Origin of the sequence: Porphyromonas crevioricanis, assembly GCF_900476255.1 — a bacterium.
Taxonomy (GTDB): domain Bacteria; phylum Bacteroidota; class Bacteroidia; order Bacteroidales; family Porphyromonadaceae; genus Porphyromonas; species Porphyromonas crevioricanis.
Map to the genome: position 1 here is coordinate 1,500,001 of NZ_LS483447.1, position 57,671 is coordinate 1,557,671.

Consider the following 57,671-nt stretch of genomic DNA (forward strand, 5'->3'; position numbering starts at 1 on the left):
GACATAACTTCCTCTGCTTTTCTCTCTACATCTACTATCCATATTTACCCCAATCCAGCTCAGGATTATTTATATGCCATCAGCATGCCTAATACAGAAGTGCGCTTACTTTCTCTTGGTGGAAGAGTGTTGCTTTCTTCCCACACAGATAGTGAGGGTGTTCTTTGTTTAGATATTTCCGGATTGCCTGCTGATACTTACCTTTTGCAGGCAGGCAAATCTGTGCAAAAGGTGATTATAAAGTAAGAGCTGCGGTGACATTGAACCAGAGAACATTGGTTTGAGAATTGTAGAAATAAGAGTGTATCGAAAATGTTTCGATACACTCTTGTTTTTTCTACAAATGCTGTCGGGTAGGGCTGTTGCGAACACAACTCAAAGCCCTTTTTTGTAAGTTTGCCATGCACTCTTTGGGTGCTTTTATGAGATAGAGATATTCAACAATTATTATTTTCAATGAAGCTATACGACGTTTTTTTTAGGATATGCTTGTGGACCCTTTTTCCTGGAGTATCCATTTGTTTGTCTGCTGAGGCACAACCGAATAGATCTCCAAAGGCACTCATGCACCCAGATGAAATACTCAAGTACAATGTGGAGTTTCAGTGGGGGCTTATTAGCCCGAATGCCGGTTCTGCTGAAATGAGGATGCGTGAGGTTCAGGATAGAGGACGCACATTGTATGCCTATAAAATCAGTCTACGTACATCCTCTTTCTTTGACAATATATATTATTTGCGAGACCAGGTTGAGTCTTTTTATTTGCCGGATCTCACTTTTGTTCGCTCTATTAAAGACTTGGTTGAACGGGAGAAGCCAAGCACCAGACGTATGACCGTTCATTTTGGAGCAGGTAATAAAGCCAGGGGATATCGGTATTATCAGAATAGAAGAGATTGGGTAATGTATGATACGATTGTTCCTCTTGATAGCAAATATCCTGTTGTGGACTTGTTCGGCTCGGTCATTTATCTTCGCTCTGTAGACTATAGCCAATTGTCTGAGGGGCAGCGTTTCTCCATTACGGTGATAGACAATGCCGACGTGATACAAGCAACGATCACCTACAAAGGGAAGGAAAAGCTCAAGGTGAGCAGAAAAAAGAAATATAAGACATTGAGATTCGTAATTGATATTCACTCAGATAAATTCGAGCAGCAGAAAGAATCTATGGAGGTATGGATCAGCGATGATGACAATCGTATCCCAATTCAAATGAAATCGCAGTTGAAGATAGGTGCGGGAGTAGCTGTATTGAAATCCACATCCGGCCTTAAGTATCCTTTTAGAGCAGCAGAGTAAATAAAATGGAAAAATCTAATATGACCAGCTTCTTTAGGCGAGAGTTCACGTTCGACCGTACTGCACGTATCGTTTTCCTTTTATTGTTGCTCTCTTTTTTGGCAGCATTGCTCTCAGGGCTCAAATCGGTTCTCATCCCTTTTGGATTGGCTTGGATATTTGCATATATCCTCCTGCCTTGGGTCCGCTTTATACAATACAAGCTTCGGGTGAAATATAGACTTCTCTCTGTTATCATTGTATTTCTATTGATAGCTGGGATATGTACCCTTATCGTCCTTACTATCATCCCGACCATTAGAGAAGAGATCAATAAGACATGGGTATTGATACAGCAGTACACTAATGAGGATTCCATATTGGGTATTTTGCCCGACAATATAGCCAAGCTCCTTACTAACAATGCCAACATAGGAGAATTTCTGCAAGACATCAGTCCCGAGAATATATTCGAGGGAGGGCGACAGATTATGGATCAGTTGAGTGGACTTGTCAGTGGTACTATATCTGTAATGTCGTGGGCTACAGTCTTTACCATGGGATTGATCTACTTTTTCTTTATACTGGTAGACTACGAATCCTTGATACATGGTTTGATCGGGCTTTTCCCTCTCAATATCAGGCGCACAGCTACGATGGCTCTATCCGATGTAGATTATTATATGAATAACTACTTTCGAGGTCAGGCCATGGTGGCTTTGAGTGTAGGGGTACTGTTGGCTATTGGCTATCGCATTATGGGCTTGCCCCTGGGTATTACCATCGGGTTATTTATCGGTATGCTGAACTTCATCCCCTATATGCAAATTCTGGGCATACTCCCCTTGACTTTTCTAGCAGGCCTATCTGCTGCCCAAACAGGATCGAACTTCTTTGTCGTTTGGGCTATTACACTCGGTATACTGATGCTGGTACAGATCATACAGGATACCGTGCTAGTCCCACACATTATGGGGCGTCAGATGGGGATGCGTCCTTCTTTGATACTGCTTTGTATCACTATTTGGGGAACGTTGTTGGGCTTTTTTGGCTTGATCATAGCTTTACCGATCACCATGACAATTTATTCTTTCTATATGCGTTTAGTGGTGAAAGATCCAAGTTATATCGATGCTCACAAAGAAGATCGAAACGACAAGAGGAAGCGTAGACGAATAAGACGGGCTAAACGGATGAAAAGAGAAAGTACTGATGCGATAGCTTCTTGAAGCTTCTATTGGATCTTTGCTTATAAAACAAACCGCTATCAAAGAAGTCAAAACTCTTTGATAGCGGTTTGTTTTTGTTCCCTATGCACCTTTTTTGCCTTGCGTGAGGCCGAGCTTTCTCGTCTAAATCATATATCTGAAAAGGGAGAGTCAAAAGGGAAATTGTCAGAGAACGGTCTTATCCCAGGTTGTTTCTCTACCACAAATACGATAGCCTTCCTTTCTGGCCAAAGCAAAGAAATAATCACTCAAACGATTAACGAACTTGAGTACGGCATCTTCCACTTTGGCCCCTTCCGAAATCAATCTGTATATATGCCGTTCTGCCCGTCGGCAAACGGTACGACATACATGGGCCAGAGCTCCCTGCCGCCCCCCAGCCGGTAGAATGAAAGCTGTCATCCGAGGCATAGCGCCATCAAGACGGTCAATTTCTTTTTCGATTCGCTCTATTGTTTTCGGAAATACATAACTCTCTACCATCAAGCTTGTAGTATCTTGATTCGTTGCCAAATATGAACCGATGGTAAACAGTTTGTGCTGAATCCAAGAGAGAAATTCATAGTCTTCGGGAAGCAACTCCTCCGCTATTAGTAGTCCGATGAAAGAATTAAGCTCGTCTATAGTCCCATAGGCTTCCAGCCGAGTATCAAATTTTGGGACGCGTTCGCCTCCTACCAGACTGGTGGTTCCTTTGTCTCCTCCACCGGTGTATATTCTGCTTTTTGTCATGATAAATTTATTTGTGAATAAAGTCTTCTTTATATGAAAGCGTTGTAATGCCTTTTGTGCAATCTGCTGTGAGTAAAGGCCATGCCAATCCGTCCCAAATCAATCGAAACAGATATATCCGGAGACTCCAACAGATGTCCCCAGAGAGAGAAACAACTCTCGGATCTTAGGTTGATAACAAGCATTTGTTCATCTGATTTCGATAATAGTGAGTCACAAATGCTTGCTTGGTCTGAAGCAAGGTTCAAGTCCTCGAGTACAATCAGATCAAAGAATCCGGAAGAAGGCTTTTTCTCTATGCTGTTGTCCAAATGTTGCACCTGTTCCAATTCAATTTTGCTGCTTGCCGCTCTTACATACTTTTCCACTAGAGAAGGGTCTTTTGCCAATAAAAGACAGCTCCGAATGTGCATTTGATCCACAATTCTGAAAATCAATTCCAATTCCCTGAAACTCCAATTGGGCGGTGTATTGGCATATTCGGCACGAAGGCTTGGGAAAGTATAGTATGGAGTTCGCTCTTCCACCAGACGAGTAATAAATCGGAACACAAAGGGAGAGTGTATACCGTACCCTCTGCGATGGAAGATAAAACGAAACGATCTCCGCAGAAACAGTTTGACGGCGGTTTTTGTCAGCATAGTCTTTCAGAACGACGACTAAAAGAAATATTTGCTCCTTATCGGATCTCCAGACTTGTGGGCTTTGAGAGGTTCAGACTGGGCAAACAGCGACTTCCCTCGGACAGAACCAAACAAAGCGGAGCTTACTCGTTTGAGTAGGCCTTTAGATTTACCCAATTCCTCGAAGTAACGGTCAATCGAGTATGTCCGAAATCCGATCTGATCATTCAATGAGTTGCTATCAGCGAAATATCCTCCGCTACCATTGCGAGTAGCAAAGCTATGGTCAGGAATATCCTTGAAATCAATATGCAGCTCAGAGAGGAAGCGTTTTATAAGTTGTTCGTATGTAATTCGGCAAGCCTCTCCACCTCCTACATTGTAGATATGTCCCCATAGCCTGTTACGTTGCTCGTATGACTTGATTACGGCTGTGCTCAAGTCTTGTGCATGTATCAGCTCCATGCGCGTGGATAGCGGAGTCTTGAATATTTCAGGGCTTAGTTTGATACCTTGTGTGTACAAAATGTAACCGGGACGATATATGATCCAATCCAGAGAAGCTTCTCTGACTATTTTCTCTGCTTGCATTTTGGTGATAGCATCATAATCCCCTAAAACAGGTCCAGGTATATCTTGAGCACTGATCATAGGAGACTTGAGACGGTCTCCATAAACTCCCATGGTAGAAATGTATAGTAGCAAAGCCGTGGGGCTGTACTGCTCCAGTGTTTCTACCAAGTTGTGTGTTCCCAGCACATTGATAGCTTCTGCCTGTTTGAGACTTTTGGAGGCTTGCTCCCTGGGGAGACTGTTGTTGTGTATCACAAAGTCCTGTCCGGCGCAAGCCTCCCGGAGAGCTTCTTCGTCCAGAATATCACCATAGTAAACGGTGATGGTTCCTTTGTGTTTCTCCAAGAAAGTCATATTGGCTGATGTCTTACGATCGAAAACGCTTATCTCAAATTGTTCCTTTTGGCTCATCAAGCCTGATAAAATCTCTTTCCCCAGAGGATTTGTGGCTCCAACGAGCAAGACTCTGATCTTTGAGGTATTGTTCATAGTTCCCATTGTTGTTGATGTTTTTGTTGTTTGAAAAAACTTGATACGGCAGTAACGAGGGAGGGGGAGAGGTGTCTATTGTCGTGCTAAACCAATTCAAAATCCAGTTGCCTGCGTTCGAGGTTGGCAGAAGCGATACGTACACTAAGGGGATCCCCTAGTGCATAACGTTTTTTGCTTCGTCTACCAATGAGACAATAGTTAGCCTCATCATATTCGTAAAAATCGTCGTCCAACGAACGCATTGGTACCAGACCTTCGCATTTGGATTCGTTCAACTCCACGTACACACCCCACTCGGCGACACTGGATATAACCCCATCAAACACTTGTCCCAACCTGCTTTGCATATACTCTACCTGTTTATACTTGATAGATTCTCGTTCAGCTTGAGCTGCAATTTGCTCCATCTCTGAGCAATGTACACAATCCTCCTCATATTTCGTCTTATCCAACGAACGTCCTCCCTGCAAATAGTGAGTAAGCATGCGATGTACCATCAGGTCGGGGTAGCGACGTATTGGCGAAGTGAAGTGGGTATAGTTTTCAAAAGCCAAACCATAGTGCCCTACATTGTCCGTGCTATAGCGGGCTTTTGCCATAGTACGGATAGCAATAGTCGAGATAAGTGACTCTTCCGGTTTGCCATGTATATCCGACAAAAGTCTATTGATGTCTTGTGAGACATTATCTCCTTTTCCCCTAAACTTGAAGCGGTATCCCAATCGATAGATGAAAGAGCTGAGGTTGTCCAGCTTTTCGGGATCGGGTTGTTCGTGTATTCGATAGACGAATGTTTTTCCTTTGCTTTGCGTGGAAGCCTTTTTCATTTGAGAGATGTGAGTGGCTACAGTTCGATTGGCCAAAAGCATAAACTCTTCTATCAACCAATTGGCTTCTTTGTTTTCTTTCACATAAACCCCGATAGGCTTTCCTCGCTCATCCAATTGGAATCTGACTTCTTCGGACTCGAAAGCGATAGCACCTTTATCAAAACGCTGTTTCCGTAGTTTGCCAGCCAATTCATTGAGTTTGAGGATTGCCTCTTTGCAGTCTCCTTCATTCCCATCAATGATCTCTTGAGCTTCTTCATAAGTAAATCTCCTCCGGCTTCGGATCAGTGTCCGAACAATACGATAGTCTATTACTTGCCCATCTTCATTCATCTCAAAGACACAACTGTAGGCAGGTCTGTCGCAGTCGGGTTTGAGGGAACACAGGTCGTTGCAGAGTTTCTCCGGCAGCATTGGGATAGTGCGATCTACCAAGTAAATACTTGTCGCCCTCTCATATGCTTCTCTATCTATTACACTTTTTGGCGTAACAAAGTAGGAGACGTCTGCGATATGTACACCAATTTGGTATTTGCCGTCCTCCAGTTGTGTAAATGAAATGGCATCATCGAAGTCTTTTGCATCCGCAGGGTCTATCGTGAGAGTGAGTGTCTCTCTGAAATCTTCCCGTTGAGCAACCTCTTCTGCAGAAAGATTTTCGGAGAGCTTTTCGGCAGCTTTTTCTACATTTTGAGGGTAAGAGTAGGGGAGAGAGAATTGGGCAAGGATTGCGTGCATTTCTGTTTCGTTGTCTCCCGAAGGGCCCAAAACGCTTATTATTTCTCCTACCGGATTTTTGGCATGCATTGGCCAGTCCGATATACGAGCTATTACTTTATCCCCGGCCTTTGCTCCCGAAAGTTTAGACTTGGGTATAAAGATGTCATAACCAACTCTGCGATCTTCGGTTGCTACAAAGGCAATGTCTCTCATTATCTCAACAGTTCCGACGAAAGAATAGGTTTTTCTCTCTATTATCTCTATCACCTGTCCTTCCAGATCTTTGTCTCGTCGTTTAGCAAACAATTGCGCTCTCACACGGTCGCCATTGATGGCATGGAGTGCATTCTGATCTGCAATCACAACAGAAGGGATGTCATCGGCTATGGGCAACAAAATGTTTCGTCCGTTTATACGTCGCTCAAAAATTCCTTCTATGGTTCGATTGGTAGCGTTGTATTTGTACCGACCTCGATCTACACGTACAAGGACATGGTCGATAGCCATTTCTTCCATGATGCTGTAAATCTGCTGCCTTATGGGCGGATATTCCACTCCTATGCGATGGCTTACCTGCTTGTAGTTGAATACCTGTCCGGGATTTGCTGACAGAAACGCAAACACAGTCTTCTCCAGCTCTTCCCTGTTGAAGCCGGTTATTCTTTTGTGCTGTTTGCCAGCCACTTTTTCCCGTAGTCTTTTCCTTGCAGGGGTTACTTTTTTCCTATTCTTTCTATTCATTCGTTGTACACACTCAGTCTATTAAGAGAGTAAAAAAAACAAGGGAGCCTCTTGCGCACCGCCATCAATCCACAGTTGCGGTCGTATGAGGCTCCCCGAAGAGGGGCAAGACGACATGTGCTCGACAGCATCGATGCACACAGCACAGAAGACAATCGTTCTTTGTGCCAACACGTCTGCTTATAAGGACTTACAATTTGCGAGTATTTTCCTCTATGTCGTTTATCGGGGTTACAAGACGATATCCTTTCCCATGCACGTTGCGGATCGTGATCGAAGGGTCGTCCTTGAGCAGTTTACGCAACTTCGTTACATAGACATCAATGCTTCTGCGTTTGTAATCATCACTGTCGATATCTGTCTTACCGGCATGCCATACTGTTCTGAGAGCGAAGTCTCTTTCCAGCGTGTTGTTTACATACATACACAAGAGGTTCAGCAGCTCAGACTCTTTGGTTGTCAGCTTCGTAACTTTGCCACCTATTTCGAGGGTCTGGTTGAGCGTATCGAAGTGATACTTCCCAATCTGATAGAAAGGCATTGCTTTAGCCTTACGGCCATTGATGCGTCTCATGATAGCCTCGATACGGAGCAAAAGTTCTTCCATTGAGAAAGGTTTAGTCAGGTAGTCATCAGCTCCGACCTGGAAGCCTTTGAGTCTGTCTTTGGGAACATCTCTGGCTGAGAGGAACACAATAGGGATATCCATATTTACACTACGGATATACTCTGCGACTTCAAACCCATCTTTCTTAGGCATCATGATGTCCAATATACAGAGGTCGTATTTCGATTTTGGGAAACCCTCTATCCCCAACTCACCATCCGTAAAGAGGTCTACATCAAAGCCTTTCGATATAAAGAACTCTTTCAGCAAAAGTCCCAAACTCTCATCGTCTTCACAAAAGAAGATTTTCATTTGTTCTTCCATATTCCAATTTGTTTTATTTACACGTTCATTACTCCTATTTTGGGGAAAACAGATTTATCATGTGTTTTGTTTAATATTCGGTAGCGTTATTATCATTTTTGTTCCTTCACCTACTTTACTTTCAGCTCGGATGGATCCTCCCATCTCCTGCAATACCATGTGTACATAGGCCAAACCAAGGCCAAACCCTTTTACATCATGTCTGTTTCCAGTATGTACACGATAGAAACGTTTGAATATCTTGTTCTGGCTTTCCGGAGGAATACCGATACCATTGTCTTGCACCACGATTTCTATCTTCTTCCCGACATTGCGAGAATGGATTGCCAACATCAGTTTCCTATCGGGTTGTCTGTACTTCACTGCGTTTTCCAGAAGATTAAAGATTGCATTTGTCAAATGCATTTCATCGGCAAGTATCCATGTGTCTTCGGCTTCCAAATCAAGATCCAAATTCCCTCCTGTTTGCTGAGCTTTGAAAGAATAGACCTCGGCCACACCAAGGATGATATCATTAGCATCCACTTCCTGCATCTTGAGCTTTATACGTTTGTCTTCAAAGAGAGAGAATTGCAATACTTTCTCTATCAGCATCGAGAGTCGCTGTGTTTCACTGGATATGACACCCAACAGCCGAGACATGGTCTGCGGATTGGAGGTAATAGCTTCGTCTCTCATCATTTGGCTAGCCAAGCTGATAGAGCTTACTGGAGTCTTTAACTCGTGTGTCATATTATTGATAAAGTCTGTCTTGGTCTGAGCAAATACTTGCTTCTTATACAGTATGTATACAGTCCATGTGGTCAGTACAAGAAGCACCAGAGCCGAAATCCCAACGGGGATAGCAAAGCCACATACTGTCTCTTCGTAGGTCTGTTTCTCCGGGAAGATAACATCCACATAAGCAGCCTCGGATGGAGAATCGTTTTCGCATAGAAAGAGGTACTGCCGTATGGTATTGTTTTTGTCGGGCTTTACATTCTTGTATTGAGGAAGGGTCTCAAAGTATTCCAGTCCCCCCTTTGCATTGTAGAGCTTGTATAGAAAAGCCGTTTTTAGGCCAACTTCATCCAGCTCATAGCGGATTGTTTCTGTAAGTCTATTTACCTTGATCCGCTGCTTAGTTGATTTGAATTCACTCTCAATGAGGGTACGCAGTATCACCTCATTGAGCAGCTCTCGTTTGTGCAAATATCTTCCCAACTGGGACATCTGCAGTCTCGTGGCTGTATTGGTCGATTTGTGTGTTGTCCCTAATTGGCTGGGGGTGTTTCCCTTGGCTTTTTGGGAAGCGACAAGCCATTCTACCGGTAGACTATCTGCAGAGTGTCCCCAGACGCCGGCAAAAATATCCTCATTGAATATTCGTCTGGAGGCTGATATATTGTGAGGGTGAGACTGCGGGAGCCCCGTTGGAGCTTCCAATGTAGAGGCAAAGTCCGTACTGTCGCTCATTAGATTTTCGTACAAGCATACCCGCATCTCGTCCAGCTCTAATTTGGCTGAGACCCGGCTCAAGGCCACCTTAGCCAGACGATTGAATTGCTCATCCTTGGCCTCGTAAACCTTGCGGATATAAAGCACCTGCACAACGAACAGCAAAACGAATGCCGTCATGAGCAAGACCACCAATATGCCTATTATACGATTCTTCATTTACAACAATAGAGTCAATCATATTATATAGGTTTAACACAGGTGGAGAAATTTTCTATTTGAGCTATTGAATTTTTTCTTCTTAAATCTAACTGCTTGTCTGTCTGCCTGAATAGTAAAGAATTATGAGCTGATAGGGGGACTTTCAACGAACTTTTTGATGAAAAGAATACCCACTAAGCTATTCTTAAATAGATCGAGAGGCCAACCCAAGTATTTCTACTACTCGGATTGGCCTCTCGGATGTAAAATAGAGGTGTAGGTGATAACCTTATTTTAGTATCGCTTTGCTACTTCTTCCCAATTTATTATTGTCCACAGATCTTTTATGTGATCAGCGCGTTTGTTTTGATAAGTCAGGTAGTAGGAGTGCTCCCAAACATCGAAGCCGAGAATAGGTTTCAATCCATTCTTGCAGGGGTTACTTCCATTGGGTTCCTTGGTAATTACCAATCTCCCATCTTTATCCGCTGCAAGCCAAGCCCATCCGGAGCCGAAAAGGGTAATGGCCGCATTGGTCATTTCTTCCTTAAACTTCTCGAAGCTGCCCCAAGTAGATTCGATCGCACTCAACAGTTTACCTTCCGGCTTCTCCTGTGCCTTCCCTTGTGGAGTGAATTGAGTGAAATAAAGGTTGTGGTTGAGGACTTGACCGGCATTGTTGAATACTCCACCTTCGCTCTTGGCGATGATTTCTTCTATGGGCATGTTTTCAAACTCAGTGCCGGCAATCAACTTATTGAGGTTATCCACATAAGTTTGTAGGTGCTTGCCATGGTGAAACTCTATGGTTTCTTTGCTGATAACCGGAGCCAAAGCGTCCGATGCGTAGGGGAGGTGAATCAATTCGTAGGTCATAATATCTTCTAACTTTCTGTATTAAATTAAATACCAGAGGTCTGCCTTGTTTATGTCAATAGACTCAGCCGGGCAACCTCATTCGGACGGCCTTGTCTTCTTTCGCTACTATAACACATCGTTTGAGATATTTGTTTTCATGAGCTTGTCGATTCGCCAAGAATTAAAGGAAGACAAACTTCCCCTCCTTTATCTCAAATTCAGAGAAGGCAGATCTAAGTTTCTTTTGTCTGTATAGCAGAAGGGTCTGTCAGCTGTCTGTATAGCAGAAGGGTCTGTCAGCTGTCTGTATAGCAGAGGGGGGCTGTCAGCGGAGGCGTTCCCATTCTTGCCGGATATGCTCTATACCGGCTTCGATGAGATTGTCTCGACCCGAAGCAGCTTCTTCCTCAGAGAAGGGAAGTCGTTTGTGAGGAGAAATTCCAAACTCTACATCCTGCATGTTTTTGTCTAAAGTGCGTGACGCCGAGTATCGTACCCCCCAGCCATTTGGAAGTTCCGAAGACATCGGCATGCCGGCTCCTCCTCCTGTTGTATCTCCCAACACAAGTACATGAGGGATATCTTTCATCTTTAGAACGAAATCGTTGGCTGCGCTATAGACCCCTCTATCTACTAATAGTACTACGGGTCTATACCAACGCACCCCTCTTGTCACCGGCTCTATATACATGGCTCGTGGCGAAGAGAAATCGTTGTGTCCCGGGCCGGTCTTGTGTCGCATATAACTCGTGAGAGTCTTCTCGCGCACAAAATGAGATGCCAGACGATCCGACAAGTTCACGTTGCCACCTCCATTTTCCCTTATATCAAAAATAATTCCCTTACAATCGGCCAATCGGCTAAGGGCTGCGTTGATATTAGCATGGCTTACCGGATAAGAAAAACTATTGTAGACAATGAGGGCTACGGAGTCCTTTTCGTGGTTGTTGTAGCGAATCCGTTCGTAATTCAGACCTCCTGCAATTCGGTAATCTCTCCCCAGGTATTTACCCCTCACATAGGTGTTTAGAGAGGTCGGATAGTTTTCTTTCCAACCCCAATAGCGTCCGTAGTCAAAAGGAGTGATGATATTCACATGCCCGTCTCTGAGCTCTCGTATCAGATCACTCATCTTGCGGAAAAGCTCATCCGTGGTCATATCGGGGCGCACTTGCTGAATGTGTTTTTCGTACAAGTCTTCCCACGTCGAGTCTTGTGGCAGCTTGAGGTCGAAATAACAATACCCCTTATCCAAAATTTCCCACAAGGCACGGAAATTACGTTTTGGATCAGCTGTGTAGTCATCCTCTGTACTGCAGCCGACAAAGAGACAGCTCAATAAAACGCCAAAGCTCAGAGCCGGGTATTTGAGCCTTCTCCATCTGAAATAGAGACTTCGTAGGGTTATATGTCTTTGGTTGTAGGTCTTTCTCATAGCTTGCAGTATCGAACACACAGCGCAAAGATAGTCATATCTATTCCTCTCCGAATTGTATGATTCCACATCCATTTTCCCGACTTTTTTTTCAGCACACGTCAGCCTTCTGAGTTTCCGTATATATATAGATAAATTTCTGTGCGCAAGGAAATAAATTTCCGTGCGCAAGAAAATATTTTTTTGTGCGCACGAAAATAATTTTTCTTGGCCACGAAAATTTTTCGTCGTATATGCCCAATCTGGAAGATGTGGCGAAAGTAAACCGAGAAGGGTGGTGTAGTGAAAAAATTGACAGTCGGAGAGATTGATTCGATGTAGGTCTTACACTTATCGCTAAATAGGAGCCATTGCACAATATAGTCTCGCTATGCTCTCTCTGCAAAGCCGAGATAGAGGGACTATTGAGAAGCATTTCCTTGACGCCCCCTGCAATGTTCTCCTCTATATAATGGGAAGTGTAGGGATACAAAAAGAGGGTGGCCAAAATATCCTTTTGACACACCCTCCTTCTTCGTTTCTTGTCGGATATATCTTCACACTGTCAGTGAAGTAAATATTCGACAGTCGTAGATGTTGCTTACCAAACAAGTACCCGATCTTCCGGGCTGAGGTACATCTTGTGTTCGGGACGTACATTGAATGCTTCGTAGAAGGCATCAATATTTCTCAAGGTTTGGTTTACGCGGTATTCGCCCAGGCTGTGCACATCTATAGTTGTAAGACGAAGAGCAGCCTCCTTACGGATATTTTGTCCCCACACACGAGCGTAGCCGATGAAGAAGCGTTGTTCCGGACTTAGACCGTCTATCACCTCTGCTTTCTTGTCTTTCATGGCTTCTTTCATCGCCATGTAGGCAATCATAAGACCTCCCTGGTCAGCAATATTTTCACCCAGAGTGAGTGCGCCGTTGGCATGGACGCCATCTGCTACTACAATATCATCGAATTGTGAAACGAGCTTCTTTGTTGCTGCTTCGAACTTCTCACTGTCTGTCTTGATCCACCAATCCAGCATATTGCCATCTTTATCGAAAAGACGTCCCTGATCATCAAAGCCGTGTGTCATTTCATGCCCGATAACAACACCGATAGCACCATAATTTACGGGGTCATCTGCATCTATGTTGAAGAAAGGAGGTTGCAGGATACCTGCCGGGAAGCATATTTCGTTTGACGAAGGCTCATAGTATGCATTCACCGTCTGCGGAGACATATGCCATCTTGTTTTGTCGACCTCTTTACCCAGCTGAGACATTTCGTAGTCTTGCTCGAACTGTATGGCTCGTTTTATGTTGGCATAATAATTATCCTCCTTTATATCCAGCTTGCTATAGTCTTTCCATTTGTCGGGATAACCGATTTTTACGGTAAAGCTGTTGAGCTTATCCTGCGCTCTCATCTTGGTAGAATCGCTCATCCATTCCAGCCCATTAATTCTCTGACTGAGGGCTTTGCGTAAGTTCTCCACCAATACGAGCATCTTGGATTTGGCTTCTGCTGAGAAATACTCCTTCACATAAATCTGCCCCAGAGCTTCCCCAAGCACGGCTTCGATAGTAGAGACGGCTCTTTTCCAGCTGGCCTTGCGCTCTGTTGTACCGCTAAGAGTCTTACCAAAGAAGTTGAATTGTGCAATTCCAAAGTCATCACTTAGATAACCGGCTGCATCGTTCATTACTCCGGCCAACAAGAAGTCCTTGATCTCTTCGAGAGGAGCAGCATCGAACCACTTGTCAAATTTTTCGAAGTAGGCAGGCTGCATTACATCCCATTCTTTCAGATCACTCAGGTTCCTTTCTGCGAGGTAGGCGTTCCAGTCAAAAGCCTTATGAGAAGCTACAAAGTCTGCTACATTCAGCTTGTTGTAGTTGGCTATTGGATCACGTAGCTCTACAGAAGAGAGGCTGATTTTGGCCAATTCTGTCTCAACTTTGAGCATGTTGTTTGCGATGCGCTCAGCTACACTTTGCTCATATCCGGACAGCTTGGCCAATTCCTTGAAATAGTCCAAATATGCCTGACGATAGGCTTTGTGTGGCTCGCTATCGTCTGTGTAATAGCTCTTGTCGCCCATCGTTAGGGATATTTGGGCGATATGCATCATGTTCATTTTGCTATTCTTCATGTCGGCAGCTACACCCGAACCGAAGAATGTACTGGCTCCTTGTTTGTCCCATTTTCCTGCCAGCTTTCCAAGCATCGCCTTGTCGGTGATGGCCTCTATCTCTTTCAGATCCTCTTTGATAGGTTCGGCTCCGTCACTATTACGCTTAGTGCTATCCATGGCTTGAGCATAAAGAGTGGCCATGCGGTATTCGTTCGTGCCGGGTTTCTGTTTTGTAGAAGAGTATTTCTCTACAATTCGGTGTATGCGAGCTTCGGTAGAATCGCGCAATACATCAAAAGATCCATAGCGGCTGTCTTCCGGCTTGAGAGGATTCTTAGCCATCCATCCACCGTTGGCATAGCGGAAGAAGTCGTCTTGTGGCGTCACTGTGGTATCCATCGCCGTGGGGTCAATGGCTGGAACTTTTTCTGCTTGTTGTCCGGTCTTACCTGAACAAGCACCCAAGACTAACGTACAGCCGGTAGCCATGGCGAGTAGAACATTTGTTTTTTTCATTGTTGCAATACTTTTATTGGTGTTTTGCTTGAAATAAATTATCGGGATAAAGGCCTTCACGAGTCATTTTTGCAAGAGTCTCGACTACCTGAGGGCGATCGGCTGCATAGGTGACTCCAAACCATTTGGCAGAGGAATGCAACACCTCTACTGTTGCTTTTTGGGAGCTGATTAGGTCGCTAACTACGGTTGGAATATAAAACTCGCTTTTCGGCTCATTGATTCGTTTATCCAAAAACTTATGCCACAACAAGTCTCCGTGTGCAAAATAGTCGGGCGTAAATCCCCACATATTCATAGACACAATAGATTCGGCTACGAGAACTTTAGTCTCTGTTGGATTTTTCGGGTCGGGGCATTGGATTTGTCCGTCTTTCATCTCAATACCGGAGTGCTCCACCACTGTGGAGAGCAGCCCTTGCTCGTCAATAGAACAGACTCCTCTGGATACGGCACCGCTTTCACTTAGAGTCTTGCCAAGCTCGAAGCCTACCATACAATACTGCCCATTCCTCCCATGCAGTTGATTAAGGCGATTGGCCAATACCTCAAAACTATGTCTGCCATAGAAATCATCGGCATTGATCACTCCAAACGGCTCATCTATCACTTCCGCTCCCATTTGTAGAGCATGTCCGGTACCCCAGGGTTTTTCTCTCCCATCGGGGCAGGTATAGCCCGATGGAAGCTTGCTTATCTCTTGAAAGACGACTTCCGTAGGTATGATGTGGTTGTATTTAGAAAGCACTTTCTCGCGGAATGCTTGCTCAAAGCTGTGCCGGATGACAAATACGACACGACCGAAGCCTGCTGCAACAGCATCGTATATGGAATAGTCCATGATAGTTTCTCCCTGAGGGCCTACTCCGTCAAGTTGTTTGAGACCTCCATAGCGGCTCCCCATACCGGCGGCGAGCACGAGTAATGTGGGTTTGTGGGTTTGTTCTTCCATTTCTTGATTTCTTGTGTAATCAGCGAGTCGACCTTCTCAATAGGGAACGAGGGAAGACGACATACTTCGCAAAATTAGTCAAAGCCAAACAAATATGGTTTCTACTGCGGAAGTTGCAGTTCCTGATAATCGTTGTGTTCGTCGGGATATTTGTTTTAGCACCGATTGAAGCTCGAACACATACAACGCCTTTGATGATCATTGTATTAGTCGGAAACGGCAATATACTTTCTCGAGATTGGCTATATATGCTTTGTTTGCAGAAAAAAAGCCCTCGGCAATGCTTATGCATCACCGAGGGCTGCTTGCTCTAGACTAAACTAAGAGCTTGTAGGTTAGCTTATTTCTTCTTTATGTTGGGAAGCTCCAAGCCATAGCCCTTCCTTCTATCTTCAGCTTTGAGCCAGAAGCCAAGGATAAGAGCTGCTATACCCAAGCTGGCGAATACCAGCATAGGGTTCATGTAGTTGTATTGCAAGGGATCTTTCACATTTGGATTGCTGGAGCGGAGTACATTACCGATAATCATCGGGAAGGAGTAGAGACCGATGTTCTGAATCCAGAAGATAACAGCATAGGCCGATCCGAGCAGTTTCCCTTCTACCAATTTGGGTACAGAAGGCCAAAGAGCTGCAGGTACCAGAGAGAAGGAAATACCCAAAAGAATAATCGCCAAGAAGGCAATAACAGTCTTAGCTCCGGCAAAATGGGGGAGGAATGCAAAAAGGCTATGACAAGAAATCATTAGTATGGCTCCGAGCATTAACATTGTTGCGCCTTTTCCCTTGTGATCAAGGAAGTTCCCAAGGAAGGGAGTGATAGCAGCCGCCCCGAGAGGGAAGAAGAAGAAAATCCATCCAGCATCTTCCGAACTCATATTGAGATTACACTGCAACATATTGATAGCATACTTTTGGAAAGGGAAAATGGCTGAATAGTAGAGCATGCACAAGAGTGCCACAATGAGGAATGTCTTGCTTCCAAACAGCCTGCCCAGATCCTTGAATTTGAAAGGATCATCTTTCTCTTCCGTGCTGTGGCCGATCTCTGCATCGAGTTTCTTGTCCATAAAGAAGAATGCAAAGAAACTCAGTAGACCTATACACATCAGAGCAGCGCAGAGCAATACCGGTCTTGATACATCCACCAATCCACTCATGTCTGCAATACGCGGGCCTAATAGTACGGCGGCAGCGACCCCCAAGCGGGCAATAGCCATTTCTACTCCCATGGCCATAGCCAATTCGTAACCTTGAAACCATTTAACGATAGCACGGGAAACAGTGATACCTGCCATCTCTACGCCACATCCAAAAATCATGAATGCCACCGAAGCCATTTTGGCTGAAGGAGCCATCCCCTCGAAGAAGGGAGTTACATTCCACCAGGCTTTGGGCAGGTTGAAGTTGTTGGTAAAGAAAGCTTCGGCAGCACTGCCTTCAAAAGCAGAAGAAACTGCATAATATTTCAGAAAAGCACCGATAACCATTACAACTCCTGAGAGGATAGCTGTACGGCGGGCTCCCATTTTGTCTAGGATAATCCCCGCAAAGATGAGGAAGAAAAAGAACACATTGAGGAACATTTCACTCCCGGCAAAATTCCCATAATCAACGGGAGACCAACCTTTGTTTGTTGTGAGCATTGCCTGCAGAGGAGACAGAATGTCCACAAACATATAGGCAAAGAGCATTGTGGACGCAAGCAGGATAAGGACGGTCCAGCGCAGGAGCGGCTTATCCCTCATCGTTTGTACTGTTTGATCCATAAGAAATGAATATTGGATTGATAATTAAGTGATGATTATATTGTCTATGAAATCTATTTCTTCAGTAAATGAAGGGTGGAAAGCAGATCCGCCACAACGAAGTTACTCCCCCCGACAAAGAGCGCATCCTCTTGTGATGCTTTTTTTCGGGCAGAAGCCAATGCTTTCTCCACGGAAACGAATTTCTCTCCATCGAGGCCACAGCCTTTGGCCAAAGAGTATAACTCGTCCACTGGCATAGCTCTGTCTACCGAGGCTTGGCAGAAATAGTAATATGCTTGTTTGGGTAGAAGCTCCAGCACCTGTTTCACATCTTTGTCAGCAGCCATTCCAAAGATGATATGCAAATGTGTCACTTTGAGCTTCTCCAGACGACTCACAATTTGAGCTATACCTCCGGCATTGTGTCCGGTGTCACAAATAAGCAGAGGCGAATGCTCCAATACTTGCCAACGCCCCATCAAACCGGTAAGAGATATTACATTCCTAAATCCAGACTGTATAGCACTTGTAGGGATCTGGAGTCGTTGTTGCAAAAGGGTTATAGCCGTCATTACAGTACGAGCATTGATTGGTTGGGCATCTCCGGTCAAACCGGACTGTATCTCTCCCCACAAAGCTGTTTGATAGGAAATATAACTTTGGTCCTCGGATAGCTTTGCTTCCAAAATATGTTTACTATCCTCTGCAAAATAAATAGGGGCGTATTCAGTAGAGGCCTTTTGGGTGAAAATTTCCCTTAGACATTTATTAGCTTCTCCTACTACTACAGGAACATGAGGCTTAATGACCCCGGCTTTCTCGATTGCAATATCTTCTATCGTATTACCGAGGAATTGAGTGTGATCAAGGCTGATACCGGTGATGATACTCAACATCGGCTTGATGATATTAGTGCTGTCCAGTCGGCCTCCCATCCCAACCTCTATCACGGCTATATCCACCTTTTCTTTTGCGAAGTGGCTAAATGCCATCACTGTGGTTAGCTCAAAGAAAGAGGGTCTAAGCTTCTCCACAAGCGTTTGTGACTCTTTGGTGAATTGCACTACATATTCTTCCGATACCTTTTGCCCATTGACACGGATTCGTTCACGAAAGTCTACCAAATGAGGTGAAGTAAATAATCCAACTTTGTATCCAGCTTTTTGCAATACAGCAGCTAGTGTGTGACAAGTAGAGCCCTTCCCATTGGTGCCTGCCACGTGGATGCAACACAGAGCCAAATGAGGGTTACCAAAGGCTTCTGACAAGGCTATGACAGTACTGAGACCCGGCTTGTATGCCGAGCCTCCACTGTGTTGAAATACCGGAGTAGCGCGATAGAGATACTCGATCGCTTCCTGATAATTCATCGTATGATAGTCTGATTACGGTCTGGTCCTACGGAGACAATCAAGATAGGTACACCCAGTTCTTCTTCCAAAAAGTCGAGATAACGCTTGAAATTGACTGGGAATTGGTCGTCTCGAGTCATCTTGTCCATAGGCTCTTGCCAACCGGGTAATTCGCGGTATATGGGAGTAATATCATCTGTGATGTCATACGGGAAATCCTTCAGTTCTACGCCGTTGTGTCGGTACGCCACACATGCTTTAATAATGGGGAATGTATCCATTACATCGCTTTTCATCATGATGAGTTTGGTAACTCCATTTAGCATGATCGTATAGCGTAGAGCCACCAAGTCGATCCAGCCACAACGACGCCTACGACCTGTCACTGCACCAAACTCATGCCCTCTTTCACACAGTTCATTGCCGATTTCGTCATCCAATTCTGTTGGGAATGGGCCTGCTCCCACACGAGTACAATAGGCCTTGAATATGCCGAATACATCTCCGATACGTCTTGGAGCAATCCCCAAACCTGTACAACATCCCGAAGCAACTGTATTGCTGGATGTGACAAAAGGATATGAACCGAAGTCCACATCAAGCAATGATCCCTGTGCTCCTTCGGCCAGAACCTTTTTCCCCTCAATCAGGGCCTGATTGATCAGAAATTCGCTGTCTGCAAAAGTATATGTCCTTAGGTATTCAATTGCTTCCATCCACTCCTTCTCACAGGACTCCAACTCTTCTGTTGGATAGCCTAAGTCGGACAACATTTTTACGTGCCTATCTCTGGCTTTTTCGTATCGAACAGAGAAATCTTGCTCTATATCTCCTACACGCAGCCCATAACGCCCGATCTTATCCGCATAAGTTGGTCCAATACCTTTCCCGGTAGTCCCGATCTTGGCATCCCCTTTGGCAATTTCATTTGCAGCATCAAGCATCCTGTGTGTAGGCATTATCAGATGCGCCTTGCGTGAGATGACTAAGCGTTCTCGTAGGTTATGTCCGCTTTTGGCCAAAGCCTCAGCTTCTTCTCGAAACAAGACAGGATCTAGCACTATACCATTGCCCATCACATTGATCTTATCTCCCTGGAATATGCCACTCGGTATAGAGCGTAGCACATATTTCTGTCCCTCGAACTCTAATGTATGTCCGGCATTCGGTCCTCCTTGGAAACGGGCTACTATGTCGTAGGCCGGGGTCAATACGTCCACGATCTTTCCTTTGCCCTCGTCTCCCCACTGGAGACCGAGTAATACGTCTACTTTCATTTTTTATCTTTTTGAGAAACAGGGCCTATTGACCTCTGTTTATTGTTTTTATTTCTTGTGTGACTTAGTCTTCTCTTTTTGGAGCTACATTGGGCACAAATCCCGTAGAGAAATACCGAATTGCTACCCACTACGCAACCTTTCGGGTGGATGACGGAAAGGGTATTTAAGAATCGGCTGCGTTTATACAGGTGGATTTTATTGCAATACAAGCACAGGTGAGCTATGGAATTGGAGAAATGATAACCCAAAAGGTATCCGATTCCTGATCCTACCAATACAGGCACTCTCACCACTATAGCAGCTCGTTCCAATAGCATTAACGTGTCGTATATACAGTTACGACCGGCCTGCCCTCCCAAATCTCGGTGTCGCTCGTATACTGTGCGAGCCGAAAAAGGCTCTACCTCCTTGTCCAAAGTCAACACTGCACGAAGTATTTCAAAGCGTTCCGAGGTATGGTTCAACCCATTGGCTGCCAAATAATCCTCCAGCAAACGAGACAAATATGTATCCAATTCGGGCTGCTTCATTTCTAGACAAGGTAGAAATAGGCCGACATTGTCGGCTTCAGATTCACGTACAAATGTAACGAAAAAAGCAACTTTCACAGGCGACAGAGTTTATTCACTCTTTCCATTTACTTCAATCCTCACCGTATATCAGAATCCTCTGTAAATCTTAGCAGAGAGTTAGTTGTGAGACAACCGTGCAATCTATAAATAAAGCCTTATACGGGAAATAAGAGAAAATAATAAATTGACACGGGGCTCACCTGATGAAGAATGGGCTAATGTTTTGGATAAGTTTTATGTCAATTGTTCCTCTCACAAAGGAGCTGTTACTCTAAACTACTTACTATCTTTGCCAAGCGGGTAGAAAGCGTGAGCTGTCTATGCTGCTTAACAGTTACCAAAAACGACAATTAACAAACAAAAGCTCGTAATGAGACTATTACTTATCAGCAACTCAGCCAGTCCGGGTGAGGGCTATTTGGAAAAAGCCTCGGAACACATCTGTGAGTTCCTGGGCAATCGTCCCCTCAACATCGTATTTATCCCCTTTGCTGCGGTTACTTACACCTATGACGAGTACGAAGAGAAGGTCAATAAACGCTTTTCTTCTTTTGGCCAGCGTGTGGTGAGTATCCATAGGGCCCAGCGTCCGATAGATGCCGTGACGCGTGCTGATGCAATCGTAGTAGGTGGAGGCAATACTTTTATTCTGGTTAAGAAAATGCAGGAAATGGGGCTTCTGGAGGCCATTCGTGAGCGCGTGCTCGGTGGAGTGCCCTATATCGGGTGGAGTGCAGGATCCAATGTTGCTTGTCCCACTCTTTGTACGACTAACGATATGCCTATTGTTCAGCCTCGTTCTTTTGACGTCTTCAACTTTGTGCCTTTTCAGATTAATCCGCACTATCTCGATGCACACCCCGAAGGACACGGCGGAGAGACTCGGGAGCAGCGTATCGCCGAGTATCTCGTTGCCAATCCCAATCGTTGGGTTGTGGGGCTTAGAGAAGGCTGTATGCTGAAAGTGGAGGGTACTCAGATCTCAATGCAGGGAGACAAGACTTTGAGAGTTTTCCGTCATGGCAAGGAGACTGTAGAACTGAAGCCGGGACAAGACTTGCATTTCCTTTTGCAATAATTAAGTATAGAACATAAAACATACTATTCGGAATCTTTTTACCTATGAATGAGGATTTCTCCAAATACGATGACCAGGCCGCTGTAGCCTTTATTCGTAGCAATCTGTCCAAAGGTCTTTCTGCCAAGTTGGATACAGACAAGCTCACCTATTTTATCGACCTTATCTATGACTATTACGAGAGTCGTGGCTACCTCGATGAAGATACCGACGGAGATACTGATGTTGATATAGATATAGATGTAGAGGAGATGTGCGAGTACATCCAGAAGAATGCCAAGCGCGATGAGATTGGTCACTTTTCGATTGAAGAAATTGAAGAAATTGTAAATGCTGAGATGGATTACTGTGACTCTTTGCAGAGATAAAAACAGATTAGAATAGATACACATCGAAATTGAGCAAGAATAAATTATCCAAATTCGCCGATATGGAGCAATACGAACGAGTATTGCAATACCCCTTTGCCAGACTGCAGGCTGAGGGGTTTCCGTTTCGGGGTAGTTGGGCTACAGAGCTTTTTGGCAACACGAAGCCTATTGTTTTAGAGTTAGGTTGTGGTAAAGGTGAATACACAGTAGGGTTAGCACGTCGTTTCCCGGATAAAAACTTTATCGGAATCGATATCAAGGGAGCCCGCATGTGGAGTGGGGCCCGTCAGGTCAATGAAGAGCACATCAAGAATGCTGCTTTTCTTCGTACTGACATTGGTTTGTTATCTGAGTTTTTCGCCTCGGAAGAGGTGTCTGAAATATGGGTTACTTTCCCGGATCCACAAATGAAAAAGGCTGGTAAGCGTCTTACAGGGACTCGTTTCTTGAAGCTATACAGTGAGATCTGCTGCCCGGGAGCTTTGCTGCATCTCAAAACAGACAGCCCATTTCTGTACACCTACACCAAAGCCTTGATTGAGGCCAATGGGCTTGAGCTGTTGCACGACACCTCGGATCTGTACGGAGGATCTTTTGCTAACATAGACAGGGATGTACTGGGGATACGAACTTACTACGAACAGCAGTGGCTGGATAGAGGTCTTTGTATCAAGTATATCGCATTTCAGATACCTCAAGGCAAGATCCTCACGGAACCAGATATAGATATAAAACCTGATAGCTATCGTAGTTTTAATCGATCTCGCAGATCACTCGAAGCTATGGAAAAAAATAAGGAGATCAACTGATGAATATTACTAAAGAAGCAATCGTTGATGCACTGAGTAAAGTCCGTTACCCTGGCAGCGGAAAGAATTTAATTGAAGCCGGTATGGTGGAGAATATTTGCATTGAAGGTAAGCAAGTATCGTTTTCTCTTCGTTTTGCCAAGGCTAAAGATCCTTTCATCAAGTCTGTGGTGAAAGCCAGTGAGACTGCCATTCTCACCTATGTAGACAAGGATGTAGATATTCGGGATCATATATCGATTGTCTTGCCAGAAGAAGCTGTTGCTCCATCCGAACGACCTTTGTTGCCGGGAGTTAAGAACATCGTAGCTGTATTCTCCGGCAAGGGAGGAGTAGGCAAAAGCACTGTTACTGCTAATTTGGCAGTTGCCTTGGCAAGAGAGGGATATAAGGTGGGCCTGCTTGATGCAGATGTTTTTGGCCCATCTATGCCACGAATGTTCGATGCGGAAGATGCCAGACCTACTCTTGATGTTGTAGATGGAAGAGAATTGATTAGTCCGATTGAAGTACATGGAGTTAAACTCCTATCAATGGGATTCTTTGTGGATAAGCATAGTCCGGTCTTGTGGAGAGGAACAATGGCCAGCAATGCACTACGGCAATTGATTAGTGATGGCAATTGGGGGGAACTGGACTATTTCCTTATTGATATGCCTCCAGGCACAAGTGATATTCATCTTACGATGGTACAGACTATTGCCCTAACAGGAGCCGTAGTTGTGACGACTCCCCAACAAATAGCATTGATAGATGCAATCAAGGGTATTGGAATGTTTCTTGAAGACAAGATCAATGTACCCGTACTGGGGTTAATTGAAAATATGGCTTGGTTTACCCCGGCCGAGTTGCCGGAAAATAAGTACTACATCTTCGGCAGAGATGGAGGTAAGAAATTGGCTGAAGAGTTAGGCATCCCGCTTTTAGCCCAAATACCATTGGTGCAGAGTATTTGTGAGGGATGTGACAATGGGGAACCGTCTGCAATCCAAGAGGACTCTCTTAGTGGTATTTATTTTCGCCAGTTGGCTCATTCATTGGTAGAGCGAGTTGCTTATCGCAATGAGCATCTCTCTCCGACAGAGAAGGTAAGCATGAATAGTTAGTGACATTGATGTTCTATTCTGTTTTCAGAAAGAGAGGGTGCTGCGTTGAATTTTATACACGGCACCCTCTCTTAAATTCTTGGTATATCGTTTGTGGCAATGCAATGTTTGCGTGGCTTGTAACGAGAGGTTATTTATTTTGAAGTCTTGATATGCGCTTTTATCTTCTTCATCGCCCAGTCGTAATGGCTTGCAGTTACCGAAATACAGTAGGAGCCGAGAGTGGAAGTCCCCGTCCAATCGAGAGCTCCCTTAGCAAAGAGTTCGTCGTTGGAGAATGTCTCAATTATGGTCATCACATCTCCATGGCTTTCTTTTAGCATTTTCTTCGCCTCTGCGAGCGATGTGCTTTGGTGTTTCTTCCAAAAACCGACATTCATTTTCGGATAAGTTTTCCAATTATACGGTTCTGGCAGAAAAGGTTTGTGCTCACCACCTTGACTGGATTTTACCCAATTCAATAATAACTGATGCCATTCGTACAAATGAACAAGTACATCACGCAAGTTTTTATCCCTGCTCCAATGTGCCTCCTTGCCCATTGTCGCCATTTCTTCCGCAAATGTTGCATCTTGTAGTCCCTCATTCATTCCGTCGATGAGTTTCCACAGTTTATCGAATTGCCCGTTGGCAGATGTTATCAAATCCGCTTTAGTCGTTGCTCGTGCCATACTAATACCCTTGTTTATTGATGTTGCACGGTAAAAAAAGTTGCGGAGCGATTGCCTCTATCAGCGGTCGCTCCGCAGGATTGATTAAGCACCCAGACCAGGATCCTCGCCTTCGTCAGGTTTGGGGGTAGAAGGCTTCGTGTCTTTCTTTGGTTTAGCGGTCGTCTGTTCGTAGCTCACGTCGGTAAGTGTAAAGTATTTGCGTGAAGGAGAAAGCCGAACAACCGGTTTTTCTATATGTTTTTGGACATTAAAGGCCTCACCTTGAGGAACGGATTTGCTTTTGAATGAAGGCTTGAGCGTACCCAGGTCTCCGAACTCTACGATGTCGCCATTTGCCACGATGTCTCGGGCAATCTCGGTAGCGTAGTTCAATACTGCTTCCACTTCCTGACGGTTAAATGTGGTGGATTTGGCCACCCGTTCGCAGAAACTGCGGAAACTCACTCGATGTCTGCCCGTTGGTTGGGCGATTTGCACGATTTTACCGGCATTCGGACCGACGTTCAATTTGCGTTCAAGAAGAATGAACTGCAATGGTTTGTTAGCCATAAATCAATAGTATTTCCTCCTATTACCTCCTTTGCCAAAGTCGGAGGTATTGACTTTCGGCAAAGGCTTCTTGTTCGATAACGCAAATGTATTTGATTTGACACAAAAAGCAACTAAGCTTTCCCAAAAAAGCTTAGTTGCTTTTGTCTGAAAGCTTAATTGCTTTTGATCGAAAGCTTAGTTGCTTTTGCCCGAAAGCTTAATTGCTTTTGATGCCTTCATCAAGTGCTTCCCGAAAAAAAGATATTGAGCAATCGACAAAAGGATACGGAGCGATTGTGAATTAGCTCAGTATCTTTTGAACCTCCATTCGGCAAATTCTTTCTATCTGGTTGCCAACAGCAGGAAAATGCCTCTTGTGAATGCTTTATTCTCGATAAAGAATTTTACTACGTAGTGCATTTCTCTTTTTGTGTTGTTTTGCCACATATTTTTCGAACTTTGCCTCTACAAATGCCGATGATATATAAAAAGAAAGATTACAGATCTATTCCTAAAAAAGTTTGGACTGTTTTTTCTTTGAGTGTTTGACAACATCGTGAATGCTAAATTTATCTTTGAAAATCATTATGAAAAAAAGAATTACTCTATTATCCCTCTTGATTGTGTCTGTTGGTATGGTCTCTTCTTTATGGGCACAAGAGGCCAAAAAGAACAATGTCGATATTAACCTCAGAGGTGGTATCGGCGTGATGACTATGACCCACAAACTGATTACTCCGTTTGTAAGTAACACTTCAATGACAGCTGATGCTTGGATACACAGCAACTTGAAAATCGGAGTGGAGGTGTCTTTTTTGTCAATGACTTTGCAGGATCAGTTCCCAGCCCTAACACCAAAACAACACGAGCTCAATCAATTATTCGTAGGGCCGGTTATTTCATTCTGTAAGCGTTCTGAATTACTCCATGGATGGGGAGCCAACGCTTCGCTTTCTTTGGGATATACCTACCTCTCCAGAGGTAACAGTAAAGGGGCGTTGTCTGGAGCCTACCAGTCATTCAATAAAGATCAACATGCTTTTGGAGCCAATCTCAATGCGGAAATACGTCGATACATTGGCCATTTCTATCTCGGATTGGGTTATACGTTAGGTGTGAGAGTGTTTGAAATGGGAGCCACCTCAAATACAAATACCCTCTTTAATAGGATAGGAATTCCTCAGTTAGCATTAGGAGTTGTTCTGTAAAGAATAGGCATTGTCGTGACATCATCCCTGATGCAATAGGCCCATCATAATTAAAAAATCGGACGGAAGTAAATCTTTTTCGCCCGATTCTTTTATTTATCCCTTTCTTCTCGGGAAGCGAGGCCTTTGAGGCTTAGCTATTTCTCTCTCTTGGAAAATGATTTTTCAAGAGAAGAAGTCACGCTTTTGGGCAGCTCAACATGTCGACTGGAAGATTTGTTTAAGGTTCTTATAAGTCTTACCTTTGCGTGGCTTTTGCCCAGTGTTTGGGTTTGTGGGTGAGGCTCCTTTGGTGCGAAAAATATAAGTGGGTAAAGATGCCGTTTGTAAACGAGTTGGTCAAGTATCGTTCAGTGTCTATTGTTGGGATGTCCAAGAATGCCGGCAAAACGGAGTGTCTGAATTATGTGCTTGGACGCTTGGAGAACAGCTATGACCTCTCTGTCTGCTTAAGTTCAATAGGGATAGATGGAGAAAAACGCGATCAAGTAACAGAAACCGATAAGCCCGAAATCAGTTTGCCAGCCGGAATGTACTTTGTCACTTCAGAGAAACACTATTTGGAGCGACGGCTCACATCCGAGATACTCGACGTGAGTAATGAGCGTACAGCTTTGGGAAGACTCATTACTGCCAAGGTGATAAACAGAGGCAAATTGCTCATATCTGGCCCCTCTTCCACAATTGGACTTCGCAGACTTATCAACCATACTTCTCGCTTGGGGATAGACCTTACCATTATAGATGGGGCTCTTTCTCGGCTGAGTCTTGCTTCCCCAACAGTTTCGGAAGCTATGATATTGGCCACAGGAGCAGCTGTATCCAAGAATATAGGAGAGTTGGTACGCCAAACAGCTGCCTTGTATAGCCTAATATGTCTTTGTGATACGGGAAACCCTCATCTGGTAGAACGTCTGTTACCCCTTGAAAAGGGATTGTTTGGAATTGACAAAGACGGCTATGTACATGACTTGGGGATACGAACAGCCCTACAAATACCGAGAGACAAACTACCGATTTTGCAACAGTACAGTACCATCTATGCCGCTGGGGCTGTAAACGACAAGTTACTCGAACAGCTCAGGGTGGATGCAGCCGGATGTAGACTGATAGTTCGCGACTTTACTCGTATCTTCGCCAAGCCTACTGCTGTGGATTTGTTTCTGCGCTCGGGAGCAGAGCTTCGGGTTTTGTTTGCTACAAAGCTTATCGCTCTTACTGTCAATCCGCAATCTCCGGACGGCTACCTCTTGGATTCAACCCGATTAAGGGAGGAAATGCAGGCTGCGTTGAAAATACCGGTGTATGATGTAAAGCAAATGGGATGAGGTTACGAGATCATATCAAAACAGTAAAGGGTATACGCTATTTAACCGAAGAGCTGGAGCTTTTGTCTCCAGCCGGCAGGCGTTGTATGCTCGACTTACCCATGATGACATCTGCCACGGAAATAGAGCAGAGCCTAAACCGTTTGGAGCTGGTACTTGACTGTATGAAAAACAAAGAGTTGCTCAAGGCTATTTCCGAGATTGCTCTACGCTTGATGCAGTTGCGTGATGTGGAAGGCTCAGTTACTGCCGTATATAGTGGAGCGATGCTCACGGATATAGATCTTTTTGAGATAAAAAACTTGGCCCTCATCTCTACTTCTGTAGCTGAGATCCAAACTCAATTACCTCATGAGCTGCCTCTCTTACCGAATTTGGATGAAACAGTCAAGATACTTGACCCCGAAGGGAAGCGTATTCCCACTTTTATGGTATACGACAGCTATAGCATAGAATTATCCGAGTTACGTAAGCAGTACCGTAATATCCCTGAAGGAGATGAAAAAGAAGCTCTTTGGATACAGATTTCTCAGGTAGAGGATAAAGTCAGACGTAGGTTGAGCCGTATGCTCCAGCCTATGGGGCCTGCCTTGAAAGAGGCTCTTGACTTGTTGGGCTATTACGATTTACTCATTGCCAAGGCTAAATTAGCTCTGACGCAGTCTTATGTAAGACCTCGTATAAACACTGAAGGCCGTATATCTTATAGCAATCTAAGGCATCCTCAAGTAGAAGCTATCCTAAAGACACGCGGGCAGAAATTTCAACCGGTAAGCATAACATTGTCCCCCGGTGTAGCTTTAGTTACCGGGGCTAATATGGCTGGTAAATCCGTCCTTCTTCGGTCTCTTGCTGTCGCTCAATTAATGTCTCAATATGGGTTCTTTTTGCCGGCTTCTGATGCCGATATCTATCCTGTAAAAGAGGTAATGCTATGTATTGGAGATGCCCAGGATGAAACAGAAGGATTGTCTTCCTATGGAGCTGAGATGGTCAGACTTTCTGAGATTTGCCATTTGGTGGCTGGAGGAGAGAGTGTATTAGCTCTGATAGATGAGCCGGCACGTACCACTAACCCGACAGAAGGACAGGCGATTGTAAGCGGTTTGGTGGAACTACTAACAGCTTATTCGCAGACTATAGCAGTTGTGACGACTCACTACAGTTCTGTTGATGTTCCCTGTCGCAGACTTAGAGTGAAAGGGTTTGTCGAAGAAAAGGTAAAATTGCCTCTCCATGTCAATGAACTGAATAGTTGCATCGATTACAGCTTGGAAGAGACCGATACATCGGATGTTCCTCATGAGGCCATTCGTATCGCTCAAATCCTGGGAGTATACCCCGATCTAATTGACAGAAGTATAAAGTATATCAAGAGATAAAGAATGAGAACAAGTAAAGTAGGTATTGACTACAACAAAGTAGATCATGCACGGAATGTGGCTGGAGAAATAGCCAATGATGTGCAGAGCTTTGTAGACCGATATACCACCGTAGCCGTGGAGCGCACGCTTTGCCGTTTGGTAGGCATAGATAATGTGGATGAAAATCAGGTGCCTCTTCCTAATCGTGTGGTAGACAGTCTGAATGAGAAGGGTGTGCTAGAGCATGGTGCTCTGTTCTTTTTAGCTAATGCCATGTTGACCACAGGGAAGACTCCTCAAGAACTGGCTGAAGCTGTAGCAAAGGAAGATTTAGATCTGACAAGCTTTGAATTCAGATCTCGTCAGGAGGTAGCGGATGTACTGGCTCCTTTCATCAAGGCCGGAATGGACAGAATAGCCGCCAACCGCAAGCGACGTGAGGATTATATCAATACCATTGGCGAAGGATCCAAACCTTACTTGTATATCATTGTTGCCACAGGTAATATTTATGAAGACGTTATACAGGCTCAAGCCGGAGCACGTCAAGGGGCAGATATTATAGCTGTGATCCGCACCACGGGGCAGAGTTTGCTCGACTATGTTCCCTATGGGGCGACAACCGAGGGGTTTGGTGGTACGTTCGCCACACAGGAGAATTTCCGTATTATGCGAAAAGCTCTTGATGAAGTAGGCGAAGAGGTTGGTCGTTACATCCGGCTCTGTAATTATTGCTCAGGGCTTTGTATGCCAGAAATTGCTGTGATGGGAGCTTTAGAAGGCCTTGATGTAATGCTCAATGATGCTCTGTACGGGATTCTTTTCCGAGATATCAATATGCAGCGCACGCTCGTAGACCAATACATGAGTCGTGTTATTAACGGTTTTGCCGGCGTTATCATCAATACCGGAGAGGATAATTATCTAACTACAGCTGATGCTGTGGAACAAGCTCACACGGTATTGGCTTCCGACCTGATCAATGAGCAATTTGCTTTGGCTGCCGGTTTACCAGAAGAGCAAATGGGCCTTGGACATGCTTTCGAAATGGATCCTACTCTCAAGAATGGCTTCCTATACGAACTTGCTCAAGCAATTATGACTCGTGAGATATTCCCTAAAGCTCCACTGAAGTATATGCCACCCACCAAGTTTATGACAGGTAATATATTCCGTGGACATATACAGGATGCCCTGTTCAATATTATTGGTATATGGTCACACCAAGGATTGCAGCTCTTGGGGATGCCTACCGAAGCTATTCACACTCCTTTCATGAGTGACCGTTATCTCTCTATCGAGAATGCACAATATATCTTCAACAATATGCACGATATTGGAGAAGAAGTCTATTTTAAGGAAGATGGTATCATACAGAGTCGTGCCAGAGAAGTTTTGGATAAGACTATTGAACTTCTTGAACAAATCAGGGAGGAAGGTCTCTTTACTGCTTTGGAGCTGGGAATCTTCGGTGATGTTAAGCGTCCAAAAGACGGAGGAAAGGGACTCAGTGGTGTATCTATCAAAGGTGCACATCACTACAATCCTGTAATAGAATTGATGAAGACCTTTAATATGGAGGGCAAGCTATGAGTGAAGGACTCTATTCTACCGAGAAAAAAGATTACGACCAGACACTGGATCTAACCAAGGTGAAGCCTTATGGCGACACTATGAATGACGGTAAGGTACAGCTTAGTTTTACCCTCCCTGTACCCGAAGGAGAAGAAGCCATAGAAGCGGCTAAGCAATTACTACGCAAGATGGGACTAGAGAATCCTCAGGTAGTGTATTACCATGAGCTCACCAAAGGGTTTACATTCTTTAATTGTTATGGCAGTTGTCAGCACACCGTGGACTATAGTTCTATCTATGTTCCCAAGGTGGAATCTACTAAATGGAGTATGGATGAAACGGATCAATTTATCCGGGAGCACATAGGTCGTCCATTGGTTGTTGTTGGGGCCAGTACCGGTACAGATGCCCACACAGTAGGGATCGATGCGATCATGAACATGAAGGGGTTTGCCGGTCGCTATGGTCTGGAGCGGTATGAAATGATAGAGGCATATAACTTGGGAAGCCAAGTGCCGAATGATGAGTTCATTGCCAAAGGATTGGAACTGAATGCTGATGCCTTGTTGGTATCACAAACTGTCACTCAAAAGGATATCCACATCAAGAATCTCACAGAGTTGATAGAAATGGTGGAAGCTGAAGGCCTTCGAGATAAAATGATTATCGCTTGTGGAGGTCCTCGTATTAGCTATGAGTTGGCCAAAGAGTTAGGTTATGATGCCGGTTTTGGAGCGAATACTTATGCTGATGATGTCGCTTCTTTCATTGCACAGGAAGTAGACCGAAGACTTAATGCCAGAACAGAGGACTGACCCTCTTGATTATGAGTAATACGAACGAAATAATTATAAAATCACCAGGACTATGGAAAAAAATCAAATAAGAGAAGTCATTGCCAGACGCGTGGCTCTTGAGCTCAAAGACGGTGATGTCGTAAACCTTGGTATCGGTCTGCCGACCATGGTCCCTGCTTACCTTGAACCAGGTGTGCAGGTAATGTTGCAGTCTGAGAATGGTATGATTGGTATGGGGCCTGCTCCCAAAGAGGGGGAGGAAGATGACAATTGGGTCAACGCAGGAGGGGGGGCTATTACAGCTAACGAAAGAGCTGCAACTTTCGATAGTGCCCAGAGTTTTGCTATCATCCGAGGAGGACACGTAGATGTGAGTGTCCTCGGGGCCTTGCAAGTAGACGAGAAAGGAGATTTGGCCAACTGGCTAATCCCTGGAAAAATGGCCCCGGGCATGGGGGGTGCCATGGACTTGTTGATGGGAACACGCAAAGTAATCCTTGCTATGGAGCACACAGCCAAAGGGAACCCCAAGATTATGAAAGAGTGTTCGTTGCCCCTTACGGCTGCCGGACAAGTAAATATGATCGTCACAGAAATGTGTGTAATAGAGGTGCGTAAAGGAGAAGGCTTGGTGGTAACAGAGCTTCATCCCGAATTTACTCGTGAGGATGTGATTGCAGCTACCGAAGCAAATCTTATCTTTGCCCCCGATCTCAAACCCATGCGTCAGTAATACTGTTATTCAAACCACATTTTATCAATAACATATGGAATTCTCTCAAACACCACAAGAGAAGCTGTTCCTCGAGATGATCAGAGCTTTCGCTGAGAAAGAAGTGAAGCCTCTGGCTGCAGAGATTGATGAACAAGAACGCTTCCCAATTGAAACTGTAAAGAAAATGGCCGAAATAGGCCTTATGGGTATCCCTTTCCCAAAAGAGTACGGAGGGGCTGGCGCGACCAACCAAATCTACTCCATGTGTGTAGAAGAGTTGAGCCGTGTATGTGCTACAACGGGTGTTGTAGTATCTGCTCATACCTCTCTTTGCTGTGCGCCTATCTTTGAGCATGGTACTGAAGAGCAGAAGATGAAATACCTGCCTAAGTTGTGCTCGGGAGAATGGATTGGAGCCTTTGGCCTTACTGAGCCCAATGCTGGAACGGATGCTGCTGCTCAGCAAACTTTCGCAGTAGAGGAAGGTGATCATTATGTGCTTAACGGCAACAAGATCTTTATCACCAATGCCGAATATGCTCATGTGTATATCATCTTTGCTATGACAGATAAGAGCCAGGGTACCAAGGGGATCACTGCCTTTATTGTAGAAAAGGATATGCCAGGCTTCAGCGTGGGTAAAAAAGAACTCAAACTAGGTATCCGTGGATCTGCTACCTGCGAGTTGATCATGGAAAACTGTATTGTACCCAAAGAGAATCTTTTGGGTAAAGTTGGAGGTGGATTCAAGATTGCCATGAAGACCCTTGATGGAGGTCGTGTAGGGATCGCATCTCAAGCTTTGGGTATTGCACAGGGAGCTATGGATGAAACTGTGAAATACACTAAGGAACGCAAGCAGTTCGGCAAGTCAATTGCTAAGTTTCAGAATACACAGTTCCAATTGGCAGACCTCGAAACTCGTATCCAAGCTGCTCGTTTGTTGGTGCGTCAGGCTTCTTGGAAGAAAGATCAAAAGCTTCCCTATAGCGTAGATGCTGCCATGGCAAAGCTTTTCTGTGCAGAGACTGCTATGGAGATGACTACGAAAGCCGTGCAATTCCATGGAGGTTATGGCTATACTCGCGAATATCCAGTAGAGCGTATGATGCGAGATGCCAAGATTACAGAGATATACGAAGGTACCAGCGAAGTTCAGCGTATGGTAATTAGTGCTAACCTTTTAAAGTAAAAGCCACACAATATGCTCAAGATTGTAGTATGTATAAAGCAAGTTCCCGATACCACAGAGATTAAACTCGATCCGGTGAAGGGAACGCTTATTCGCGAGGGTGTACCCAGTATTATGAACCCTGATGACAAGGGAGCCCTGGAACAGGCCCTGCGTCTGAAAGACAAGTTTGCAGCTCATGTCACAGTAATTACCATGGGACCTCCTCAGGCTGAGGCAGTATTGCGTGAAGCTTACGCAATGGGCGTAGACCGAGCCATCTTGCTGAGTGACCGTAAATTTGGAGGTGCAGACACTTTGGCCACAAGTTATACTATCACGCAAGCTATCCGTAATATCGACTATGATATTATCCTGGCTGGTCGTCAGGCTATAGATGGAGATACGGCTCAGGTTGGTCCCCAAATCGCCGAACAACTCGATTTGCCACAAATTACCTATGTAGAAGAAGCTGAATATGATGGCTGCAAAACCCTTACTGTGCGCAAGAGTACAGAAGAGGGGCATGAGATCCTCAGTGTAGATATGCCTTGTATGCTTACTCTTTTGGCGACTGCAAACCAGCCTCGTTACATGAGAATGCGTGGCATCATGGAGGCCTATGAGAAGGATGTAGAAGTTTGGGATAGCAATTCTATTCAGGTGGATCCTGAGCGTTTGGGCCTGAAAGGTTCTCCTACCAGTGTGAAGAAGGCTTTCACCAAGGGAGCTAAAGCGATGGGTACTTTGCATGAAGAACTTACACCTGAAGAGGCTGCAGAACTTATACTCCAAAAACTTAAAGAGAAATTCATCATCTAATAGCTCTTACCAATATGATAAACAAAGCTGACTATAAAGGAATAATGGTCTTCGCCGAGCAGCGTGCCGGCGTAGTTCAAAACGTGGCTTTCGAGCTTATCGGTAAGGCTAGAGAGCTCGCTGATAGCATAAATGAAAAAGTAACGGCTCTTTTGCTCGGGCATGGACTTGAAGGGTTGGAAAAAGAACTCATCGCAGCTGGTGCCGATAGAGTATTGGTTGTGGATGAACCCTGCCTAAAGGATTATATCACAGAGCCCTATGCACAAGCTATTGCTCACTTGATCACCGAGAATAAGCCTGAGATCGTACTTGTTGGTGCAACGACTATCGGCCGCGACTTGGGGCCTCGTCTTTCGGCTCGCTTGCTTTGCGGTCTCACTGCAGACTGCACTTCGCTGGAGGTCGGTGAAGATCGTGGCTTGTTAATGACTCGTCCTGCTTTTGGTGGCAATTTGATGGCCACAATTGTAAGTAAGGAACATCGTCCTCAGATGTCCACAGTACGCCCCGGTGTGATGCGTCAAAAAGAACGCGACTATAGCCGTTCCGGTGAAGTTGTAAAGGTTACTGTACCTTTCGATGAATCTAAGTTCAAGGTAAAGTTGATCAAGAAGGTTATCGAAGACAAGAACAAGATCGATATCACCGAAGCACATGTACTTGTCAGTGGTGGTCGTGGAGTTGGTACGACAGATGGCTTCGAAAAGCTTGAGGCATTGTCTTTGTGCTTGAATGCTGAGGTGTCTTCTTCAAGAGCCATGGTTGACGCAGGTTTGATCCCTCATGATAGACAAGTGGGTCAGACAGGTAAGACGGTTCGCCCTGACCTCTATTTGGCTTGTGGTATTTCTGGAGCTATCCAGCATTTGGCTGGCATGGAAGAGTCTGAGTATATCATTGCAATCAACAAAGATAAGTTCGCTCCGATATTCCAAGTCTCAGACTTGGGTATTGTAGGAGATTTGCACAAGATTATTCCTGTTCTCACAGCCAAATTGCAAGCAGAACAGGCAAAAACAAAGGCTTAAGGAACTGTTTATTCTGTTTTTATGGCAGATTATCAACATCTTATATTGAATAGAGAGGGAGGCATAGTCTTCCTCTCTATCAATCATCCGGAAACGCTCAATGCGCTTTCCTCCGACTTACTCGGGGAGTTGAGACAAGTTGTGGCTGAATTGGAGATCGATAGCTCTGTGCATGTTCTCGTTATTACAGGCAGTGGCAGGGCTTTTGTTGCCGGCGCAGATATAAAGGAAATGAGTCAGATGACTCCCATGCAAGCCAAGGCCTATGCTATCAACGGATCTGGAGTTTTCAGACGGATAGAGATGCTCCCATTTCCAGTGATTGCGGCAATCAATGGATTTGCTTTAGGAGGAGGATGTGAACTCGCCATGGCTTGCGATATACGAATTGCCTCCAATAAAGCAAAATTTGGACAGCCTGAAGTTGGATTAGGAATTCCTCCCGGCTTTAGCGGAACGCAAAGAATGTCTCGTCTGATAGGCGAACCAAAGGCAAAAGAGTTGATCTATACAGCCGATGTGATTGATGCTGAAGAAGCCCTCAGTATAGGTTTGGTGAATAAGGTTGTAGCTCCCGAAGAACTCCTTGATGCAGCCCGACAAATGGCTGAGAAGATTGCGTCTAAAAGCAGATCGGCCATAATGGCAGCTAAGGAGGCGATCAACAAGGGGGGGCAGACAGATATTGATACCGCTATCACGATAGAACAAAATCTCTTTGCCCACACTTTTGCTCATCCTGATCAGAAAGAAGGTATGACGGCTTTCTTGGAAAAGCGAAAGCCCAATTTTGAATAACCAAGGAGTAAGTATCTCCCAAATTTGGGGTGTAGAGCCTCTTCGGCCGACCGTCACGCAGCAATGGAGTGGCAGTCGGCTTCTGTATTTAGCCAAAGAGCTATAAAATGATCTCATAAGAGTTATGAGATGAGATTTATATCAAACTTCCTGTACTGAGGTATGTCCACTATATTGAGCAAATCCTGATCCCCGTTTGAATCTCCATATGCATAGCATCGGTATCTCGTCTCGAAGTTTGGGATGTAATGCTGTAGGTAGCGTATCTTCTCCTTTTTATTGCAGTTAGGGCCATTTAACCGGCCAGTGACAATCTGTCCTGCCTGCTCCAGCTTTGCTCCAATTACAAGGTCTATTCCTTTTGTTTTAGCCCAAGGAATGATCCAGTCGATAGGAGAGGCAGAAACGATACAAATGCGATGCCCCAATTCTTGATGTCTGCAGAGAGCAAGTATAGCTTCTTTTCTCTCTATTCTATGTAATTGTTGAATAACAAACTGCTCACAAAGGAGATTCAATTCTTCAGCTCTTTTCCCCTTTATTATGGGACGTAGCATTAGCTCCTTTGCTTGCTTGGCAGACAAGACTCCTTGTTTGAATCTTAAAAAACATAAACAGAAATAGGGCAGGTGGCGAAGTGTTCCGAAAATGCCCAGTCCATACTTTAGAAATAGGAGAAAACTATCTCTCCGGATAAGAGTTCCATCGAAATCAAATATTGCCAATGTTGGACGTAAGTCCTTTTTATCAAAAGAATCAGAAGACATAAGAGAGAAGAAAAAAGAGAAATCCCCAACATAGGACAATGATTTGTAAGCCACGATCCTTGTATAGCATTTCGGTGGGGTTATAATACTTGCCTTCCACAATCACCGCACGCAGGTAGTATATCAATCCCAATGCTACCAATGGAATAGAAGTGTATAGGTATGGACTATGTTGCTCCATTGTTGCATTATCCAAACAATAGAGCGTATAAAGAACAATCAGGATGGCTGATATTGTGGAAAAAATAGACTGAAGAAAGGCTGGAGAGTAGTGCTTTACCACGGGGCGAGAAGTTTCATTTCGCTCCGTTGCGAGCTTAAGGTCTTCCTGTCTTTTACCAAATGCTAAGAGTAGAGAGAGAAACAAGATCATCAAAAAGAGCCAGTGAGACACTTCTGTATAGGCTGCAGCTCCTCCCGCTTCTACTCTAAGGACGAAGCCTGCTGCGACAAAAAAGGCATCCAACACGGGCCAATGTTTTCCCCATAGAGAGTAAACTATGTTGATCAGTACATAACTTCCCACAATCAGTGTCGCAATTTGCCATCTTGAGTCTTCGTAAGGAGGAAGCAACATTAGAGAGAGGCTCCCCAATAGCAAAACCCCACACAATATATAGGCCTGAACTAAAGACACCTTGCCCGAAGCTATGGGCCTATACCGTTTCTTTGGATGGTTGCGATCAGATTGCCTGTCATAGATATCATTAAAGACATAGATGGCACTGGAGGCAAAAGAAAAGGCAAAGAAAAGGATACCCAATCTTCCCCAAACTTTTGGAAAAAGAATTTCATGACCAAAAAAAGCTGGCAGCAAGACGAAAAGGTTCTTTATCCACTGCTGAGGCCTTATCAATTTGATTGAGTCTTTCATGAAAGTTTTCTCCGGCTAATCGCTCATTAGCAGTTCCTGAAGTTCCTCACTGGAAATATCCACTTTCACCTCTCCTCTAAATGCAATTGAAATTTTCCCTCTTTCCTCACTTATTATGATCACCTTGGCATCTGTTTCTTGAGATAATCCGAGTGCGGCTCTGTGCCGTAACCCCAGATCTTTGTTTAAGTCCGTGGTTGAAGAAACCGGTAAGATACAGCCGGCGGCCTTTATCTCATTGTCGGCAATGATCATAGCTCCATCGTGCAGAGGACTATTTTTGAAGAATATATTTTCGATCAGCCGGGCTGTAATCTCAGATCGAAACCGCTCACCCGTATGTTCGTATGGGGTGAGATCCATCCCTTGCTGTATGGCAATGAGAGCTCCAGTCTTTTTGCGTGACATATTCATACACGCCAATACCACGGGGGCAACCCATTTGCGTTCTTCTTGTTTCTTGACCCTGCGATCTCTGTAAAAAAAGTGATTGAATATTCTCCATTTCTTGGTTGAGCCTAATGTCGCAAGGAATTTGCGTATCTCATCTTGGAAAATGATAACCAGAACAAAGAATCCTACATTGATAAACTTGTCAAGTATAGCTCCCATGACTCTCATCTGAAGCATCTGAGAGATGAAGATCCACAAGATGATAAAGAAGATAATCCCCAAAAACAGGGCTTTACTGCCAGAATTTCGGAGTATATAGTAGGTATAGTAGATAAAAAGGGCTACTAAGAGTATGTCTACAAAGTCTTTGAAAGAGAATGACAGCCACATAGCTCCAGTTTTTAGGTGGTGGTTGCTTTTTGTAATTGAGACACAATACGCACTGCTTCTACAGCTTGCCGCACGTCATGTACACGCAAGATATGTGCCCCCTGCAATAGTGCATAAGTATTAAGAATACTCGTCCCATTAAGGGAGTCATCAGCTGTGCAGCCCAATAGTCGATAGATCATACTTTTGCGAGAAATACCCACCAGTACTGGCAGCTCCAAAGGGTCACAAACTTCTCGCTGTCGGGACATCAGCTCGTAATTTTGCTCCAATGTTTTGGCAAAACCGTAGCCGGGATCAAGTATGATGTCTTTCACGTCTAACTCTCGAAGTTTGCCTACTCGTTCCACGAAATAATCAAGTACTTCCAATGCAATATCCCGATATTGACAGAGCTGCTGCATTGTCTTCGGTGTACCTTTCATATGCATCAAAATGTAGGGCACTCCCAACTCGGCCACAGTGCTATACATTTTTGGATCTAGGTCTCCCCCAGATATGTCGTTGATCATGTGTGCACCATACTCCTCTACACACATTCGGGCGATATCCGCCCGGAAAGTATCGACCGAAACTAGCAAAGACGGGTATTCGTCTCGTAGTATTTTGAGTGTAGGTTTGAGACGATTGATTTCATCTTGAGGAGACACTTCCGGGGCATCCGATCTGGAGCTGTATCCGCCAACATCAATGAAACTTCCTCCTTCAGATACAATCTCTTCTATTCTCTTTCGGATTGCCTCTTCTCCTTTGATACGACTGCCGGTGTAAAAAGAGTCCGGGGTAACATTTATGATCCCCATCACTCGAGGATGAGACAAATCTACCAGCTGCCCTCGAAGATTGATTGTAAGATGCTGCATGGATCTTTATTTCTTTTCTTTCACCTCAAACACCCAGGCTTCACCTTTGGCCCTTGTTGAAGCTGTATAGGCGTCTCCGGAAGACGAGAACATTTCGGAATAAACTCGATACCAGCGTTTGTCCTTGATTACACCGGATTGTTTGGAGAACTTTTCTTTCCGGCCAGAAACAAACTCCCTTACTTGCTCTTCTGTACGGAAACTTCCTATAACGACAAAGTAGGCTGGCCCTGTGATATGCTCTTTCTCCACCATCGGGAGTTCTGCTACGCGAGCAAAATCTTCGACCTCCGGCATCTTTGTTGTTGGCTCTTCCGGTTCTGTTTCTGTTGCCTGACTGTTGCCTGATTGCTTATCGTATTGACTCCAAACTTTACCAGCCACCAGTTCTGTCGGTATGAATCCGGCTTCACAGTTCTGTCTGGAAGAAGTAGTGCGAATGGGAAGAAAAAGTAGAGCTGTAAAGAGAAGCACAGCGGCTGCAATACCCGGCACATTACGATGTATGGGGAGGTAATAGTACTTCTCCGACTTGTTTGGTGCTGGGGATAAGGAGGAGATAGAAGTCTGTAGCAGAGGAAGAGATGCCGGGAATAAGCCGTAGGCATCAGGGTGCTGCCGTTTCTCGGACATATCAGAGGAGAAGCTTACCAAACCTTCATCACTCAAGCTCAATTTTCCGATGCTGTTGATTTCTGTACTTCGTTTGCTTACCAGTTCCGAACGCAGGGCTTTGACATCCTCGTCCAACATCATACGTGCCCGTCTGAGAGAAACACCAAAAGTCGTTGCATAAAGAGTCTCAAGCAATCCGTCTCGATGTCGTATGGCTGCATTGAAGTGTAATTCCTGTCCGGGAGGGTAAGCCCGATTCTCTTGCTCATCGTATCTGGCAGGTATTGTTTCCAATACAAAGCCTCCTATCTCTGGTATAGCAACACAGGCATGCTGAGAGAGGCACTTATTGATGTGTTCTGATAATCTGAGGTGAGACATGGTTTTTATTTGTGATGCGTTTGGTCAGCTTACTTGATACCAAACTTTGTACGAAGACAAAGGTAACTTTTTTGCTCTATATACTTCTTGAAATTGTCCAGTTATTTGAGTGCTATGGTTTACTAAACACCAGAGAGATCGATGTTAAGTGCATAAATACAATCTCACTCGGAACCTTGATGTACTTCCATTAGTACACAGCAGCCATTGCCATGCGGAGAGAGAGACTGTTGCACAAGCTCTACCGAGCCTTTGAAACACTTCTTCTGGATCCTTATATACAATCTTTTGTTTATTTCTGTATTGTTAAGTATCTTTTTTAGCTGCATTTTTATGCCCAAGTTGTAAGATTTTAGTAGGATTTTCTCTCGCCTTTTTTATGCTGAGGGGAGTCGTTTTTTGCTAACACGGGAGAGAACGAAAATTCTCTCCTGAGGAAATTATTTTTTTCTCCTGTGTTAGCAAAATTTCTCTCAGGAGAGAAATTCGACCTCTTCAGAACGCCGATGAATAGGGCATTCTGAAAGACCTATACAAAGCCGATAAAAAGGGTCTGATTTTCTCATTGACAACAAGTCCTTTCCCCTCCGTTTCCCTAATTTTTATGCGACTAAAATTTTACAAAACACACCAGGTTTAGAAGAGGGTGGGGCAGAGGTTGAGAGATTGGTATGAATCCTATTGAGGACTATGTGCACATCTTTCTTAGGAGAGGAGAGAGTTCATGTCTCCTTCCCTTGGGGAAGATAGAGAGGAGAAAAATGATCGACCTCTCCTATATGTTGTTGTCGGTTAGCTTTTTGTCATTTTTGAATCCAAAGGAGGACCCTTGCTACAACAGTCCAAAGGAGAAGGATCATCAATGATATAAAATAGAAGTCTCCCTTTTCCCATACTCTGGGAAACTCGTAGTTTAGGCAAGACCTCAATCCTAATACAGCCATCAGGGCAAGTACAACTCCTATTATTTGGGGTGCTTTATAGGGTACATATATTAGCCATGTAATGATGCAGGTGGGTAGCATTAGAAGAACAAATCCGTAATGGTTCAACCCATCTTCCATGTGAGTGATCAAAGCTCCTGCAATGATCAAGACTGTGTAGATGAGACAAGTGACGAGGAGTAGGATATTTGTCGTTTCCGGTTTCATAGACTTACGTTCCGAGCAAGTTTTGTTTGTCAATATTCTGGGTAATAACTGTTCACTCGGTGAATGTAGAAATTTTACCCTTTTCAAGTTCATTTTGTGTCTGTCAAATCTCCTTTTTGAGGTGATAAGACAAGTGAAGACCTTTGTTCTTGGATGATGTTTGAGAGACAAATCTCTATAATTCGGATCTCACGAAGGCCTCTAATAATTCTTACCTTTGTGCGATTGTCATCTCCTGCATAAGACTAAGGGAAGATTGCCGCACGAGGCCTTTTGACTATGGCTGCTTTTGTTGTAGCCAGTCATGTGGTAGGTCAAATGTCAGCCGAGAATAACCTCCAAGACAAATGCAAATGCCCAGTGTAAGGTGTTGCAGTAGCTCCTCGATATAAGGGATGGGGTGACTTTACATATCAATGTTACTACTATTATATGGATTACAAGCAAGGAAATAATGGCGATAGCTCTCGTGGTATGACAGCCGAGGGTTGTCGAAATACTCACCAAGCACCTCTTAACACATACGATTGGCTGAATGATATTCCAGAATCGGGAGGAGAATATGTAGAAGTTCAATTTAAGAATACTCGCAAGGGATACTATCTTAACAATTTTGAGCTGAAGCTGCGTAAGGGAGACAAGGTGGTGGTAGAATCCTCTCCCGGTTACGACTTGGGGATGATCACACTCACCGGCCCTTTGGTTGCCTCCGCCATGCGTCGTCATCGCCATGACACGCAGAGAATGGGGCCTAAATCTGTCCTAAGGTTGGCAGAGCAGAGCGATCTGGATAAACAGAAAGAGGCTCAAAGACACGAATATGACACAATGATCCGTTCTCGCCGTATAGCAGAAGAATTGGGCTTGGAGATGAAAATCGGCGATGTGGAGTACCAAGGAGACGGTACGAAGGCCATTTTTTATTACATCGCTGACGGTAGAGTAGATTTTCGCCAACTAATACGTGTATTGGCCGATGCATTCAAGGTGCGTATCGAAATGAAGCAGATAGGAGCCCGTCAGGAAGCCGGTCGCATCGGAGGAATTGGTTCTTGTGGTCGACCCTTGTGTTGTTCTTCCTGGATGAACAACTTTGTTTCTGTTGGCACCACAGCCGCTCGACTACAAGATCTATCACTGAACCCGCAGAAACTTACCGGTCAGTGTGCCAAACTGAAGTGTTGTCTCAATCACGAGGTCGATGTGTACGCAGAAGCCAAACGTAGGTTGCCACACCGAGACCTCACACTGGAGACCGAGGAAGGTACTTACTACCACTTCAAGACGGACGTTCTCAAGCGTGAGATTTCTTATTCCAAACAAAAGAATAATCCTTCGGACTTGATTACGATCCCAGCAGAACGAGCATTTGCCATTTTGAATCAGAACAAACGAGGCGAGATCCCCAAAACACTGGAGAACGACAACAAACAGAAATCCGCACAACAACCCTCTGCCGATATTTTGGATGACAGTCTCACTCGTTTTGACAGTGCCAAACGCAAGCGTAAACGTAAGCGTACAGATAAGCCACAAGATTCTTCTTTGGGTCATAATTCTTCTATCAATCTGGATACTTCAAAAAACGATACGCAGAAATCCGAACAAGAGACGAGCGAAGTGCGCTCAAATGGAAAGCCAAAATCCAATAAATCTTTCGAACCAAGCAAGCGGGTTGAAGCCGATCTCCCCTCCCAAATGAGAATGGCGGATAACAGACGAGGAAGAAACAGGCGGCCTGTAAGAAAAGTCGGAGGCGAAGCTATTGGCGCAATGTCTGGGAGCAAACCGGAACAGTCAGCAGCAGTACCATCCGATTCTCGCTATGGACAGCGGAATTAATGGAGAGTTGCGTTAGCGAACAATATCTTGATCAGGTCGGGTGGTGATATGTGTCGTATCGGGAGGAGGCTGTTAGGAATACTGTGTCTCGGTGGATGGATGCTCTCTTGTGTGCATAACCCTATGCCTCAAGAATACATCCGCTTTCAGCAGATCGAAGGTTCTCGTTGGGAAGCCGGTAAGAACTACGATTTTGAGCTGTTGATTCCAGATTGTAGCAAGAGCTACTCGGCAGAGCTGCTCTTAAGACATAACAATGATTACAAGTACACCCATATAGCCCTTGTGGCTTCTTTGCATGACTTCAAAGAAAAGATTGTTTGGGCTGATAGTGTCACTCCCTCCTTCTCTTTTTCTCCTCTTCATTGGAAAGGGCAGGGATTGGCTCAGAGAGAACTATCCGTCCCTCTTTTCGATGGCAGATATTTTGAATTGTCGGGTATCTATCGCTTGTCTTTGCGGACTCAACTGCAACAAGTGGCTCTACTCGGTATGGAAGCAGTGGGAATACGTTTTTGGCAATGTCCGGATGCGCCCCATGTATCGGATAACGAAGATTAGTTACCTTTGGTTCCCTTGGCAGTTTTTACAGCAAGCCGTGTATAAATGTAGATGCAACGCAGTTTGATTATAGATAGGGGAAATACCAACCTCAAAGTCGCAATCTTTGAGAACCAGGAGTTGGTGGGAGTTCGGCATCTGTCGGCTTCGACTTACATCGGCCTAAAGAATACCTTTTCTCCGGAAGAGCTGCTCTGTCACTCTTGTATTTTCTCTTCTGTGGCACAAGTAGAAGATCCAATCTTAGAGGATCTGAAAGGCCACTTTTGCCAAAACCTACATGTATTGAACGATCAAATGCCTATCCCTATAGAGATAGACTACGATCGGACAACCTTGGGGGCTGATAGGCTTGCTGCCGTGGTCGGAGCCGGATCTCTTTTCCCTCAAGAGGAAATTCTTGTGATAGATGCTGGTACGGCTGTGACCTACGAAAGGATTTCTTCGCAAGGAAAGTATCTCGGCGGAAATATATCTCCGGGGTTGGAGGTAAGATTTTCTTCGTTGCACCACTATACAGCACGTCTACCCCTGGTGCATATCCATGAATCGGACAACATTCCTCAATGGGGGACCAATACATCCGGAGCTATTATGGCGGGAGTTGTCAGAGGCCTCATACTTGAGATGGAGGGGTATATTGAGGCTGCGCGGCAAGAACATCCAGAGATAAGAGTGCTACTTACAGGTGGAGCTGCTTCCTATTTTGAGACAAAGCTAAAATATCAGACCTTTGTAGCTGACGATCTCGTTTTACGAGGTCTCAGTTGCATATTAGACTACCAAATACGGGAATGTACAGAATAATAGAACAGACAATAGGGCAATTTGCCAAAGCCGTGTTTCCGGCAACGTGTTTATTAGCTGGACTATTGGTTTGTGCCTCTTTGTCGGCCCAAAGTAACAGTTCGGAATCTCCCTACACCCGTTTCGGGCTGGGACGGTTCGACCCAAGTGGACACGCTTCCAATCGAGGGATGGGTGGTTTGGGTATCGGCATAAGAGATGCTCGGGCTGTTAATCCAATGAATCCAGCTTCTTATTCAGCAGTGGACTCGTTGACCTTTATCTTCGATTTGGGTGCATCTGCAGGATTCTATTGGGCCAAAGAAGGCTCGCACTCCAGTACTCGCAAACTTGGGAATTTCGAGTATGCTACAATGCTTTTCCCTGTGACCAAGTATGCCGGAGTAAGTCTTGGAATACTGCCTTTGGCTACAGCCGGTTATCAATACGGAAGTGTGCAGCCAATTGAAGGGCTGGACAAACAAAATTATACCCGTATTTACCAGGGAACCGGTAACCTGAACAACTTGTATATAGGAGCTGCAATAGAGCCGATTGAGGGTCTCTCTGTGGGAGCAAACTTTAGCTATTTGTTCGGCACCTACAATCATAGTCGTCGTGTTTCCTATTCGGTTGGCACAGCCTTGGATCCCACGATCAGTTCTCGTCTTGAGTTGGATGCCTTGAGGGGGAAAATCGGACTGCAGTATGCTTGGCAGCTTGCTAATCGCAGACGAATCGTATTTGGGGCGACATACGATACCTCTGTCAAATTCAAGAGTAAGCTTTTTACAGAGCAATTCTTGATCTCAAATCAGCAGATAGTAGAGCATTTGCATGGTGATACAGTTCGTGGCACAGGGCTTTATACAGCTCCTGAAATGTATGGATTAGGAGTAAGCGTGGATTTTTCGCCACGCCTGATAGCCGGAGTGGATCTGCAGTATGGACGATGGAGTGATGCCTCTTTTTATAAGTCACAGTGTGAATACCAGAATCAATGGCGAATAGCTATTGGAGGACAATATATACCCAATGCCGAAGAGATACATTCCACCAAGCAACTGCGCTATCGTGCAGGGCTCAGTTTGGGCAATTCTTACCTTAAACTTCCCACTACCAAGGGAGCTGAAGGATATCACCAGCTCGGACTTTCTGCCGGAATAGCCTTCCCTCTTGTGGATCGCCGCTCTTTTGTGCAGATGAGTCTGGAATATGATCGACTAATCCCAACCAATAAGGATATGATCTCCGAACATAGCTTGCGTTTGACATTGGGATTGACATTCAATGAGGGGTGGTTCCGAAAGCTTAAATTGAATTGATCTTCTCGGGGCATAATCGCATTAGCAAAGAATAGAATCAAAGAAATAAAAGCACAAAAAATTATCCGATAGTTATGAAAGCAATCAAGGTTTTCCTTACTGCTGCCCTTATGTTTTCGGGCGCAGTAGCTGCTTCGGCTCAAACAGGAGTAGCTTCCGGCACTCCTTATGGCAAAGGGGAGGATAGTGTCCGCTGTCTGCAAAACATAAGCCTCTTTACCTCCTATATCAAAGGGGGTGCAATGAAGGACGCTGTGGAATTTTGGCAAAAAGCCTACGAGGAGTGTCCAGGATCGACCAAAAGTATATACCTCTATGGTGTTAAGATCTACAAATGGCAGTTTGAACAAGAAACAGACCCAACCAAGAAGAAGCTGATCATCGACAAACTGATGCGACTGTATGACGATCGCATCAAATACTTTGGCAGTGATAGAAAATATGGAGAAGATTGGATCACGGCATCTCGAATAACGGACTACATTGTTCTAATGGGAGAGCAAGTAGATTATGATCAAATATATCGCTGGACTCTCCCTGTGGTAGACAAATACAAGGAACAGACTGATCCTCAAACGGTGTACTATTTCGTCTTCTCTTCCCTGAACAAAGCCATAAAAGATAAGGCCTGGTATGAGCCCTATATAAGAGACTTTGTGAGAGGAAATGATATTCTGGACAAACAGTTGGAAACAGCGGATGAAGCTCAACAACAGGCTATTCTGGCGTTGAAAAATCCGATGGAGAACCTTTTTGCCAAGAGTGGACTTGCCAGTTGCGAGATGATGGAGAAAATCTATGCAGGTCGCTATGAAGAGTCGAAAAAAGATGCTGATTTCTTATCCGGGATGTTGTCTATGATGAGCATCTCGGGCTGTGAAAACTCTCCTCTGTATATCAAGGCCAGCAAAAGTCTCTTTGAGATTAAACCTACAGCAGAGGCAGCCATGGGATTGGCAAAGGAAGCCTTGGACAACAAGAATACAACTGAGGCCGTAAACTACTTGCAGCAGGCGATCTCTTTGGCCAAGACCTCCAAAATGCGTGCTTCATGCAATTACACAATAGGAGTCATCTATATGAACCAGCGTAGCTATGGGCAAGCTCGTCAGTTCTTCAACAAGGCAATGGCCGAAGACCCCAATATGGGAGAGGCAATGTTGAATATCGGACAGATGATTGCAAGTTCCGCTTCCAGTCTCTTCCCTGATGATAGACTCAAACAGCGCTGCGTCTATTACTTGGCTATAGAAAAGCTCGAACGTGCACGCCAAATGGATCAGGGTGTGGCATCCAAGGCTGCCAGCCTGATTGGGCAATACAGACAATACTTGCCCTCAGCTGCAGACATATTCATGCACCCTGAATTGGAAAAAGGAAAGAGTTTCTATATCGGTGGATGGATAGGCGAATCCGTGGTGATACGCTAAGAATCTTTCCGTATGGGAGGTTTTTTTCTCTTCTTCGGGAAGTGATCCTATATAAATGCAATACCAACGATATTCGTTCAAATATAAAGGCACTGCTCCAGTTCTTGTAACTTGGGCAGTGCTTGTTGCGTCTGTTCTGTTGCCCGGATGCGGTGGCAGTAAGTTGGAGATGAGTAAGCAAGACTTGTTACTAGATACAGTGTATATGATGTGTACATATGACGTTCATACACTGGTGTCAGACTCTGGACTCACCCAATACAAATTGGACGCGAAAGAATGGCGTATCTACGACAAGGGAGAACGTCCTCACTGGTATTTCCCTCAGGGAATTTATTTTGAGCGATTCGATTCGCTCAAAAGACCCATAGCCAAAGTATCGTCCGATACAGCTTATAACTATACCTCAGAAGAGTTGTGGGAGTTGGTTGGACATGTACATATTCGCAATATGTCCGGAGTAGATTTCTATGCTCCTCGGATGTTTTGGGATAGTCGCAATGCCCGGGTTTATTCTCCTGATTCGGTATATATCAAAGCTCCAGACAGAGTATTACGCGGACAGTCTTTTGAAGCCAATCAAGACCTTAGTTCTTATTCTTTTGTGAATAGCTCTGCAGAAGTTGATTATCAAGAGCCAGAAGAGGATTCAAAAGAAAAAGAAGAGGAGAAGAACCCATTGGAAAAGCCTTAGTCTGTATCCTCAGGTTAATTCAAAATGATTTATATCGGCATCATCATAACCCTACTCCTTTCCGGATTTTTCTCCGGCATGGAGATCGCTTTCGTCTCTTCGGATAAGTTGCGATTGGAAATCGATCGCAAGGAACATGGATTTGTGGGGTATATTCTGGGGCTATTGTTCAGAAAACCAGATGAGTTTGTGACAACTCTATTGGTGGGTAACAATGTAGTGCTTGTCGTCTATGGCTTGCTAATGGCTCAACTGCTCGAAACTCCTATCAGGTTGTATGTCTCAACCAATGATGCTTTAGTCCTTCTGCTGCAGTCTTTACTATCCACTATGCTCATCCTCGTTACCGGTGAGTTTTTGCCTAAAGTTTTGTTTCGGCAAAAATCGAACCAAATGATGACATTATTCGCCCTGCCTGTTTCTCTCTTCTATATATTGCTTTTCCCTATCACTAAGCTATGTACTCTACTCACAAAATTGTTTTTCCTACTCGTGGGTGGACGTTCGGGTGTTTCTTCTGAGGGCGTTTTGTCTGGCTTCTCAACAGCAGATTTGGATCATTATCTATCTGAAAACATAGAGGATGATCGAGACGGAGATCTCAATACAGAAGTTAAAATTCTACAGAATGCTCTGGACTTCTCTAAGGTACAGGTACGCTATTGTATGGTTCCTCGTAATGAGATGGTAGCAGTGGAGCTTGGGGCGGATAAATCTCTTCTCGAAGAAAAATTCTCTTCTTCTGGCCTTTCGAAACTTATCGTTTATAAGGAAAATATCGATGATGTGGTCGGTTATATCCATTCATCAGAGATGTTTCAGCCTGATCCTTGGCAAAAGCGGGTTGTTCCAACTCTCTTTGTTCCGGAAAGTATGTATGCCAATAAACTCATGAAGCAGTTAATGCAGCGCAATAGAAGCATAGCTATTGTAATAGATGAGCTAGGAGGCACTTCTGGCATGGTGACTCTCGAAGATATTGTAGAAGAGATATTTGGAGATATAGAAGATGAACACGACAGACGAAAATTAGTGTCTAAACAGATTTCTGAGCATACCTATGTTTTCAGTGGTCGTATGGAGATCGATGACATCAATGAGCAGTTTGATCTACAGCTTCCCGAGAGCGAAGAATATCTCACAATAGCCGGATTTATACTCTACCATTATCAACATATACCAAGCAATGGCCAGTCGGTAACAATTGCTCCATACCGCTTTGATGTGCTGCATTCTACCAGCACAAAGATTGTGCTGGTCAAAATGACTGTAGAAGACAAAATAGAAGATAGATAAGTTCTTCGCACAGGCTCCAAAATGACAATTAAACTTGCCTTTTATTACACTTTGTAGAGAGTAGTAATCTTGAAGGTATTGAGATTGAGAAGATAGGCATACTTGTCATATACGACCAAACTCAGACATCGAAAAAAAATACAGCGAATACCGTGCTATCCAATAGTTTCTAAATGGAGGTTGCTTTTGAGAGGGGAGATAGATAGAGAATAGAGAAGAAACAAATTGAAAATACAGCATAAGTTTCCAGATGTTATATCAAAACAGACATTCTGGCATGACCTTAGTTAATACATTTTAGAATGAATGTGTAAAATAAGGGTAAGGCTAAAGCGGAGATCTTTCTCTCATGTATATAACCGCAGCCCCAATTAGGTGGCGAATATTGTATTGTGCAACAAGCTCAAGTTCTTTTTGCTGTGTTGTTTATAAGTACTCGAAGCCTTCTTAGCAAGCATTGCTCTATCTTTTCTTCTCCATTTTCCATTCTTAAGTTATCGTTGCATCCAGAGAGGGGAATATATATGAGAGAAAATAAATTGTCATGAATTTGTATGCAAACGAAAATTATGTACTTTTGGGGTGTTAGCTATCCATCGGAGGTTCTTTGGATCAGAAACTTAGAGGAGAAATCCGTTGGGAGAGTGAGCCGTTTTTTGACAAGAGGAATAAATAGATGTCTAATATTACAACAAGTAAAACGTATGAACAAAAGTGAATTCGTTGCTGCCGTAGCAGAAAAGTCCGGCCTTAAGAAAGGTGACGCCTTGAAGGCTGTGAATGCCTTTATCGAAGTTCTTATCGAAAGTCTCCGCAAAGGCTTGAAGATCTCTCTTCTGGGCTTTGGTACATTCTCCGTTGTAGATAAGGCTGAGCGCAAGGGTATTAACCCTGCCACGAAAAAGCCTATCATAATCAAGGCTCGCAAGGTTGCTAAATTTAAGCCGGGTGCCGGGCTTAAGCTGTAAGAAAATTACGCATGCATAAGCACAGGAGGCTGTCCCTCTCTTTTCGTGGGGACAGCCTTTTGTATGTTTGTTTGTAAAAACAAGTCGAAGGTGCTTCTCTCGACACTTCTTTTCCTGATTGTTTCTACCACAAAAGACCCAAGAAAAGAACTCTTGAGCTGTCTTCTGCTCTTTGTCAAACACTCCTAATAGTACTACCTTTGCGCCTATGAGACAGAAAGCATTACAACAAATAGGAGAGTATACCATCCTAATGGGGCGCACTTTTGCTTTGCCTCGCAGGTGGAGTATGTTTTTCCGACAATTGATACGTGAGATATATAAGCTTGGTGTCGATTCGGTGTGGATTGTTGTGATCATCTCTTTCTTCATAGGCACTGTAATTACTATTCAGCTGTCTATTAACATGACTTCTCCTCTTATCCCTCGTTTCACCATAGGTTATTCTACTCGAGAGATCATATTGTTGGAGTTTTCTTCTTCTATCATGTGTCTCATATTGGCAGGGAAGGTTGGTTCGAATATAGCCAGTGAGCTTGGCACGATGCGTGTGACAGAACAGGTTGATGCAATGGAAATTATGGGCATCAATTCCGCCAATTTTCTTATTCTGCCCAAGATATTAGGATTGATGCTATTTATCCCGGTGTTGTCTATAATCAGCATGGGAATGGGAATTATAGGGGGATATTTGGCTTGTGGACTTGTGGATAATCTTTCACCAAGTGACTTTGAATTTGGTTTGCAGTTATTCTTCAATCCTATTTTTGTGCTCTACTCTATTATTAAGTCTGTGGTATACGCTTTCATAATCAGTTCCGTGGCGAGCTTTTTCGGGTATACAGTAAAGGGAGGAGCCTTGGGGGTTGGAAAAGCCAGTACAGATGCAGTGGTTAGTACTAGTGTATTAATATTACTCTTCGATGTGTTGCTGACCAATATCTTGCTTACCTAGAATTGTGACCTTTCCGGGGAGCTTGCAAAACTTATTTAGTCATCTATCAGTGGGGAGTTCATGATCGAGGTAAAACAATTAGTCAAAGTATTTGAGGATAGAACTGTCCTCGACGGCCTGAATATAACTTTTGAGACAGGTAAGACCAACTTAATAATAGGTCGAAGTGGGGCAGGGAAGACCGTCCTGCTCAAGTGCGTCATAGGCTTAATAGAACCGACATCGGGGGCTGTACTGTATGATGGCCGAGATTTGGTGAAGATGCAGAAATCTGAATTACTTAATCTTCGCAGGGAGGTCGGTATGCTCTTCCAAGGGTCTGCTTTGTTTGATAGCATGACAGTAATGGAGAATGTTCTCTTTCCGATGGAAATGCTTTCTAAGATGAGCAAAGCTCAACGTAAGGATAGAGCCACGGATTTGTTGGAGCGAGTTGGTCTGATTGACGCCCGCCATAAGTACCCGAGTGATATATCGGGAGGGATGATGAAACGTGCTGCTATTGCCAGAGCATTAGCACTCGAACCTCGCTACCTATTTTGTGACGAACCCAATTCCGGTTTGGATCCAAAAACCTCTATTACGATAGACGAATTGATACATGGTCTGACGGCTGAATTTGGGATAACCACGATAGTCAACACGCATGATATGAATTCTGTACGTAAGATTGGCGACAAAATCATTTTCTTGCGCAAGGGCAAGAAGGAATGGGAAGGAAGCAGTGCAACCATAGACGAGACCGACAGCCCTGTATTGCTGAGTTTTATCAATGCAGCCAAAATGGCCTGAAAGGAGTCTTGATGAGAATGAATCTCATTTCTGATCCCTATCTAAATCGAAATAAGACAAATGACAAAACATAAAAAGACCCGTTCAAAAGCATTTTATCATACACATCTGTTATGTATTATCAGTATTGCTATGGTATTATTCATTGTCGGCTGCTTAGGCTTGGCAGAGATTGCTGGTAATGCGATCCGGAAAGAAGTAGAGGAGCAAATAGCTTTCAATATACTGCTCAAAGAAGGGAATTCGGATGAGGAGAATAAGGCTCTCTGCACCAAAATGGAACGAGAGCCGTTTGTGCAACGAATTCGATACATCTCAGCCAACGAAGTAGCCGAGGAATTAGGAAAAGAATTGGGCGAAGACCCTGTAATGGTATTGGGCTACAATCCATTGCAACCGCAGATGCAAGTCTATGTAAAGTCCGAGTATGCACATCCGGACAGTTTGCCAATCGTGGACACCAAAATTAGGGCTTGGGACAGCGTAGAGAGACTCTCCTACAGACAAGATCTATTCCACACCGTACATACTAAGATCAAGGCCACAGAGCGCATATTGCTCATACTGGCTATTGTTCTTCTTATCATCAGTTTTATACAGATCAACAATACTACCCGTTTGCTTATTTACAGCAAGCGTTATCAGATACGCACTCTTTCTCTTGTAGGGGCTTCTGCAGCTTTTATCCGACGCCCATTTGTTTGGCACAGTGTTTTCGATGGTCTGTTTGGTGCCACCTTAGCCTGTTTGCTCCTACTCGCAGCCATTTTTGCTCTGGACAAATACCAATTACCGATGTTATGGAATTATCTTCCTCTTAGAGATCTGGGGATGCTTGCTGTAACTCTGCTGATGATTGGCAGCCTTGTATCTGCATTCACAGCATACAGAGCTGCCAGACGCTATGTGCGTATGGATGGCAGTAAAATGTATTTGATATAAGCCTCCTACTCTTTTGTTGGGGAGGATATTCCAGATTATTAACTAACGAAATACTTATGTTGTACAACAAGAAGAATTATCTGCTCATGTTAGTCTCAGTCCTGCTGATAGTATTGGGTTTTGTGCTGATGTCGGGAGGAGCGCCAACTGATGGTGTTAGTTTTAATCCCGAGCTTTTTTCCACACGTCGCATCGTGATAGCCCCTATTGTCTGTGTCGCAGGCTTTAGTCTCATGGCTTATGCTATTATGGCAAAGCCATCTTCCGATTCATCGAGGAAAAACACCGAGAGACCAGAATAAGTATATTGTTGAAAGAAGTTTCATTTTTAGACAAATACTCTATACATGACCCATTTTCTTTCTCAAGAAAGATGGAGTCGTGTGTAGTGATGTTTTCACATTCGTAATCTTAGGATTATGACAGTTTTGCAGTCAATAATCTTAGCCATAGTAGAGGGGCTTACAGAGTTTCTACCGGTTTCTTCCACTGGTCACATGGTTTTAGCTGAGGGCCTCATGGGAATGGAGTCAGATAGCTACACAAAGGCTTTTACAGTGATTATCCAGTTCGGAGCCATGCTTTCTGTTTTAGTCTTGTATTGGAGACGGTTCTTTGATTTTAGGCCTCTTCCGGGAATGACACAGCCGGTCCTTCGTATGCTTAGTCGCTTCCGTTTCTATGGGTTGCTCCTTTTAGGAGTCTTACCTGCAGCAATATTAGGGCTACTATTTGAGAAATACATAGACCATATGCTTGGGAGTGTACTGGTTGTAGCTTTGATGCTTTTATTGGGAGGTGTATTTATGCTTTTTGTAGATAAGATGTTTGCTTCATCCAACTCCTCCAAGCCGACTCCTCGTTCAGCCCTTATTATAGGCCTTTATCAATGTTTGGCCATGGTGCCAGGAGTGTCACGCTCCATGGCTACTATTGTGGGGGGAATGCAACAGGAACTATCCAGAAAGGCAGCAGCAGAGTTTTCTTTTTTTCTGGCTCTACCAACAATGTTGGGAGCAACATTGCTAAAGATTTACAAGCTGTACAAAGAAGGAGGGCAAGAGATATTTATGCAGCATATGGATACTCTCTTGATCGGTAACATCTTGGCTTTCATTGTTGCATTGTTAGCTATCAAAGGCTTTGTTTCTTTTCTTACCAAATATGGATTTCGTGCATTCGGTTACTACCGTATTGCTATGGGATCATTGATATTGATACTCATGCTTTGTGGTATACCTCTCAATTTGCAATAGGGTTTGTTTACAGGACTTTTTCGATGGATAATATAAAAGATCGCAAGTGGCATCTGACGGAAGATGGTGAGGTTTTACTTTTCGATAAACCCTATCGATGGACTTCATTCGATCTTGTCAATAAGTTCAGATATTGGGCTTGCCGGAGACTTGGGGTCAAGAAACTCAAAGTAGGTCATGCCGGTACTTTGGACCCATTGGCTACCGGATTGATGATCATTTGTACCGGGCGTTGTACCAAACAACTTGATACTCTGCAACAAGGGAAAAAAGAATATATAGCTACACTTAAGCTTGGGCAGACAACTCCAAGCTTTGATCTGGAGACAGAGCCAGATGCAGAATATCCTACAGAGCACATTACCGAGCAGTTAATCTCTGAAGTATTGCCAAAGTTTGTGGGGATCATAGAGCAGACTCCTCCGGCTTATTCCGCTATCAGAGTAGATGGGAAAAGAGCTTATGCTCTGGCCAGAAAAGGTCGAGAAGTGAACCTTAAGCCTCGTTTGTTGGTTGTCGAAGAAATAGAGCTCCTATCGACTGATTTGCCCGAAATAATAATCCGGGTGGTTTGTTCCAAGGGAACTTATATACGGGCTTTAGCTCGAGATATAGGCGTAGCATTAGGCAGCGGTGCTCATCTAACTGCTTTGAGGCGCACTCGTATTGGTGAATACCGTATAGAAGATGCATACCCGATAGAACTGTTGGATGAGCTGCTTAAACGGTACGTAGAACCTCTCCCAAAAGAAGAGAAAGATGGCAAATAAGACAAAGAAAAATATCGCAGACCAAAATACAGAATAAAGCATATGAAACTATCGATGTTTAAGTTTAAGCTCCCAGAAGAGCTGATTGCCAAGTATCCTGCACGTTTTAGAGATGAGTCTCGAATGATGGTGTTGCATCGGGCTACGGGGGAGATCGAACACAAGCAGTTTTCCGATATCATAGATTATTTCGACAAGGATGATGCTTTTGTATTCAACAATACGAAAGTTTTTCCTGCTCGCATCTATGGCAATAAGGAAAAGACAGGAGCTAAGATAGAAGTCTTCTTGCTGCGAGAGCTCAATGAGCAACAAAAACTGTGGGACGTCGTGGTAGATCCGGCTCGCAAGATAAGGATCGGAAATAAGCTTTATTTCGGTGAGGATGACAGCCTAATTGCTGAGGTAATTGATAACACGACCTCACGTGGCCGCACACTTCGTTTTCTCTATGATGGACCTCATGATGAGTTCAAAAAAGTCCTTTTCGATTTTGGAGAAACTCCGATCCCCAAGTATTTGGATCGAGAGGCAGAGCCAGAAGATGAGGAGCGTTTCCAGAGTGTTTTTGCCCAAGAAGAAGGAGCTGTAATTGCTCCGGCAGCAAGCCTACATTTTAGTAGACAGCTCCTAAAGCGTTTGGAGATCAAAGATTGTCGCTTTGCATACCTCACAGTGCACAATAGCTTGGGCAACTATCGAGAGATAGATGTGGAAGACCTCTCCAAACACAAGATGGAAAGTGAGCAAATGTTTGTTGGAGCAGAAGCTTGCCAAGTGATAAACAAGGCCAAAGATGGTGGGCATAAGGTTTGCGCTGTTGGGACCTCGATTTTGCGAGCCATGGAGACGGCTGTGAGTACAGATGGGCACATCAAGGAATTTGAAGGCTGGACAAACCTTTTCATATTCCCTCCCTACAACTTCTCTTTGCCCAACGCCATGATTAGTAACTTCAATATGCCATACTCTATCTTATTGATGATGACAGCGGCCTTTGGTGGGTACGAACATGTGATGAATGCCTATGATGTTGCCATCAAAGAGAAATATCGCTTTGGTGTATATGGGGATGCGCTATTGATCATCTAAATACAGAAAAAGGATGTACACTTACACCTCTTTCGTCTCTGCGAGGGAGGTGTATGTTTTCTAAGCTATATGAGTACACTTTGTTTAGGGTTGGGGAGCAATATAGGGGATAGACTGAATTTTTTGTCCCAGGCTGTAGGCTATGTTCGTGAATACGCAGATGGCCTCATTGAGGTTTCTTCGGTATATCGCACGCAGCCGTTGGATTTTGACACTCCCAATTATTTTCTCAATGCCGTCGTACTCGTATACACAGAGCGTAGCCTGATCGATTGGCTCTACTTTACGCAAAAGGTGGAGCGAGAGATGGGGCGAACAGCCAAGAGTGTAAACAAAAAGTATTCGGACAGAATAATAGACATAGATCTACTTTTGTATGATAGGCAAGAATGGCACGTATGTTCGCCTCAAGCGTTATTTATACCTCATCCTGAGATGCACAAAAGAGCATTCGTCCTTTACCCATTGGCAGAACTCTTTCCTGATTGGGTTCATCCGTCGTTGGGGTATCGAGTTGTTGAGTTGCGAGATACGCTCGACCGTCTGTCTGATGAAAGACCGGTATTGATAAAAGACTTCTCTTTGTAGTAACCTACCATGGGGATTGTAATTCGTCAAAGTATCAAAGGGACAGCGGTGACTTATTTGGGAGCACTCATCGGCTTCTTTTCGACTTTTTTTATACAGACACGTTATTTATTGCCAGGAGAAATTGGTTTGTTACAAGTCCTCTTACAAGCTGCCACTCTAGTTTCAAGCTTTGCGATGATGGGACTCAACTCTTCAATTTATCGTTTCTATCCTTACTTTCGAAATTCAGGAGAACAGACAAGAGCTTCCTCCGAAAGAAATAATGGCTTCCTTTTCTATGCTTTGCTCATTTCTTTGGTGGGCTTAGTAGTTATCATTCCTTTGTATTATCTACTGAGAGGACCTATTTGTGATATGTACATGGACAATAGCCCGGAATTTGTCCAATACTTTCATTGGGTCGTACCATTGGTGGTTTTCCTCCTGTTTTGGCTGGTTTTTGAATTATATGCCGTACAGCTGATGCGCATAGCTGTCCCGAAATTGATCCGAGAGATCATACTCCGAGTCTTGCTTGTCGGGACCTATTTGGTTTACGCACTTGGTTGGGTCAGCTTTCCGATCATGGTAGGTATATACATATCCTGCTATGGCTTTTGTATGCTCCTTTCTATTGCTTATATCGGCCGTCTTGGCAGTCTGTCTCTAAAACACGATTGGAGCTACATTACCCCTGAATTAAGATGCAATTTCCTACGCTACACTCTTATCTATGTATCAGCTTCGATTGGGACAAAGCTAGGTAGCCAACTCGGATTATTTATGGTCGGAGCTTTGGACGCCGGAGGAATGGATAGTGCCGGCATCTATTCGATTGCCTTTTTTATGGTAGCAGTCGTAGAAATACCATCCAGGTCGATGCTCAATATTGCATCTCCAATCATGGCTGATTCCATGAAAAGGGAGGATTTGTCTCAAGCCAATCACTTGTTCAAAAGGGTAGC

Annotated in this window: 56 protein-coding genes (2 of these 56 only partly in view); 34 read left to right on the forward strand and 22 right to left on the reverse strand. The window is 44.3% G+C overall.

All coding sequences use genetic code 11. The annotated features are described in order from the left end of the window. The 3 genes from DQN70_RS06505 to DQN70_RS06515 form a co-directional block, all read left to right on the forward strand. On the forward strand, positions 1-246 hold the final stretch of the coding sequence (locus DQN70_RS06505) for an InlB B-repeat-containing protein (RefSeq protein ID WP_145980605.1). It extends 1,581 nt beyond the left edge of the window; the window shows 246 of its 1,827 coding nt (coding positions 1,582-1,827); its start codon lies beyond the left edge, outside the window; its stop codon occupies positions 244-246. A gap of 318 nt (positions 247-564) precedes the next feature. Beyond that, positions 565-1,302 (forward strand): DUF3108 domain-containing protein, encoded by a 738-nt coding sequence (locus tag DQN70_RS06510; protein WP_023939474.1) that lies wholly within the window; start codon positions 565-567, stop codon positions 1,300-1,302. Positions 1,303-1,307: 5 nt separating this feature from the next. Continuing rightward, positions 1,308-2,510: an AI-2E family transporter gene (locus DQN70_RS06515; protein ID WP_231968799.1), complete on the forward strand. Its 1,203-nt coding sequence runs from the start codon at positions 1,308-1,310 to the stop codon at positions 2,508-2,510. A 165-nt stretch (positions 2,511-2,675) separates the two neighbouring features. Here the strand turns inward: DQN70_RS06515 and DQN70_RS06520 are convergent, their stop codons facing one another. The 14 genes from DQN70_RS06520 to DQN70_RS06595 all read right to left on the reverse strand — a co-directional run bounded on the left by DQN70_RS06520 (position 2,676) and on the right by DQN70_RS06595 (position 20,651). Then, on the reverse strand, positions 2,676-3,242 hold the full coding sequence (locus DQN70_RS06520; RefSeq protein ID WP_023939472.1) for a cob(I)yrinic acid a,c-diamide adenosyltransferase: 567 nt from the start codon (positions 3,240-3,242) through the stop codon (positions 2,676-2,678). 29 nt (positions 3,243-3,271) lie between these two features. Continuing rightward, the gene (locus tag DQN70_RS06525; protein WP_052115883.1) at positions 3,272-3,883 is read right to left on the reverse strand and encodes a hypothetical protein; all 612 of its coding nucleotides are present in this window, start codon (positions 3,881-3,883) and stop codon (positions 3,272-3,274) included. 18 nt (positions 3,884-3,901) lie between these two features. After that, positions 3,902-4,927, reverse strand: coding sequence for an NAD-dependent epimerase/dehydratase family protein (locus DQN70_RS06530; protein ID WP_036888917.1), 1,026 nt, complete (start codon positions 4,925-4,927; stop codon positions 3,902-3,904). A gap of 86 nt (positions 4,928-5,013) precedes the next feature. Then, positions 5,014-7,221 (reverse strand): ribonuclease R, encoded by a 2,208-nt coding sequence (rnr, locus tag DQN70_RS06535; RefSeq protein WP_023939470.1) that lies wholly within the window; start codon positions 7,219-7,221, stop codon positions 5,014-5,016. Between the two features lie 190 nt (positions 7,222-7,411). After that, a complete protein-coding gene (locus tag DQN70_RS06540; protein ID WP_023936800.1) occupies positions 7,412-8,152 on the reverse strand; it encodes a response regulator transcription factor in 741 nt (246 codons plus the stop codon). A 57-nt stretch (positions 8,153-8,209) separates the two neighbouring features. Next, positions 8,210-9,808 carry an ATP-binding protein gene (locus DQN70_RS06545; protein WP_023939468.1) on the reverse strand — a complete coding sequence of 533 codons (1,599 nt, stop codon included), beginning with the start codon at positions 9,806-9,808 and terminating at the stop codon, positions 8,210-8,212. Positions 9,809-10,084: 276 nt separating this feature from the next. Then, positions 10,085-10,666, reverse strand: a complete 582-nt coding sequence (locus tag DQN70_RS06550; RefSeq protein ID WP_023936798.1) for a superoxide dismutase — start codon at positions 10,664-10,666, stop codon at positions 10,085-10,087. 307 nt (positions 10,667-10,973) lie between these two features. Continuing rightward, a complete protein-coding gene (locus DQN70_RS06560; protein WP_023939466.1) occupies positions 10,974-12,158 on the reverse strand; it encodes a S41 family peptidase in 1,185 nt (394 codons plus the stop codon). Positions 12,159-12,663: 505 nt separating this feature from the next. After that, positions 12,664-14,709, reverse strand: coding sequence for a M13 family metallopeptidase (locus DQN70_RS06570; protein WP_023939464.1), 2,046 nt, complete (start codon positions 14,707-14,709; stop codon positions 12,664-12,666). A 13-nt stretch (positions 14,710-14,722) separates the two neighbouring features. Then, positions 14,723-15,661, reverse strand: coding sequence for a glycosyltransferase family protein (locus DQN70_RS06575; RefSeq protein WP_023936789.1), 939 nt, complete (start codon positions 15,659-15,661; stop codon positions 14,723-14,725). 340 nt (positions 15,662-16,001) lie between these two features. Continuing rightward, entirely contained in the window at positions 16,002-17,429 is a 1,428-nt protein-coding gene (locus DQN70_RS06580; protein ID WP_042225641.1) for an MFS transporter, read from the reverse strand. A gap of 53 nt (positions 17,430-17,482) precedes the next feature. After that, positions 17,483-18,781, reverse strand: coding sequence for a bifunctional folylpolyglutamate synthase/dihydrofolate synthase (locus DQN70_RS06585; protein ID WP_023936785.1), 1,299 nt, complete (start codon positions 18,779-18,781; stop codon positions 17,483-17,485). Continuing rightward, positions 18,778-20,040: an adenylosuccinate synthase gene (locus DQN70_RS06590; protein ID WP_023936783.1), complete on the reverse strand. Its 1,263-nt coding sequence runs from the start codon at positions 20,038-20,040 to the stop codon at positions 18,778-18,780. Before DQN70_RS06590 ends, DQN70_RS06585 begins: the two co-directional genes overlap by 4 nt. Beyond that, positions 20,037-20,651, reverse strand: a complete 615-nt coding sequence (locus tag DQN70_RS06595; protein ID WP_023936781.1) for a hypothetical protein — start codon at positions 20,649-20,651, stop codon at positions 20,037-20,039. The genes DQN70_RS06590 and DQN70_RS06595 overlap by 4 nt, the downstream gene beginning before the upstream one ends. A gap of 334 nt (positions 20,652-20,985) precedes the next feature. Between DQN70_RS06595 and pepE the strand changes: the two genes are divergently transcribed. From pepE to DQN70_RS06615, 4 genes are read left to right on the forward strand one after another with little or no spacing between them, the layout of a single operon-like run. Beyond that, positions 20,986-21,693: a dipeptidase PepE gene (pepE, locus tag DQN70_RS06600; RefSeq protein ID WP_023936779.1), complete on the forward strand. Its 708-nt coding sequence runs from the start codon at positions 20,986-20,988 to the stop codon at positions 21,691-21,693. 44 nt (positions 21,694-21,737) lie between these two features. After that, a complete protein-coding gene (locus DQN70_RS06605; RefSeq protein WP_023939459.1) occupies positions 21,738-22,061 on the forward strand; it encodes a hypothetical protein in 324 nt (107 codons plus the stop codon). A 29-nt stretch (positions 22,062-22,090) separates the two neighbouring features. Beyond that, positions 22,091-22,873, forward strand: a complete 783-nt coding sequence (trmB, locus tag DQN70_RS06610; protein WP_023936775.1) for a tRNA (guanosine(46)-N7)-methyltransferase TrmB — start codon at positions 22,091-22,093, stop codon at positions 22,871-22,873. Beyond that, entirely contained in the window at positions 22,873-23,979 is a 1,107-nt protein-coding gene (locus DQN70_RS06615) for an Mrp/NBP35 family ATP-binding protein (RefSeq protein ID WP_023936774.1), read from the forward strand. Before trmB ends, DQN70_RS06615 begins: the two co-directional genes overlap by 1 nt. A gap of 134 nt (positions 23,980-24,113) precedes the next feature. On the opposite strand, the gene DQN70_RS06620 is transcribed toward DQN70_RS06615, so the two are convergent. Both DQN70_RS06620 and DQN70_RS06625 read right to left on the reverse strand, forming a co-directional pair. After that, the gene (locus DQN70_RS06620) at positions 24,114-24,650 is read right to left on the reverse strand and encodes a ClbS/DfsB family four-helix bundle protein (RefSeq protein ID WP_023939458.1); all 537 of its coding nucleotides are present in this window, start codon (positions 24,648-24,650) and stop codon (positions 24,114-24,116) included. 84 nt (positions 24,651-24,734) lie between these two features. Continuing rightward, complete coding sequence (locus tag DQN70_RS06625; protein ID WP_036888804.1) at positions 24,735-25,202, reverse strand: HU family DNA-binding protein; 468 nt, start codon at positions 25,200-25,202, stop codon at positions 24,735-24,737. Between the two features lie 569 nt (positions 25,203-25,771). On the opposite strand from DQN70_RS06625, the gene DQN70_RS06630 reads away from it, so the two are divergent. From DQN70_RS06630 to DQN70_RS06675, 10 genes are all read left to right on the forward strand, one after another. Beyond that, complete coding sequence (locus DQN70_RS06630; RefSeq protein WP_078801674.1) at positions 25,772-26,392, forward strand: hypothetical protein; 621 nt, start codon at positions 25,772-25,774, stop codon at positions 26,390-26,392. Positions 26,393-26,709: 317 nt separating this feature from the next. Beyond that, a complete protein-coding gene (gene kamB / locus DQN70_RS06635; RefSeq protein WP_023939456.1) occupies positions 26,710-27,720 on the forward strand; it encodes a lysine 5,6-aminomutase reactivase subunit KamB in 1,011 nt (336 codons plus the stop codon). Beyond that, positions 27,717-29,102: a lysine 5,6-aminomutase reactivase ATPase KamC gene (kamC, locus tag DQN70_RS06640; RefSeq protein WP_023936764.1), complete on the forward strand. Its 1,386-nt coding sequence runs from the start codon at positions 27,717-27,719 to the stop codon at positions 29,100-29,102. The genes kamB and kamC overlap by 4 nt, the downstream gene beginning before the upstream one ends. Before the next feature lie 3 nt (positions 29,103-29,105). Then, positions 29,106-30,677 (forward strand): lysine 5,6-aminomutase subunit alpha, encoded by a 1,572-nt coding sequence (gene kamD / locus DQN70_RS06645; RefSeq protein ID WP_023939455.1) that lies wholly within the window; start codon positions 29,106-29,108, stop codon positions 30,675-30,677. Continuing rightward, positions 30,674-31,474: a lysine 5,6-aminomutase subunit beta gene (kamE, locus tag DQN70_RS06650; protein ID WP_023936760.1), complete on the forward strand. Its 801-nt coding sequence runs from the start codon at positions 30,674-30,676 to the stop codon at positions 31,472-31,474. Before kamD ends, kamE begins: the two co-directional genes overlap by 4 nt. 52 nt (positions 31,475-31,526) lie before the next feature. Further along, positions 31,527-32,189: a 3-oxoacid CoA-transferase subunit B gene (locus tag DQN70_RS06655; protein WP_023936758.1), complete on the forward strand. Its 663-nt coding sequence runs from the start codon at positions 31,527-31,529 to the stop codon at positions 32,187-32,189. Between the two features lie 34 nt (positions 32,190-32,223). Beyond that, entirely contained in the window at positions 32,224-33,363 is a 1,140-nt protein-coding gene (locus DQN70_RS06660; RefSeq protein ID WP_023936757.1) for an acyl-CoA dehydrogenase, read from the forward strand. 12 nt (positions 33,364-33,375) lie between these two features. Beyond that, entirely contained in the window at positions 33,376-34,164 is a 789-nt protein-coding gene (locus DQN70_RS06665) for an electron transfer flavoprotein subunit beta/FixA family protein (protein ID WP_023936755.1), read from the forward strand. 17 nt (positions 34,165-34,181) lie between these two features. Then, the gene (locus tag DQN70_RS06670) at positions 34,182-35,195 is read left to right on the forward strand and encodes an electron transfer flavoprotein subunit alpha/FixB family protein (RefSeq protein WP_036888909.1); all 1,014 of its coding nucleotides are present in this window, start codon (positions 34,182-34,184) and stop codon (positions 35,193-35,195) included. Positions 35,196-35,216: 21 nt separating this feature from the next. Continuing rightward, a complete protein-coding gene (locus DQN70_RS06675; protein WP_036889539.1) occupies positions 35,217-35,993 on the forward strand; it encodes an enoyl-CoA hydratase-related protein in 777 nt (258 codons plus the stop codon). 122 nt (positions 35,994-36,115) lie between these two features. Here the strand turns inward: DQN70_RS06675 and DQN70_RS06680 are convergent, their stop codons facing one another. From DQN70_RS06680 to DQN70_RS06705, 6 genes are all read right to left on the reverse strand, one after another. Further along, complete coding sequence (locus DQN70_RS06680) at positions 36,116-36,760, reverse strand: HAD-IB family hydrolase (RefSeq protein ID WP_023936751.1); 645 nt, start codon at positions 36,758-36,760, stop codon at positions 36,116-36,118. Further along, a complete protein-coding gene (locus DQN70_RS06685; RefSeq protein WP_023939449.1) occupies positions 36,750-37,634 on the reverse strand; it encodes a decaprenyl-phosphate phosphoribosyltransferase in 885 nt (294 codons plus the stop codon). The genes DQN70_RS06680 and DQN70_RS06685 overlap by 11 nt, the downstream gene beginning before the upstream one ends. Positions 37,635-37,649: 15 nt before the next feature. Further along, positions 37,650-38,417 (reverse strand): diadenylate cyclase CdaA, encoded by a 768-nt coding sequence (gene cdaA / locus DQN70_RS06690; RefSeq protein WP_023936749.1) that lies wholly within the window; start codon positions 38,415-38,417, stop codon positions 37,650-37,652. Positions 38,418-38,428: 11 nt separating this feature from the next. Beyond that, positions 38,429-39,280, reverse strand: a complete 852-nt coding sequence (folP, locus tag DQN70_RS06695; RefSeq protein ID WP_023939448.1) for a dihydropteroate synthase — start codon at positions 39,278-39,280, stop codon at positions 38,429-38,431. Between the two features lie 6 nt (positions 39,281-39,286). After that, positions 39,287-40,276, reverse strand: coding sequence for an HU domain-containing protein (locus DQN70_RS06700; protein ID WP_023936747.1), 990 nt, complete (start codon positions 40,274-40,276; stop codon positions 39,287-39,289). An 803-nt stretch (positions 40,277-41,079) separates the two neighbouring features. Continuing rightward, positions 41,080-41,427, reverse strand: a complete 348-nt coding sequence (locus DQN70_RS06705) for a hypothetical protein (protein WP_042225640.1) — start codon at positions 41,425-41,427, stop codon at positions 41,080-41,082. Positions 41,428-41,859: 432 nt separating this feature from the next. Between DQN70_RS06705 and DQN70_RS06710 the strand changes: the two genes are divergently transcribed. The 17 genes from DQN70_RS06710 to DQN70_RS06790 form a co-directional block, all read left to right on the forward strand. After that, positions 41,860-43,269 (forward strand): PSP1 domain-containing protein, encoded by a 1,410-nt coding sequence (locus DQN70_RS06710; protein ID WP_023939446.1) that lies wholly within the window; start codon positions 41,860-41,862, stop codon positions 43,267-43,269. Positions 43,270-43,392: 123 nt separating this feature from the next. Next, positions 43,393-43,830, forward strand: coding sequence for a gliding motility lipoprotein GldH family protein (locus tag DQN70_RS06715; protein WP_158441711.1), 438 nt, complete (start codon positions 43,393-43,395; stop codon positions 43,828-43,830). A 51-nt stretch (positions 43,831-43,881) separates the two neighbouring features. Then, positions 43,882-44,637 (forward strand): type III pantothenate kinase, encoded by a 756-nt coding sequence (locus tag DQN70_RS06720; RefSeq protein ID WP_023939445.1) that lies wholly within the window; start codon positions 43,882-43,884, stop codon positions 44,635-44,637. Beyond that, positions 44,625-45,941 carry an outer membrane protein gene (locus DQN70_RS06725; protein WP_023939444.1) on the forward strand — a complete coding sequence of 439 codons (1,317 nt, stop codon included), beginning with the start codon at positions 44,625-44,627 and terminating at the stop codon, positions 45,939-45,941. The genes DQN70_RS06720 and DQN70_RS06725 overlap by 13 nt, the downstream gene beginning before the upstream one ends. A 74-nt stretch (positions 45,942-46,015) precedes the next feature. After that, positions 46,016-47,371, forward strand: a complete 1,356-nt coding sequence (locus DQN70_RS06730) for a tetratricopeptide repeat protein (protein WP_023936740.1) — start codon at positions 46,016-46,018, stop codon at positions 47,369-47,371. A gap of 55 nt (positions 47,372-47,426) precedes the next feature. Next, on the forward strand, positions 47,427-48,065 hold the full coding sequence (gene lptC / locus DQN70_RS06735) for an LPS export ABC transporter periplasmic protein LptC (protein ID WP_052115881.1): 639 nt from the start codon (positions 47,427-47,429) through the stop codon (positions 48,063-48,065). A 24-nt stretch (positions 48,066-48,089) separates the two neighbouring features. Beyond that, the gene (locus DQN70_RS06740) at positions 48,090-49,361 is read left to right on the forward strand and encodes a hemolysin family protein (RefSeq protein ID WP_023936736.1); all 1,272 of its coding nucleotides are present in this window, start codon (positions 48,090-48,092) and stop codon (positions 49,359-49,361) included. A gap of 569 nt (positions 49,362-49,930) precedes the next feature. Then, entirely contained in the window at positions 49,931-50,329 is a 399-nt protein-coding gene (locus DQN70_RS06745; RefSeq protein WP_262501282.1) for an HU family DNA-binding protein, read from the forward strand. 208 nt (positions 50,330-50,537) lie between these two features. Next, on the forward strand, positions 50,538-51,284 hold the full coding sequence (locus DQN70_RS06750) for an MlaE family ABC transporter permease (protein ID WP_023939443.1): 747 nt from the start codon (positions 50,538-50,540) through the stop codon (positions 51,282-51,284). Positions 51,285-51,344: 60 nt separating this feature from the next. Further along, positions 51,345-52,076, forward strand: a complete 732-nt coding sequence (locus tag DQN70_RS06755; RefSeq protein WP_023936728.1) for an ABC transporter ATP-binding protein — start codon at positions 51,345-51,347, stop codon at positions 52,074-52,076. 60 nt (positions 52,077-52,136) lie between these two features. Beyond that, positions 52,137-53,018: a cell division protein FtsX gene (locus DQN70_RS06760; RefSeq protein ID WP_023936726.1), complete on the forward strand. Its 882-nt coding sequence runs from the start codon at positions 52,137-52,139 to the stop codon at positions 53,016-53,018. 56 nt (positions 53,019-53,074) lie between these two features. Then, a complete protein-coding gene (locus DQN70_RS06765; protein ID WP_023939441.1) occupies positions 53,075-53,320 on the forward strand; it encodes a DUF3098 domain-containing protein in 246 nt (81 codons plus the stop codon). 117 nt (positions 53,321-53,437) lie between these two features. After that, positions 53,438-54,274 (forward strand): undecaprenyl-diphosphate phosphatase, encoded by an 837-nt coding sequence (locus DQN70_RS06770; protein ID WP_023939440.1) that lies wholly within the window; start codon positions 53,438-53,440, stop codon positions 54,272-54,274. 23 nt (positions 54,275-54,297) lie between these two features. Beyond that, positions 54,298-55,044, forward strand: a complete 747-nt coding sequence (truB, locus tag DQN70_RS06775; RefSeq protein ID WP_023936720.1) for a tRNA pseudouridine(55) synthase TruB — start codon at positions 54,298-54,300, stop codon at positions 55,042-55,044. Positions 55,045-55,086: 42 nt separating this feature from the next. Beyond that, positions 55,087-56,136: a tRNA preQ1(34) S-adenosylmethionine ribosyltransferase-isomerase QueA gene (queA, locus tag DQN70_RS06780; protein WP_036889546.1), complete on the forward strand. Its 1,050-nt coding sequence runs from the start codon at positions 55,087-55,089 to the stop codon at positions 56,134-56,136. Positions 56,137-56,205: 69 nt separating this feature from the next. Continuing rightward, positions 56,206-56,724 (forward strand): 2-amino-4-hydroxy-6-hydroxymethyldihydropteridine diphosphokinase, encoded by a 519-nt coding sequence (folK, locus tag DQN70_RS06785; protein ID WP_023939439.1) that lies wholly within the window; start codon positions 56,206-56,208, stop codon positions 56,722-56,724. A 177-nt stretch (positions 56,725-56,901) separates the two neighbouring features. Next, a protein-coding gene (locus tag DQN70_RS06790; protein WP_231968803.1) for a lipopolysaccharide biosynthesis protein crosses the window boundary here: on the forward strand, positions 56,902-57,671 show its 5' portion. It continues 583 nt past the right edge of the window; only the first 770 of its 1,353 coding nucleotides appear in the window; the start codon lies at positions 56,902-56,904; its stop codon lies beyond the right edge, outside the window.

Coding starts and splice junctions, on each gene's coding strand:
- DQN70_RS06510 (WP_023939474.1), top strand. CDS start 565: ATGCACCCAGATGAAATACTCAAGTACAATGTGGAGTTTCAGTGGGGG.
- DQN70_RS06515 (WP_231968799.1), top strand. CDS start 1,308: ATGGAAAAATCTAATATGACCAGCTTCTTTAGGCGAGAGTTCACGTTC.
- DQN70_RS06520 (WP_023939472.1), bottom strand. CDS start 3,242: ATGACAAAAAGCAGAATATACACCGGTGGAGGAGACAAAGGAACCACC.
- DQN70_RS06525 (WP_052115883.1), bottom strand. CDS start 3,883: ATGCTGACAAAAACCGCCGTCAAACTGTTTCTGCGGAGATCGTTTCGT.
- DQN70_RS06530 (WP_036888917.1), bottom strand. CDS start 4,927: ATGAACAATACCTCAAAGATCAGAGTCTTGCTCGTTGGAGCCACAAAT.
- rnr (WP_023939470.1), bottom strand. CDS start 7,221: ATGAATAGAAAGAATAGGAAAAAAGTAACCCCTGCAAGGAAAAGACTA.
- DQN70_RS06540 (WP_023936800.1), bottom strand. CDS start 8,152: ATGGAAGAACAAATGAAAATCTTCTTTTGTGAAGACGATGAGAGTTTG.
- DQN70_RS06545 (WP_023939468.1), bottom strand. CDS start 9,808: ATGAAGAATCGTATAATAGGCATATTGGTGGTCTTGCTCATGACGGCA.
- DQN70_RS06550 (WP_023936798.1), bottom strand. CDS start 10,666: ATGACCTACGAATTGATTCACCTCCCCTACGCATCGGACGCTTTGGCT.
- DQN70_RS06560 (WP_023939466.1), bottom strand. CDS start 12,158: ATGGATGTGGAATCATACAATTCGGAGAGGAATAGATATGACTATCTT.
- DQN70_RS06570 (WP_023939464.1), bottom strand. CDS start 14,709: ATGAAAAAAACAAATGTTCTACTCGCCATGGCTACCGGCTGTACGTTA.
- DQN70_RS06575 (WP_023936789.1), bottom strand. CDS start 15,661: ATGGAAGAACAAACCCACAAACCCACATTACTCGTGCTCGCCGCCGGT.
- DQN70_RS06580 (WP_042225641.1), bottom strand. CDS start 17,429: ATGGATCAAACAGTACAAACGATGAGGGATAAGCCGCTCCTGCGCTGG.
- DQN70_RS06585 (WP_023936785.1), bottom strand. CDS start 18,781: ATGAATTATCAGGAAGCGATCGAGTATCTCTATCGCGCTACTCCGGTA.
- DQN70_RS06590 (WP_023936783.1), bottom strand. CDS start 20,040: ATGAAAGTAGACGTATTACTCGGTCTCCAGTGGGGAGACGAGGGCAAA.
- pepE (WP_023936779.1), top strand. CDS start 20,986: ATGAGACTATTACTTATCAGCAACTCAGCCAGTCCGGGTGAGGGCTAT.
- DQN70_RS06605 (WP_023939459.1), top strand. CDS start 21,738: ATGAATGAGGATTTCTCCAAATACGATGACCAGGCCGCTGTAGCCTTT.
- DQN70_RS06615 (WP_023936774.1), top strand. CDS start 22,873: ATGAATATTACTAAAGAAGCAATCGTTGATGCACTGAGTAAAGTCCGT.
- DQN70_RS06620 (WP_023939458.1), bottom strand. CDS start 24,650: ATGGCACGAGCAACGACTAAAGCGGATTTGATAACATCTGCCAACGGG.
- DQN70_RS06625 (WP_036888804.1), bottom strand. CDS start 25,202: ATGGCTAACAAACCATTGCAGTTCATTCTTCTTGAACGCAAATTGAAC.
- DQN70_RS06630 (WP_078801674.1), top strand. CDS start 25,772: ATGAAAAAAAGAATTACTCTATTATCCCTCTTGATTGTGTCTGTTGGT.
- kamB (WP_023939456.1), top strand. CDS start 26,710: ATGCCGTTTGTAAACGAGTTGGTCAAGTATCGTTCAGTGTCTATTGTT.
- kamC (WP_023936764.1), top strand. CDS start 27,717: ATGAGGTTACGAGATCATATCAAAACAGTAAAGGGTATACGCTATTTA.
- kamD (WP_023939455.1), top strand. CDS start 29,106: ATGAGAACAAGTAAAGTAGGTATTGACTACAACAAAGTAGATCATGCA.
- kamE (WP_023936760.1), top strand. CDS start 30,674: ATGAGTGAAGGACTCTATTCTACCGAGAAAAAAGATTACGACCAGACA.
- DQN70_RS06655 (WP_023936758.1), top strand. CDS start 31,527: ATGGAAAAAAATCAAATAAGAGAAGTCATTGCCAGACGCGTGGCTCTT.
- DQN70_RS06660 (WP_023936757.1), top strand. CDS start 32,224: ATGGAATTCTCTCAAACACCACAAGAGAAGCTGTTCCTCGAGATGATC.
- DQN70_RS06665 (WP_023936755.1), top strand. CDS start 33,376: ATGCTCAAGATTGTAGTATGTATAAAGCAAGTTCCCGATACCACAGAG.
- DQN70_RS06675 (WP_036889539.1), top strand. CDS start 35,217: ATGGCAGATTATCAACATCTTATATTGAATAGAGAGGGAGGCATAGTC.
- DQN70_RS06680 (WP_023936751.1), bottom strand. CDS start 36,760: ATGTCTTCTGATTCTTTTGATAAAAAGGACTTACGTCCAACATTGGCA.
- DQN70_RS06685 (WP_023939449.1), bottom strand. CDS start 37,634: ATGAAAGACTCAATCAAATTGATAAGGCCTCAGCAGTGGATAAAGAAC.
- cdaA (WP_023936749.1), bottom strand. CDS start 38,417: ATGTGGCTGTCATTCTCTTTCAAAGACTTTGTAGACATACTCTTAGTA.
- folP (WP_023939448.1), bottom strand. CDS start 39,280: ATGCAGCATCTTACAATCAATCTTCGAGGGCAGCTGGTAGATTTGTCT.
- DQN70_RS06700 (WP_023936747.1), bottom strand. CDS start 40,276: ATGTCTCACCTCAGATTATCAGAACACATCAATAAGTGCCTCTCTCAG.
- DQN70_RS06705 (WP_042225640.1), bottom strand. CDS start 41,427: ATGAAACCGGAAACGACAAATATCCTACTCCTCGTCACTTGTCTCATC.
- DQN70_RS06710 (WP_023939446.1), top strand. CDS start 41,860: ATGGATTACAAGCAAGGAAATAATGGCGATAGCTCTCGTGGTATGACA.
- DQN70_RS06715 (WP_158441711.1), top strand. CDS start 43,393: ATGCCTCAAGAATACATCCGCTTTCAGCAGATCGAAGGTTCTCGTTGG.
- DQN70_RS06720 (WP_023939445.1), top strand. CDS start 43,882: ATGCAACGCAGTTTGATTATAGATAGGGGAAATACCAACCTCAAAGTC.
- DQN70_RS06725 (WP_023939444.1), top strand. CDS start 44,625: ATGTACAGAATAATAGAACAGACAATAGGGCAATTTGCCAAAGCCGTG.
- DQN70_RS06730 (WP_023936740.1), top strand. CDS start 46,016: ATGAAAGCAATCAAGGTTTTCCTTACTGCTGCCCTTATGTTTTCGGGC.
- lptC (WP_052115881.1), top strand. CDS start 47,427: ATGCAATACCAACGATATTCGTTCAAATATAAAGGCACTGCTCCAGTT.
- DQN70_RS06740 (WP_023936736.1), top strand. CDS start 48,090: ATGATTTATATCGGCATCATCATAACCCTACTCCTTTCCGGATTTTTC.
- DQN70_RS06745 (WP_262501282.1), top strand. CDS start 49,931: ATGTACTTTTGGGGTGTTAGCTATCCATCGGAGGTTCTTTGGATCAGA.
- DQN70_RS06750 (WP_023939443.1), top strand. CDS start 50,538: ATGAGACAGAAAGCATTACAACAAATAGGAGAGTATACCATCCTAATG.
- DQN70_RS06755 (WP_023936728.1), top strand. CDS start 51,345: ATGATCGAGGTAAAACAATTAGTCAAAGTATTTGAGGATAGAACTGTC.
- DQN70_RS06760 (WP_023936726.1), top strand. CDS start 52,137: ATGACAAAACATAAAAAGACCCGTTCAAAAGCATTTTATCATACACAT.
- DQN70_RS06765 (WP_023939441.1), top strand. CDS start 53,075: ATGTTGTACAACAAGAAGAATTATCTGCTCATGTTAGTCTCAGTCCTG.
- DQN70_RS06770 (WP_023939440.1), top strand. CDS start 53,438: ATGACAGTTTTGCAGTCAATAATCTTAGCCATAGTAGAGGGGCTTACA.
- truB (WP_023936720.1), top strand. CDS start 54,298: ATGGATAATATAAAAGATCGCAAGTGGCATCTGACGGAAGATGGTGAG.
- queA (WP_036889546.1), top strand. CDS start 55,087: ATGAAACTATCGATGTTTAAGTTTAAGCTCCCAGAAGAGCTGATTGCC.
- folK (WP_023939439.1), top strand. CDS start 56,206: ATGAGTACACTTTGTTTAGGGTTGGGGAGCAATATAGGGGATAGACTG.